The sequence below is a fragment of the Lacrimispora algidixylanolytica genome (genome assembly GCF_003609635.1).
Classification (GTDB): Bacteria; Bacillota; Clostridia; order Lachnospirales; family Lachnospiraceae; genus Lacrimispora; species Lacrimispora algidixylanolytica.
The window spans coordinates 173,014-230,684 of record NZ_MCIA01000030.1 but is presented as its reverse complement, the minus strand read 5'-3'; the positions used below and the strand labels follow the sequence as shown (position 1 = coordinate 230,684).

The window sequence follows — 57,671 nt, the reverse complement described above, 5'->3', positions numbered from 1 at the left end:
TTACAACAGAAGCCTGTACCCAGTATTATGAAGACGGCGAAAAAATCAATGATGAGATCATGGGTCAAATCATGGAATACATCGAGAAGATGGAGGAGATTGCAGGGAAAAAGTTTGGCGATAAAGAAAACCCTCTCCTAGTTTCTGTTCGTTCCGGTGCAAGAGCATCCATGCCTGGTATGATGGACACCATCTTAAACCTTGGCTTGAATGAAGAGGTAGTAGAGGTTTTGGCTGCTAAATCATCAAATCCTAGATGGGCATGGGATTGTTACCGTAGATTTATCCAGATGTTTTCTGATGTTGTTATGGAAGTTGGGAAAAAGTTCTTTGAGGAATTGATTGACAGAGTTAAGAAAGAAAAAGGAATCACGGAAGACGTAGATTTGACAGCGGATGATTTAAAAAAACTTGCTTATCTGTTCCGAGAAGAGTACAAAGTTAAAATAGGCAAAGACTTCCCAGATGATCCAAAGACACAGCTTATGGAGGCAGTTAAGGCAGTGTTCCGTTCCTGGGATAATCCACGGGCCAACGTATATCGACGCGATAACGATATTCCTTATTCTTGGGGTACTGCAGTTAATGTTCAGATGATGGTCTTTGGAAATCTAGGAGAAACATCAGGAACTGGTGTAGCATTTACCCGTAACCCAGCAACTGGAGAAAAACATCTAATGGGAGAGTTCTTAATGAATGCCCAGGGGGAAGATGTAGTTGCAGGTGTCCGCACTCCAAGAAAGATTGATCAGCTTAAGGAAGTAATGCCAGAGGCTTATAATAAATTTGTAGAGATCTGTGGCAAGTTGGAAGATCATTACAGAGATATGCAGGATATGGAATTCACCATTGAAGATACGAAATTATATATGCTTCAGACCAGAAACGGGAAGCGGACCGCAAAGGCTGCTTTAACCATTGCCTGTGACCTGGTTGATGAAGGAATGATTTCAGAGGAAAAAGCGGTCAAGATGATTGATCCAAGAAACTTAGATACCCTTCTCCACCCACAGTTTGACAGTGAGGCATTAAAGAATACAGAACCGATTGGGAAAGCACTTGCAGCTTCACCTGGAGCCGCCTGCGGTAAGGTTGTATTCAATGCCGATGATGCAAAATGCTGGCACGAAAAAGGTGAGAAGGTTATTTTAGTGCGTCTTGAGACTTCACCAGAAGATATTGAAGGTATGAAGGCGGCTCAGGGAATCTTAACGGTACGTGGTGGAATGACATCTCACGCAGCCGTAGTCGCTCGTGGAATGGGAACCTGCTGTGTTTCTGGCTGTTCTGAAATTTCTATGGATGAAGATAATAAGACGTTTACCCTGGCAGGAAAAGAGTTCCACGAAGGTGACTGGTTATCTCTTGATGGCTCTACCGGTAAAATCTATGATGGAGTCCTTCCTACAATGGATGCTACAATTGTGGGAGAGTTTGGAAGAATTATGGCTTGGGCTGATAAATATAGAAGATTGAAAGTAAGAACCAACGCTGACACTCCAGCCGATGCCAAAAAAGCAAGAGAGCTTGGAGCAGAGGGAATTGGTCTTTGCAGAACAGAGCATATGTTCTTTGAAGGTGACAGAATTGATGCATTCCGTGAGATGATTTGCTCTGATACAGTGGAAGAGAGAGAGGCTGCTCTTGAAAAAATCCTTCCGGTACAGCAGGGAGATTTCGAAAAACTGTATGAGGCATTGGAAGGAAATCCTGTTACCATCCGTTTCCTGGATCCACCACTTCATGAGTTTGTTCCAACGGATGAAGAAGATATTAAAAAGCTTGCTGATGCCCAAGGTAAGACAGTGGCACAGATTAAGAATATTATTAACTCCCTTCACGAGTTCAACCCAATGATGGGACACAGAGGTTGCCGTTTGACCGTTACATATCCTGAGATTGCAAGAATGCAAACCAAAGCAGTAATTCGGGCCGCTATCAATGTTCAGAAGGCTCATGAGGACTGGAATGTTTGTCCAGAAATTATGATTCCTCTTATCTGCGATGAAAAAGAACTTAAGTTTGTTAAGAATATTGTTGTTGAGACAGCCGATGCAGAGATTGCAGCCGCTGGCAGTAATCTAAAATACGAAGTAGGTACTATGATTGAGATTCCAAGAGCAGCTCTTATGGCAGATGATATTGCAAAGGATGCCGAGTTCTTCTGCTTTGGAACCAACGATCTGACACAGATGACTTATGGTTTCTCTAGAGACGATGCTGGTAAATTCTTAAATGCTTATTATAACACTAAGATTTTTGAGAATGATCCATTTACCAAATTGGATCAAATCGGTGTAGGAAAGCTGATGGAGACTGCTATTAAGTTAGGAAAAAGTGTTCGTCCTGATATGCACATCGGTATTTGCGGTGAGCACGGCGGTGATCCTTCCTCTGTAGAATTCTGCCATAAGATTGGTCTGGACTACGTTTCCTGTTCTCCATTCCGTGTGCCAATTGCAAAGCTCGCAGCAGCACAGGCAGCACTAGCAAATAAGTAAGATGAAAAATTGTTATATTTTTTTCTGAGAATAACATGAAAGCCCTTATATTAACTGAAAAGTTAGTGTGAGGGCTTTTCGCAATTAATAAATAATTATAAAGATGCTCTATCTGTCGTAATTTGACAAAAATAACAAATTAATTATAAAAAATGGGATGTTTAATATGGAAACGTGTAGTATAATAAATTAATACTGGATTTTTATAAACAAATAAAAATATTTTTTTTATTAGTCAAAATATAAATAATAACAGTTGATTTTTAATAGGGGGAGGAGTTGCTATGGCAAGTAATGGAGGCATAAGTAGTTTAAGTGGATTTGCATATCAGATTAAAGTTTTTGTTTATTATTTAGAAAAATTACAAGATAATATGGAGATAGGTTATGAGACTTTTGAAGATGTTGCTATAAAATATAAACCTGATGACTTAGAATATATTGATAAAAAATGTGTAGATTTTAATAGCTTATTAAAGACCTCGAAAGGAATTACAGCTATTCAAGTTAAAAAGAAAAAATTGGATGCAAAAGACTTCAAGCAGCTTTTATATAACTGGATATTACTAGAAATGTCTGATGACCCAATAACCAATTATATTTTATTAATGGATAGTAGTTATAATAATAGTGATTTGATTTTCGATAAATCTGCCTTAACAATTTATGATGAAATAGTACAATCGAACGAAGACGTTAAATCGTTAAAAAGTCAGATTAAAAATATAATTGATAATGATTTTTCTAAATTTGAAAATGCTTATAATAATATAAGAGCTAATTATGAATTTAAAGAAATAGTTGATATGGATGAAATGCTAAATCAAGTATATGGAAAAACATTTCATAAACCAAGCGTTAATTCAAAGGTATATGAATGTAGGATAAAGGCTTTACTTTCTAAAATTACTTGTGAAATAATGGAGAGTGTAGTCAAAAATAAATCATATACATGTAAATATGACGATCTTATCCACTTTTTAGAGGAGATATGTCAAGATATCTCTGATAAAGAAATATATACGGATTTTAGTATTTTTAAGAGTTTAAATCATATTAGTTTGAAAGATACTGAAATAGCTATGTCGAGACAATATAAACAATTGTGTGCATGCTTTTATTCTGAAAATAAAATCGAAGAACACCTTGTTTATGAACAATATTATAATGATTATAAGCTTGGAAACTTAGAGAATATGAAGAAATATAAAATAGATACTATTGAAGATACAACCTATAGTCATTTTACAGATGCTAAAGAATATCTGAATAACATTAATAATGACAAACCGTTTTTTAGGTTAGATGAAACTAAAAAAAGGGGAAACTCATATACTTTGAATGAACAAATTTATTATGGTTCAGCAATTCATTTAACAAAGGAAGATATTGAGAAAAAATTATTAATATCTTGGAAGGACGTTAAAGATGAGTACTAATACACAAAAAATGGAAGTTCTTTTAATTTCAAAATATTGCCATATAGTTATTAAGATTATTGGTGTGCATAAGAATTTAAGTGTTAATAAAACTCTTTTCTTTGCATATTTACTTAATAAAAGTAACTTCAATTATGAAAATATATATCGTAGTAATACATCTGTAGATATATTGTTAAAATGTATTTCTCAAATCACAGGTAATTATCATGATTATTGTAAAAGTATTGAATATATAACTAAAGCTATACATTTACTTATAACAAATGGACAATTAATAATTAATGGTAATGAATTAATATATAATAATGAACAGCAAGCTATTTTAAGTTATGGAAATATATTTATTGAGAATGCAATAAATAAATGTAGAGATATTTCAGATAGACAGTTTATGAAAGAGGTGATATCTAATGTTTAATATAGAAAAACTTACATTGATAAGTACTGATGAGCAAACATTTACTTACGAATTTAATGAAGGTTTAAATTATATAAAAGGAAAAAATAGTTCTGGTAAAACAGAGTTTTATAAGTTTTTAGATTTTATGTTTGGATCATCATATGATTTGAGTGAATGCCCATGGTATCATGGCACTTTGAAAAAGGGAATAATGAAATTTACATACAATAACTTAACATACAGAATAACAAGAACCATGAAAACTTCTGTTAATTATTTTTCTTATTTTGATGAAGAAGATAAAGAACCAATTAGTTTATCTGAATATAGAGATAGACTTGAAGCAGTATTTGCTATTGATAAAGATAATTTAAGAAGATTACATGATTTTGCAGATGAAAATATAACCTATAGAACATTTACAGTATTTAGCTTTTTAGGCGAAATAAGACAAGGCAATTTAATTGACTTTTTTGATAAATGTAGTGATTTAAAATATTCGATAAAAATGACTTCAATTTTGAATTTTATCTTTAATCGAAACACTGAAAAACTCTTTAAACTAAAAAAGGAGTTAGAAAAACTTAAAAAAGATATAAGTGGGCTAGAAAGCATATCTGTAAAAAATAATTTAAACAGACAAAAAATTAATATGAATTTACCAAAACTAAATTTGAACATCGTGTATAATGGTAATAACAAAGAAGAAATATCTAATAAAATTTTCGAAATGAAAAATATGATAAATTCTAAAAATCCAATAGAAAGTCAACCTATTTCAGAATTAGAAGTAATCTATAATAATATCGACGATCAAATAAAAATTTATGATTATAGAAAAGCTGAAATGAAAACTATTCAACATGAAAATGAAAATAGAAAAGTTTTACTAAATAATTTACATGGCATTATTGCTGAAAGAGAGGATTTTAACTATTTAATAGAACCTCTAATTTCTCTAGTTGATGAGCTTAAAAATAGCATCACTTTTAATAAATACGTTATAAGCGATGAAACCGTAAAAAAATTAAGGCAACAGCGAGATAAAGTGAAAGAAGAAATACTGAGAAGTAACAATAAATATATTAGATTTCAATTAGATGAAAAAGCAAAGGTTATTGCTATAATTGAAGATTGTATTGCTTCCGATATAGAAGAATTTGATAATGATGAGCTTGATAGTATGAAAAAAAGAGCTAATGAATTAAGAAATGATATTAAGAATCTATCAAATGCAGATGATGAAAAAAAAATAAAAAAAATATCAGATTTTATAACCTCACTGTATAAGAGTGCAATAGGTGTTTCTGATATTATTGAACAAGATTTCAAAGATGAAACTTTTAATATAAAATATTTTAAAAGAGGAAATTCGCTAAAGACAATGAATATAAAAAAGGGGAGGGATCATAACGGTAAGGAAATAAATATTGATGCTATTCAACCTACAGGAAGTTTAGCAAGACACACATTAATACAACTTAGTGGTTATTTGGCTTTTTTGGAATTACTTATTAGAGAGGAGAAATACCCAATTATTCCAATTTTAGTTTTAGATCATATATCTAAACCATTTGATATTGACAATCCAGGAGCCATTGGTAAAATTATAGAAAATGCATATAAAATAATTAAGAAAAAAAACCTACAAATTTTTATTTTTGATGATGAATTCTATGAAAAATTAGGAATAATACCTGATCATTATGAAGAATTAGTTGAAAAAAATAAATCAGGATTTAATCCATTTTTTCATCAATAAAATTTTAAGTATAGATTAGAATGTAATCTTGGAAGTATTTGTATACAAGGATTTAAAACAATATTTGCTAGAAAGTGACTCCGAAATTCAATTCTTATAAAATGCCTTGATTTTGTCTGTGATAGACATTTTCAAGGCATTTTCATTTTAATCTTGTTTTTAGTTCATTTCGTAATAAGACCCTTATATCTTACTTTTATTACTTCCAATAAAGATGCTATTACAAATCATAAAAAATAAACGATAAAAGGAAGATAGAGTACAAGGAGAATATTACATTCAGAATAGATATTCTTACGTTGAATTAGATATAAAAACAATACATGCTAAAATTATAATTTAGTCTGTAGCGAAATGAAATATAAGACTTTTGAAATAGATCGGGGATAGCACGTTTACAGGTAAAAATAGGGGAGGAAGTAGGTTGAAAAAGAAAATAATGTTATTTGCAGCATCACTCTTCACTATATGCGCAATAACAGCTTGCCAGGTTTCTGGTGCTAAGGGGAACGGGGAACAGAGTAGTTATTATAATGCAGAAGATAAGCAAAAAAGTGATGGCAGTAAAGATAATGCGAATTTTGATAATTCTGCAATAGATAATAGTTGGCAATCTTCTTATAAAGACATTATAAACTATTCAAAAGAATACTTAATTGATCCATACGGATTAAGAGATGAAAGTATTTCTGACCGATGGATCTACTTAAAGACCCATGATTTCAACAATGATGGGATACCAGAATTAATATTTGGTGATAACGTATCCATTAATATCTTCTCTTATAAAGACAATAAAATAGAAAAGATTATTGATTTATACGAGCCTGAAGGCTGGTATTCAATCAATCGTATATATTATAGAAGAAACAGCCTTATTCTTGTCAGTGACGGTTCCAGTGGATCTGCCTACGTATGTCTAACCTATAAGGATGGAAAATATGTGACAGGTTTTTTTAATGATTACAACCCAACAGTAGCAGCTATTGATGAACAAGATACTACTTTTGAAGCTTTCAGTAAAGTATTTAATATATCAGATCTATCAGAGCAAAGCAAAGTTCCCTTAATTATGATGGTTGGTAGTCATGATGATATATCAATTAGAATAAAGGAGGGGGAACCGAGTATTCCTCTCAACAAGATAGATCTGTCCAAGTTATCATTAAAGTAACTGAAGTAATGAAGCAATTGAAGCAGTGAAGCAATGATTTAATTGAACTGATGGGGTAATAGAAGCGATGAGGTATACAACCTTTTAGAATGTTAACAATATAACAAAAAATAACAGAATATAACAAATTATAACAAAGGGACTGTCGGTTGATAGTTCTTTTTTTGATTTCTCAACCATCACATCTTAATTACCTTCCACAAAATAATCCTTATGAGCAACCATATTTTAGTATTATAACAAGATATTTTTATAAAAATCAAGATAAACCCTGAATAACTGTATATATGAATAGTTAAATATACATTGTTTTTAGATAACAATAAGTTACATTAAGATAATGTTAAAAAAATATATATTAAATCGTGACTTTATAGTCATGACCATTATTTTGTGCATTAACACTGAATAAAAAGGATTTTCTTCCTTTTGTTCAGTGTTTTTTACATGTATCGGAAAAGTGATAGTTTTTTGACTAAAATCAATCAGTAAGAATAAGAAAAAAATATCTGTTGAATTCAGTTTACAAATTTACCCTTTTTTTCTTTTTACCTTTTAGGAGGGAAAAAAATGGGAGATAGCATACAAGTACTTATAAAGGATTATAAGAATGGAAACAAAGAGATATTCTTACTGATCGCAGATAAGATGGAACCACTCATAAGTAAATATGTTCGTCTTTTATATAAAGATGAAAAAGAGGACATGCATTCCGAATTCGTACTTTGTCTTTTGGAGGCTGTGAATACTATGGGTTATTATCAGGAGGAGGGGCAGTGTATTTATTTTCTAAGCAGAGCCTTAAAAAATAGGTTCCTTGAGTTGTACAAAAAGAGTAAGCTGCATTATGACAGTGAATCCGTTGTAGAGGACGAGTTTTTTTCCAAGATTGATATCAATCAATCGGAATATGAGGATTTTATATTTTTAGAAGATCTAAAGGAATTGATACGGAAGGAGGACGGGAAACAATACGATATTCTTTGCAATATTATTTTTAAAGACGAGTCCGATGCAGTCATTGCAAAAAAGAATCAAGTCTCGAGACAGTATGTGAATCGAGTTAGAAAAAATTTCTATCAACTTTTAAAAGAGAAATATTTTAATTAGCAGTCGCGATACATAACAATGAGATTGGGAAAGGGATTAAAATGGATAAGAAAATATTTTTAGAAAGGGGCACGATGGGGGCCATAGGTGCATGGGTTATGGATCAATTTGATCTGTTGCTTCCAACCGTATTTTTGTTGACAATACTGATGATTATTGATTATCTTTCCGGGATGCTTGCGTCTAAAAAAGAGGCATTAGATCATCCCAACAGCAAACAGTATGGTTGGAACAGCAAAAAAAGTCTTTTAGGAATCTATAAAAAAGCAAGCTACATCTTTATTATATCTGTGGCAGTCTGTACTGATTATATTATTTATAAGTTTACGGTAGAATTAGGAATAAAGTTTGAGCATAAAACCATCTTTGGATTACTAGTAACAACCTGGTTAATTGTAAATGAATTAATTTCTATTTTAGAAAATGCTGGACGTATGGGAGCAAATCTACCAGATTTTCTTAAAAAAGTATTGACTGAATTACAAAGTAGCATTGATAAAAAGGGAAAGAAAATGTGATTTACAGGCTGCGTATCTCCCTTTCCCTTTTTCATAAACTTCTTTTTACTGACCAGGTTCCAGGCTTCGTTGCTTTATTTTGGAGATCACCAAAGTGATAAATACCAGAAGATAGGTAAGTGTCTCTAATAAAAGGTATTTATCGAGCTGGAATATTAAAAAGACCAATGCAGCAACAAAACTGAGTATAAATGTAAAATTAGTTTTTTGAATGAATATGGCATTCTCCTCTTCAACCACGGGTCGGTTGGGGTGATCAAAGGATCCGGTAAGTTTCACTGCTACTAATAAGATTAAAAAAAGTAAGAAGGAAACAGGAGCGTTTAAATGGATATGCTTTACCAGCAATAAAATATAGGTCATGGTTATGCAGGAAAAAATCAGGCAAGAGTAATATGATTTAAGATGCAGTCCCCCATTAAAGGAACGAAGAGGAACAAAAAATAAAAAAAACAGGAGGCATTCTATTTCCATATGTAAGGAAATCGCGATGAGGATACTACAGATGATATTTAAAGAAAGTTCTAAAAAGCTTTGGAAGCCATATAAGTAAATGTCGTAATTCTCTTTTGTGATGACTCCCTTTTTCATTATGTAATTTGTTAATACAATGGATAATCGTTCCATTTGTGATCCTCCTGTCAATATCTTATTTCATCAAATCAATGTTATGCTTATTGTGTGAGGAAGCTTGAATAGAACATCATTTTTCCTCATCTTCATATAAGATTACCGCAGCTTTAAAGATGTCGCCTTGTGTCTCAGTGGTTAGCTCTCCATTACAGTTGGTAACGGCTTGTTCAATTGAGAGCATTCCCATTCTGTGTTTTGATTGAATGCTTCTTTCCCCTTCGGGTGATGGAATGCCTTCAAATGTATTCCAGACCACAATTGATAGGATTTCCTTTTGATAGGACATTTGCATTCCGATCATTCGTTTCCCGCTAGTTACATGACGGCACGCGTCCAGAGCATTTTCTAACAGGTTCCCTAAAATGATAGTAAGGTTGCCGTTTTGGAAGGGAAGAACAGGTGGAATGAAAATATTTGCATTAAATTCGATGTTTTCCTTTAGTGCGACGGAGCATTTGTAATTCACAAGAGAATCCACAACGATGTTGCCGCTTCGGGAGATTTCATATATCTTTTTGGATGTCCCATTATCAAGAAGGGACGTTAAGTAATTGATTGCTTCTTGTTTCTTATCCGCATTTACCATACCAAGTAAACAAATTAAATGCTGCTTAATGTCATGACGAAGCATTCTTACCTCAGCGTTTTGAGCTTCTCTTTCCTTTGCCTGTTGATTGCACAGGTCTAATTGCTGCTCATAAAGCATGGTTTTTTTTTGGTATTCTGTGTTCTGCGCCAGAGATTCAAATACTTCAAAAATAACATAATTAATAAAAAGAAGCATAATTCCAGAAACAAAAGAAAATACCAGTTCTTCATCAGATTTATTGCAAATGAGGAAGATATTATGCATGATGTAGATACTTCCCGCTGGCACGATAAAGAGGAAGGCCATGTACCGAAAGGAAATATCTGTAATACTTTTCTGTTGTAGACAATTACCTGTAATGATTGCAAACACCAGCATTACAATTTTTGATATAATAGTCCCTGAGAGTCCTGATCTATCGTCAAAATTAAGCATATATAAGATCATATGGACGATGATCTCCACCAACATCCAGATCGCACAAATTAGAAAAGAAAATATAGCACATTTTCTAAGGCTTTCTGTATTAGAGATACTGGTAACCAGAAATACGAAGAACATATTTAGCAGTAAAGTGATTACCGGTGGAAGGGGTTCCCCCATACCAATGTATACCTGGAAGAAAAAGTAGGTAATCCAGACCAGATAATTTGGTAGTTTGAAGGGCGTAGGAATAAAAAATGCGTTGATACACTTTCTTATTACAAGAATGTAAAAAAGAGAAAGAAAGGGGCTTACAATGGCGGCAGAAAGTATGCTCACAGCATTATACACCTGCCTTTCTGCTTGCTAGATCGCACAATTGTATTCTTATTTTCTTCTGCCGGTCCTCGCTGATTTGGAGTGTAATCTGGGTTCCATTATTTTCTATGATCAAATTGGAAAAGTTCATTTTTCTTACGTAATCGTAATTGACCAAATAAGATTGATGGATACGAAGATAACGCTGATTAATTTCTTTCAGTTCATTTTCTACGTCATTGAGCTTTCCGTAGAAGTATTCTTCCTCTCCATTTCTTAGATAAATATGTACGATCCGATTCCGACTTTCAAAATAGATCACATCTTTTAGAGCTACTTTTTTGATTTCTTTGTTAAAATTAAATTGATAATAAACATTATTTTCACTAATTCGTTGATACGCTTCTTGAAAATATTGTGAAAACTTAGAATGATCTAATGGTTTGGACAGGAACCGGAATGGCTCCACTTCAAATAATTCCTTTAGATACTGCTCATATCCGGAGATATAAATTAATAATACGGATTTATCGGTCTCTCTAATATGGCGTGCAGCTTCAATTCCATTTTGCTGGGACATTTCGATATCCAGGTATATTAAGTCAAATATGTTTCCCTGACGGATATATTTTTCCAGCATGACACCATCAAAAAATACATCAATTTCAATTTCGATACCACTTGATTCTGCTTCCAATCTCAATGTTTTTTCTAACATACCTGTAAACAGGAAATCATCATCACAAATTGCGACTCGTAACATATTTTCACTTCCTTATTTTAAATTTAGATTCGTATTTTCATGAAGCAACAGGGGGATGCGCTTTGAAAATCGGTATGCTTTTCCCCTTTTTTTTTCTCGGGGCGTATGGTCACAATCAACATATATTATACAGTATAATTGGAAGTTTTTGTATAGTTGTAGTGATAATTGTAAGAAAAAAAAGAAAAAGATTTGTATTAAGTGAAAATTACGTACAGAACCGTGATTTCAACGAGGTAAGCTTTTTGAGACGGAAATATTATATTTTCGTATTGCTCTGTAAATCAGAATGATAAATTAGGATTAATATAAATGGAAGTGAGGTGATACTATTTGAATCTATATTTACTTTTGTTTCTTGCTGTTGGCATGTTGATATTAATTATGTATTTATTCGTTACCATACTTAATAAAGATTTTTCAGTTAAGAAAAATAGAAAAATCTATAATATAAATTTCATTATTACGATTATCATTACCAATTATTTAGAATGGGATGAAGTAAGATTCGATTATAGTAATGAATTTTTAGTGGAGAATCTGGTATCCTTAATTAATCTAATCAATATATTCCTATGTTTGACGCTTTTGCTTTTACTAATCTTTTCAAAGGATAAGAATGAGATGAAAAAAAGAAGTTAGTCTTACTCATTAAGGCTATAATATGGGAAAAATGACATGCAGTGTCGGAATTTTTACATCTAAGCATATTTTCAAATATCCGATACTATAATGGAATCATCTTATTATAAAACAATGGGGGTAAATAATGAAAAGTAAAACAAACAACGCAGCAAAATTTATGGAGAAATTAGCAAGAAAATCTTTGGAAGTGGCAGCAGAGAGCAGATGTATGTACATATATCATCAGCCTAAGATGCCAACAGATTTAAAGAAATTCAAAAAATAATCAATTATCACATGAATCTCAATTTGAATCTTACCAATTCTAGGTTTTCTCTTACAAAACGCCCTGTATAAATCACGCTTTCTGTTGCTAAGCAGATAAGTGTGATTGATACAAGGCTATTTATTTGAAGCAATAACAGTCTCATGCCTACTATTTTCATTATGGAATTGAAAAAAGTGGCTATACTCTCTTTATATTTCCAAATGGAAAAAGGAGGAAGAAAAATGAGAATTCCAAAACACATTGGTATCATACCCGATGGAAACCGTCGCTGGGCGGTGGAACAGGGGATGAAAAAAGAGGATGGATACGATAACGGGATTTTGCCCGGTATGGAGCTCTATCATATTTGTAAAGATTTAGGAATCAAAGAAATGACTTTTTACGGGTTTACGGCGGATAACACCAAACGCCCCACAAGTCAACGAGAGGCATTTTCAGATGCCTGTATAAAAGCGGTAGAGAGATTATCGGTAGAAGATGCAGAACTTCTTGTTTTGGGAAAAACGTCCTCTGCCATGTTTCCAGAGATCTTAAAGCCATACACCATCAGATCAAGGTTTGGTGGGGGCGGCATGAAGATAAATTTTCTTGTGAATTATAGCTGGGAGTGGGATTTGGGGCTTTATGATGGTTCCATTGGCCCTCAGCTAAAATCCTCAGATGTCTCAAGAATCGATTTGGTGGTCCGGTGGGGAGGTCGTAGAAGACTTTCCGGCTTTCTACCAGTACAATCGGTATATTCTGACATATATATTGTGGATGATTATTGGCCTGACTTCAATGCTCAGCACGTTTATGATGCAATAGAATGGTATTCCAGTCAGGACGTTACTCTAGGGGGGTAATGAGTATAATATCCATATAAAAAGCAGCGGCTTGATGAATCCAATCCGCTGCTTTTTTAAGCTTAAATCATCAGATAGCCTACTGTTCCCATTAGAGCGAGGCAAATGAAATTTAATATAGTAAAGTGAACTAGAAATTTCTTCTTGTTTTCCCCGTATTGGCTGCTGTATAGAGAGTAAGCAATGATACTGGCGAGAGAAGCCACTGGTGTTCCTAGACCGCCGATATTTACACCATAATATAAAGCTTGTGCATGAGAGGTAAAGGGTGCAATTGCAATGGTTGCTGGAACGTTACTTATAAACTGGCTTAGTAAAAGAGAATAAATATAAGTCGCTTTTTGAGTATGAACCAAGTTGGAAAGATATTGATTTAATTGAGGAATATGTGAAATATTTCCAATTGCTATGAAAATAAAAATAAAAGTAAATATCAGTTGGTAGTTCGCTTTTCTTAAGAGGTTTTTATCCGTTATAAAGGTAGCTAACATTATAATAGGAAAAACGGCTAGATAAGGGATCAGATTAAATACACTTAATATCACCAGTACTAAGAGGAACATATAAAAACCCATTCCTTTTTTATCCTCTATTATTACGTGGTCCATATCAAAATCTATTTTTTTAGATTTGACAATGAAACCGAGTAAAAGAATTAAAACCATGCTAAGAAGGCAGAGGGGCAACGAGTATAAAAGGAATGTTTTTGTATTCATTTCATAGAAAGAAAATAAAAATAAATTTTGGGGATTTCCAAAAGGGGTTACGCTACTTCCTAGATTGGCGGCTATGGTTACCAGAACGCAAGGAATAATGATGTCATAACTGCTCTTTCTGGAGATGATGATCAAAATAGGAACAATTGCCAGTAGAGTAACGTCATTTGTTAATAGCATAGAGACAATAAATGAAGTCAAGCAAAGAGCCATGGTGAGCCCACGTTCTGTCTTACAACGTTCACATACTTTAGTCGCAATATACTGGAGAAATTTATATTTATCAAAGGCGTCAACCACGATCATTAATTCAAATAAACAGATGATAACCTTAAAATCAATATATTCCCACCTTGGTAATTGAAAGAAAGAAGAAACAATTGCGGCAAACAGAGAAATGGAGAAAATCAAGTTACTTGTAACGTACAGTTTTATCTTGTTCCAAATCTGTACCGTATTATGCCCAGTGTCTTTATTCATGGGAAATTCTTGCTGTATCATATTATATATCCTTTATAAGTATATTTCATGACGATCTTTATTCACTTAGAATTTTAAACCTAAATCATTTGCATTATATGCACTTTGTTTCTCCCTGTCAAGATATTTATAACCTCTATCAGGCTCACTATTACCTCTCTTTTTGAAAGGAAAGGTCCTTAAACTCTTTTCTGCTAAGGAGAAATGGAAGTAGTGTGCCCGCTGTGATTAGGCTAAATACGTTTTGTACCAGATTTGGAGGAATGTTTAAGAGTGCAGCAGATTTTCCGTAGACGACTAATTCAAATAAGAAATATCCGCCTGTGACAATTCCACTGCATATCATTCCGGCACTTAGAAAAGGAAACAACCGGAAGGTGGTGGAGCCGCTTTTTCTAGTAAGCTTTTTGTAGAGTAATCCAGCTCCCATAGCAGCCAACGCCTTAACAATTAATGTAATAGGAGCGTAAAAGGCATAACCAGATAAAAGATCAGCCATCATGGAGCCAACCCCAGCGGCGGCGGATCCTGCCAGAGGTCCTAAAAGGATACTGCTCATAAGAACCAGTCCGTCGCCCAGATGAATGTAGCCATGAAAGGCCGATGGTATGTGAATTACCATGGTAGCAACGGCAATAAGCGATGCCATTAAGGCACTGTATACAATTTTTTTGGTTCCCATGCGTCTCATTTCGTTCCCTCCTTCGTGTACGGTTTCAGCTATCATTAATATCTATCATAATAAATCGTTGGTATTATTCAAATATCCAATTACAGTAAAATCATACATACCAGTTTTTAATCTGACTCTTTACTTAGAGATGATAGCAAAAGAGTAACTTGGTTAAAGTGAAATATTTGTGGAAAAACGGGCTAATTCTTAGGCGGAAAGAGAATATCTGCTTGATATTCTTCCCGCAGATAAATATAATAGATAGTATACTAAGAATTACGTTGACGTTTTCCTTGGTTTGATTATGTAGATAGAAGATAAATTATGGATATTAAAAAATACATTACAAAAGACTTATAAAACATAAGACATACGGAGGTATTCACATGAAAAAAGAACGGTTGGAACAGGAACACTGCCCTTATTGCAAACGACATTGTTCTTTAAATGATCCTCATTGCGGGAAAGGGAAGACACTTGCCAAATCAATGAGTGAAGAAGTTAAGGTCCTGGGAGATTCTGAAAAAGAAACGTTAAAGAAACTTCAGTCTGAATTAAAATTATCTCTTCTATATCAGAAGGGAATGGAAACTCTGTCTAAAAAGGCGGAAGGAAAAGATAGCGGGAAATTGATTCGAAGTTACATATTAAATATACTGGTTGAAAAAAATGGTATCACCCCAAAGGAATTAAAGGAATATTCAGGACTTGAAAAAGAGGAATTAAAAAAGGTATTGGATAAGCTGGAAGATAAAGGAGAGATCTCTATCAAAGATTCAAAGGAGAAAGAAAGAACCCTTCATTTGACCTGGAAGGGGGAACAAGCAGTTCTTTTGCAGCTTCCGAAGGATAAGAATGTAGGAGATCGGTTTTTCTCTGTTTTAACGGAAGAGGAGAAGGGGAAATTGGAAATAATTCTTAGCAAATTAATCAGTTCTAGGGCTTAAGCAAAGGTTGTATTTCATGACTATTTGTAGTACAATGCTTTTTGGTGTTTATATTCAGAAAAGTAATAGATTTGTGTGAATATTGCAGGAGGGGGATCTATGAGCAACAAGGCCACAAACGGCAGTGTTATCCGCAGAGTATTGGCATATTTATTCTGCTTTACATTGCTGCTGTCAGAATTTAATATTTTTAATATCGACATTGGCCGAAAGCCACCCCATCCTTTAAAAAAGATGGTGTCTGAGAGGGGCTCTGGCCAAAAGGGCGTAAGAGGCATCGTCGAGTATACTGGTTTTGACGAAGAAGCAAGTGGAGAGATGATCAATATCTCCATTGGCAGAACTTCTTTTGGAGTTATGCCGATGAAATATCTAATTATGAAATCAGAGCTTCTATTGATTTCCCTAATCCTGTGGGCAGTTATCCTTGTCTTACTACAGGACAGTTATATTGGGAGAATGTTTCTAATGCGCTTTATTCATGATTCAGATGGAGAAAAAGGAAACATAAAATTTGTTTATCCATTGTGTCAAAACTAATAGTAGAAAAGAGGATACGATATGAAACCAGGAAAGAAAATGCTTGCTGGGATTTTGGTTGCTTTGGCAGCCCTCTGCGCAATTGCAGTGTTTGGTCTTGGAAGCGATGTAAAGGGCGTCTTTGGTATGCGGTACGGCATTGATATCCGAGGCGGTGTAGAGGCAATCTTTGAGCCTCAGGATTTAAACAGAAAGCCTACGGAAGCAGAGCTTCAGACAGCCAGAGAGATTATTGAAACCCGTATGGACAACCAGAATATCTCAGACCGTGAAGTTACGGTTGATAAAAATGCTGGCTATATCATCGTTCAGTTCCCATGGAAATCAGGAGAGACAAACTTTAATCCAGAAGATGCCATTGCAGAGCTTGGTGAAATGGCAGAGCTTACATTCCGTGATCCAGACGGCAAGGTTTTAATACAGGGTAAGAATGTTAAAACTGCAGCTCCGGAAACCACTTCAAACAACGGCATCAAGGCATATGAGGTTTCTCTTAGCTTTGATCCGGAAGGTGCAAAGCTTTTTGAAGATGCTACTGGAAATTTGATCGGAAAACGTATGAGCATTTTTATGGATAATGATCTTATTTCAAGCCCAACCGTACAGACAAAGATATCTGGTGGACAGGCTGTAATCACAGGTATGAAGGACTACGACGAAGCAAAGAGCCTAGCTGAGAAAATCAATGCAGGTGCACTTCCGTTTTCCCTTGCTACCTCCAACTTCTCTACCATCAGCCCTGCTCTTGGTAACAACGCATTAAATATTATGGTTTATGCAGGAATGGCTGCATTCTTTATCATTTGTGTATTTATGATCGGGTTCTATAAACTTCCAGGTGTTACCGCCTGCATTACCCTGTTCATGCAGATGATCATACAGATGCTTGCAATCTCCATTCCTCAGTATACACTGACCCTTCCAGGTATTGCAGGAATTATCCTGACCCTTGGTATGACGGTGGATACGAATATTATTACATCAGAGCGAATTTCTGATGAGCTGAAAAAAGGTACTTCCATTAAAAATGCAGTTACTTATGGATATAAGAATGCATTCTCTTCCGTATTTGACGGAAATGTAACAGCCGCTATTATTGCAGCAATCCTGATGGCTTTAGGTTCTGGTACCATGTTAAGTTTTGGTTATACCCTTATGATTGGTATGATCGTAAACCTTTTTGTAGGTATTACGGTTTCCAAGAAACTTCTGTTATCCTTCATCGAGAATAAGAAGTTTAATGATATGAAATTCTTCCGTGTGAGAAAGGATATTAAGACCATCCCGTTTTACGAGAAGAAATATATATTTGCAATTATTTCCGGTGTTATCATCTTGGCTGGAATCATAGGGTGCTTCACAAAAGGGGTTAAACTTGATACCCAGTTCACCGGTGGTGCGGTATTAAGCTATTCCGTATCCAATGAAGCAGATACAGATAAGATTCAGGCAGTAGTAGAGAAACAGACCAACAGACCGGTTACGGTTCAGATTAAAGAAGACAACATGACTGGACTTAAGAGACTTTCAATTACTTTTGCTGGAAATGCAGGTATGTCTCCAGATGAACAGAAAGCGATTACGGATGCAATCAACAGCACCTCCGATAAGACAGATGCAAAGCTATCTGAAACATATGTTGTAGAGCCTTATATTGGTGCAAAAGCTTTAAGGAATGCTGGACTTGCTATTGGTCTTGCGTTGTTATTCATCATTGTTTATGTATGGGTAAGATTCTCTGCTATATCAGGTCTGCCCGCAGGAATTACTGCTATGATTTCTTTGTTCCATGATACGTTAGTGGTGTTCTTTGCATTTGTATTATTTGGTATTCCGTTAAACGATGCCTTTGTGGCGGTGGTACTGACGATTATCGGATATTCTATAAACGATACCATTGTTATTTACGATAGAATTCGTGAAAATAAAAAACATGACAGTAAGATGTCTGTGGTGGATCTAGTGAACATAAGTACGAGCCAGACTCTTGGCAGATCCATTAATACCTCCATGGCAACAGCCATCTGCGTTGTGGTTATTATGGCTGCTTCCATGTACTTCCAGATTGAATCCATCCTTGAATTCTCTCTGCCAATGCTTTTCGGTGTAATCACCGGATGCTATTCCTCAATCTGTGTTGCCGGTACCTTATGGGCAATGTGGGAAAAGAAAAAAGGAAAATAAGAAAACAAAATCGGAAGGTCATAACGTATGGCCTTCCGATTTTTTATTTTTTTCTCTATTTGATTGAATAATTTTATCAAAAATGTTAGAATATAGTAACACATAACCATTGACTAATTAAAGGAGGATGAAATCATGTTAGATAAAATTATCGTAGAAAAAATTAATAAGCAAATTAATTTTGAATTTTATTCTGCTTATCTGTATTTGGACATTTCAAACTATTATACAGACAGTAATTTAAATGGATTTGCAAACTGGTTTAAGATTCAGACCCAGGAGGAGCGGGATCATGCTATGCTCTTTATGGATTATTTACTAAACAACGGTGTAAAGGTAGTACTGGATGACATTAAGGCTCCTCATTATACCTATGAAGATTTCCGTCAGCCTACAGTAAATGCTTTTGAACATGAGTTAAAAGTAACGGCTTCAATTCATGATATTTATTCATCAGCATATGAATTAAAGGATTTTCGTACCATGCAGTTCCTTGACTGGTTTGTAAAAGAGCAGAATGAGGAAGAGAAGAATACCGATGAGATCATTAAGAGATATGATTTATTTGGTAATGATTCAAAAGGACTTTATTTAATCGATTCTGAACTGGCAGCAAGAGTTTATACACCACCTTCTCTTGTTCTCTAAATTATAAAAAGTATTTTACTTATAAAAAAAGCGGTCTCTGTCATGATGCCAGGTTATTACGTTCATGGCAGAGATGGCTTTTTGTTATTTCTATAAGGAGTATTTCATGAAGATACAAATTGACTTCATCTCTGAGGAAGAAGAGGAAGAAGTACTTTTCCGGGTTCATGGTATGGATAAGCATGTGACCCAGGCTGTAAATATTCTTAGTCCCAGGGAAAAAGAAACTGGGCATCTTCTTTGTAAAAAAGAAGAAAAGTTTTTTAATATTAATGCAGACGATGTAATGTATTTAGAATCTATAGATCGAAAAGTTTTTGTATATACGGAGAAAGATACATTGGAAATTACGGAAAAGCTTTATGTTTTAGAAGAACAGCTCTCGAAACGTTCCTTTATCCGGGTCAGCAAGTCCATGCTGCTAAATTTTGACAAAATCTATTCCTTTTATCCCAAACTAAGTGGCAACTTAGAAGCTCTTTTAGTGAATCAAGAAAAGGTCATCATATCAAGAAGGTATGTGGCTGGATTAAAAAGAAAACTGGGAATGGGGGAGAGAGAATAATGCGCAGCAAGATTAAAAAGATATTCCAGTTAACTGCTATGGTTTTCACCGTAATTATAATGATGCAGCTTCTTTTGGGAAATGAATTAAATAACGTAATTCTATGTGAATATATGGTATCAGCCTTACTGGCAGCAATGTTAAAGCATATTTTTTTTACAGGTCTCATGTTTGATTCTTCTGTATGGAGTCAGCTGTTATATCTATTTATAGTATGGCTGATTGTGATAACCTGTAATTTTCTTTTTCATTGGGACATGTCAAGAACTTCTATTTATACCAGCCCGTTTTTGGTAACTATTATTTATTTGGTGCTTCGTCTTTTTAATTACCAGTTAGAAAAAACCGAAGTAAAAAAGATGAATGAACTGCTGAAAAGAAAAAGGGAAAATAAATAGATCTTCTGATTGTCACCGCTTGAGTTGGGATTTCGACCGCTTACGTCAAGGCATATTGCCTTCTTTTTTATTACATTGTATGTTAGTGATACAAACGAAAAGAAAAGAGGAATGCAATATGTTTTTATTTGAAGTAATAAAAAGAACTCCATTCATGGTGTGGGGGATTTTGGCTTTGCTAATTACAAGAGGCTTAAATGCCACGAAAGACGGGGAGATTTCTTTTGCTAAAATGTTGATTATGCCCTTGGCATTTATCATCTGGGGTCTGGAGAAATTATTTTCTAGTTTTCAATATCTTAATATAGCCCTGATTTGCTATGTGGTCGCAGCAGGGATAGGAAGTTTTGCTGGTTATGTTCTTTACGCCCGCTTTCGAAGGATTTATAAAAAAGACGGTGTATTTTACCGTACGGGATCTTATCTTCCTTTGGTGATTATACTGGTGAACTTTTTAATCAAATATATTTTAAATGTGATTTTAGCCATTCAGCCAGATTTCCACAGGAATCTTGATTTTAACGTTATATACTCTGTGATTTGTGGTTTCTCCGTAGGCTTATTTCTGGGTGGGTTCTATCAGGTGTTTGTTGGGTGCAGACGGTATGAGGAAAGTAGGATCAGAGAGTTTTAACATAGAAGCAAATAAAAGCCGGGGGGCTTAAGTTGCTAAAGGGGGAAGATATTTGGCAAAACAAAAGGAGAAGGTAGAGTTTCGTTATTATGAAATCCCGGAAGGAGAAGTGGTTTTAGCTCTGCTGGGAGAGGATTGGATTCGGGAATACGGCAAACGGATTAAATATTTGCATTTCCATAATCTATTAGAAATTGGATATTGTCATTGGGGAAGTGGAGAGGTGGTCTTAGGGCAAGAGCACATTCCTTTTGCAGAAGGATCCTTTTTGGTCGTCCCGCCAAGGCTTCCGCATACCACCAACTGTAATCTTGGGACAAAAGCATATTGGGAATGGATGTATGTTGACCTGGATAAATTGATATCTGATTTGCAACAGTACGATTCCATGGTAAAAAAGAATATGTTAAAACGAATTAAGCGTACGGGATACTTACTTACAGAGAAGGAAAATTCGGTTCTAGCTAAGCTCATATTGGGAATTATGGAGGAAGCAAAGAGTAAAAAGCCGTATTACAGTGACAGCATCCGGAGTCTTCTTGGCGCATGTGTCGTTGAGTTTTTAAGACTCTCCGATGATGAGGAGAAGATTATGAGGTCCAGATCCAATACCACCATGATAGCCGGTGCCCTTGAATTTGTCTCAAATCACTATATGGATGAAATAAAGATTGGGGATCTTGCCAATGCCTGCAGCGTCAGTGAAAGTCATTTTCGTCGTGTGTTTGAAGATGGAATGAATATGAAGCCAGTGGACTACATAAATCTGATCCGAATACAAAATGCCTGCGAGCTCTTAAAGAGAACGGAAAAGAACATGGAAGAGGTGGCGGCAGTCTCTGGATTTGCCTCTATTTCCGCATTTAACAGGAATTTCAGAAAAGAAATGAAAATTTCTCCTTATCAATGGAAAATTTCTTCAGAAAATTACGAGAGCCGGTTGTTGTACTGTAAGATCAGTGCACAAAAAGGCTGGGATTAAAAGCGCAAATGATTGAATTTGCGCTTTTTTTAATTGAATCTAAAAGCTTTAGAATGAAATATATTGGTATAATATAGCTAATATTTACATGTTGACGTGCGAAGCTGTTTTTACTGGATTGGAAATGAATGGGGGAAAGTGATTTGGACAAGCTAGAACTATACCACCCGGAAGATTCCATTTACGTTGAAAAGAAAAATGGGACAAGGGTCAATTATTTTATCTTTGATGAATTTGAGGTTCATGAGAATGTGATATCTCCAAAATCTGCACAGGAATGGCATATGCATCGGGCTATAGAAGAGGTTTTAGTAGTCACCTCTGGGGAAATAACCATTCGCTGGAAGGATGAGGGCGGAATTTACCGGGAGACAGCATCGAAAGATACAGTCATCCGTGTGAGAAATTCCATTCATACCATTGAGAACCGAATGGATCAAGAAGCTACTTTTTTAGTGTTTCGAATGGTGCCAGAAGGTAAGAATAAGAGAGATATTATAAAAAATGATAAAGTAATTGTTCCCTGAATGCCTACGGGAAATGAATGAAAAAAGATGCTTGGATGATGTTCATCCGATCTTTGAAATTATATTAATTTAAAGGAGGAGTTTCGCTATGAAGAAAAAAATCGCATCTCTATTATTGGCAGGAGCTATGGTAGTATCCTTAACTGCTTGCGGCACAGGGGGTTCTGGAAGTACTGCGCAGACCGGGGATAAAAAAGGGGACGGAGGAGCTAAGGCAACCAACGAACTAACGGTTTGGTGTTGGGATCCGGCGTTTAATCTTTATGCTATGAAGGAAGCAGAAAAGGTTTACCAAAAGGATCATCCGGACTTTAAACTGAATGTAGTGGAAACCCCATGGAAAGATATCCAGACCAAGCTGACCACTGCGGCGACCTCAGGAAATTTAGAGAGTCTTCCAGACATTATGTTGCTACAGGATAATGCATTCCAGAAAAACGTCATTAGCTATCCAGATGCATTTCAGGACATTACGGGAAGCGGCGTTGATTTCTCGAAATTCGCAAAAGCAAAAACGGCATATTCCGTGGTAGAGGGTAAGAATTATGGTGTACCATTTGACAACGGTTCTGTAGTGGGCTGTTACCGCACTGACATTTTAAAAGAAGCTGGATATACCGTAGATGATTTTAAAGATATCACATGGAGCCAGTATCAGGAAATGGGAGAAAAGATTTTAGCAAAGACAGGAAAGCCACTTTTATCCTGTCAGGCAGGAGAATCTGATCTGATTATGATGATGCTTCAATCCGCTGGTGGAAGTCTTTTTGATAAAGATGGAAAACCTGACATGGTTGGAAATGCTACGTTGAAAAAAGTAATGGAAACCTATGCATCCTTAGTGAAAAGTGGTGTACTCATAGAGGTAAATGACTGGGATCAGTATGTAGGAACCTTAACAAACAGTACGGTAGGCGGTACTATCAACGGTTGCTGGATTATGGCTAGCATTCAAACCGCTGAAGACCAGTCTGGTAATTGGGCCATTACAAATATGCCAAAATTAGAAGGCGTAGAAGGTGCAACCAACTATTCCAACAATGGTGGTTCTAGCTGGGCGGTGACTTCTGCAAGCAAGAATCCAGAACTGGCATATGATTTCTTAAGCAAAACCTTTGCAGGAAGCACAGAACTATATGAAACCATTCTGCCAAAATCCGGCGCAATGGCAACTTATCTTCCAGTAGCAGAGAGTAAGGTCTACGGAGAGCCACAGAAGTTCTTTGGAGATAAGCCAGTCTATTCTATGATCACTGATTTCGCTTCCAAGGTTCCATCTAACAATACTGGAGTTTATTATTACGAAGCTCGCGATGCAGTGGCAACAGCAATTACAAAAGTAGTAGCAGGATCAGACATTGATGCGGAGATTAAGAACGCAGAAGACACGGTTAATTTTGCTATGGGCAAGTAAATGACCCTAGGAGGTGGTATTTCCAGTGGTAAATTCTAATAAAAAACGTTCCGTGGGGCAGAAACAAAGCATGGCAGGCTGGGCATTCTTAACACCAGCGGTTCTTTTAATTGGGGTCATGAGCTTTCTGCCCATGATTCAGGCCCTCTTCCTATCGTTTCAGACAGGAATTGGCAACAAGATGAAATGGACGGGTGTAACCAATTACATCCGAATGTTTAAAGATCCGGTTTTTATGCAGGCCCTGAAAAACAACTTTATCTATTTGGTCATTCAGGTGCCCATCATGCTTATATTGGCACTCATACTGGCTTCCCTGTTAAATCATAAGGATCTTCGGTTTAAGGGACTGTTCCGCACTGCCATATTTTTGCCATGTGCCACCTCCCTGGTATCTTACGCCGTAATATTTCGTTCCTTATTTGCTGTAGATGGCCTGGTAAATAATATTTTAATTAAGCTAGGGTTTTTGAACACCGGATATAACTTTTTAGGTCATCCAGACAGTGCCAGAATTGTTATTATTTTAGCACTGATCTGGAGATGGACTGGTTATAACATGGTATTTTATTTATCTGGTCTGCAAAACATAGAATATTCTGTTTATGAAGCGGCTAAGATCGACGGAGCTTCTCCAATCCAGTCTTTCTTTCGAATTACAGTACCTCTTTTAAGACCTACCATTTTATTAACCGCTATCATGTCCACCAACGGAACCTTACAGTTGTTTGATGAGTCAGTGAACTTAACCAATGGTGGACCGGCTAATGCGACAATTACCATGTCCCATTATATCTATAATGTATCATTTAAATATGTACCTAATTTTGGATATGCGGCATCTATGTCTTATTTGATTCTGTTTTTGGTGGCGTTCCTTGCATTTGTTCAGTTAAAGGTAGGTGATAAACGTGACTAAGGGGAAAAAGTTTTTCGCTTATACATTTTTAATCGTAGTTTCATTTATCTCCGTATTTCCACTATACTGGATGATGGTTGCGGCTACAAACCGGAGTGTGGATGTTACCAGAGGGACTTTGATGTTTGGCACGGCCTTGTTTGACAACGCAAATAAGCTGCTAGGCTCTCAGAACGTCAGTACAGCCTTGATTAACTCGTTTAAATATTCAACCATTATGACATTAATCTCGCTGCTTATCTGCTCCATAGCAGGATATGGCTTTGAGGTGTTTCATGATAAGGCAAAGGATCGGGTCATGAGTGTGATCCTTCTAGCAATGATGGTGCCATTTGCGGCCACCATGATTCCTCTTTATCAGATGTTTTCAAAGGCAAGGCTGTTAAACAGCACCCTGGGATTTATTCTTCCCACCATATCAACGCCTTTTTTAATCATGATGTTCCGACAGAGCGCCAGATCGTTTCCATCGGATATTATGGAGGCAGCACGTCTTGACGGATTGACAGAATTTCAGATTTTCTACCGTATGTTTTTACCGACTATGCGGTCTACCTATGCGGCGGCACTCACGATTACGTTTATGAATGCATGGAACAGTTATCTTTGGCCAAAAGTAATTATGTCTGATGCCAAAAGTATTACCATGCCAATGCTGGTAGCAAACTTAACCCAAGGATATGTGACGGACTACGGTATACTTATGCTAGCCGTACTTATTTGCACCATTCCTACGGTTGTTATTTTCTTCCTTCTTCAGAAGAGTTTTGCAGAGGGAATTACAGGTGCAGTAAAATAAGAATATCATTACAGGCACCGCAGCCGGAATTTCGTTAAGGAATACGGCAGCGGTGCTTTTTAGAAAGGAATGTTTGCTTATGAATCACTTAGGATTATGGCATGGGGGAGATTATTATCCGGAGCAATGGCTTAATGAGCCTCAGATACTGGAAGAGGATTTGAAGCTCATGAAACAGGCTGGCATTAATACCGTTACGCTTGGCGTATTTTCCTGGTCGTTTTTAGAACCAGAGGAAGGAGAATATAAGCTTTCTTGGCTGATTGATCGGGTGAACCTGCTATATGAAAATGGAATCTCTGTTATCATGGCAACCCCTTCCGCGGCCAGGCCTAAATGGTTGGCGGACCGTTATCCTGAGGTGCTGAGGGTGAATGAAGAGGGAGTGCGTCAGCTTTTTGGAGGCAGACATAATCATTGCTACACATCGAATGTATACAGGGAAAAAATAAGGGTAATAAACCAGAAGCTGGCCACTACGTTTAGCGCCCATCCGGGAATCCTTATGTGGCATATATCCAATGAATATGGCGGGGAATGCCATTGCCCCTTATGCCAAGAAGCGTTTAGAAAATGGCTGGAGAAAAGATATGATACCATTGAGAACTTAAACATGAGATGGTGTACTGCATTTTGGAGTCATGTATATCTTTCTTTTGATCAAGTAGAAAGTCCTTCCACCATAGGGGAAAATATGGTTCATGGCCTTAATCTGGACTGGAAGCGGTTTGTAACAGAGCAAACGGCAGATTTTGTTAGGTGGGAAATTAAGGCCCTTAAAGATGCAGGTGCGATGCAGCCCGTGACTACGAACTTTATGTATGATTATAAAGGACTAAATTATAAGAAGCTTTCCAAAGAAATTGATGTGGTATCCTGGGATTCTTATCCCCTTTGGCATAAGAACAAGGAGATTTTGACTGCCAGGGACAATGGGATGCAACATGATTATATGAGAAGCTTAAAAAAGAAACCTTTTCTTCTTATGGAATCCTGTCCAAGTAGCACCAACTGGCAGGGAGTCAGTAAGTTAAAAAAGCCAGGTATGTTGGAACTCAACTCTCTTCATGCCGTGTCTCATGGTTCCGACAGTGTTTTGTATTTTCAGATTCGGCAGAGCAAAGGAAGCTCTGAAAAGTTTCATGGAGCGGTGATCGACCATTATGGAGGAGAGGACACAAGGGTTTATCAGGAAGTATGTCACATTGGAGAGTCTCTTGATGGATTGAAGGAACTGGCTGGAACAGAGGTCAAGTCTAAGGTTGCTCTCATTTATGATATAGAAAACCGTTGGGCCATGGAGGATGCACAAGGTCCTAGAAATAAAGGCTTGTATTACAAAGAAGCAGCGGTAAAAATTTATAGTGCGATGAAAAAGTTGGGATTAAATGTAGATGTGATATCCATGGAAGATAGTCTTACTGGATATGATCTGGTAGCAGCACCGATGCTTTATCTGTTCCATAGCGGGATAGAGGATAAGTTCCGCAAATTTGTAAATGAGGGTGGAAAACTTATGTTAACTTATTGGTCTGGTATTGTGGACGAATGGGATAGTTGCTTCTCTGGTGGCGTTCCTCATGATTTGATGGATGTTGTGGGTCTTCGCAGTACCGAGATTGACGGTCTTTATGATGGAGAGTACAACCATATGATTCCCAAATCAGGAGGAATGGAAGAGATACGATATGAGTGTAATCATCTCTGTGATATTGTAAGCCTAAAGGGTGCAGAGGTGCTGGCAACCTATAAGGATGATTTTTATCATGGATATCCTGCTTTGACTAAAAATCGATATGGAAAAGGCGTTGCTTATTATGTTTGTGCAGATGGGGAACAGAAATTTTATGATGATTTTCTTCGGGAAGTAATTAAGGCTAACGGAATTGTTCCACTTGTAAAGGGAGAAATCCCTGAAGATGTGGAAGTGTGTTCCAGACATTCCGATCAGCATCAATATCTGTTTTTCCAGAATTTCAATCGAGAACCGGTTAAGCTTGTTCCTGAGATGATAGATGAAATAAAAAATGGAACATTAATTTTTGGGGAACTGCGGGAGCATGGTGTGATTGGTGGGTATCAAACGTTGGTAATTAAAAGAGAGAATTAAACTTTAGATACTGCAAGTAGGGAATGTATCTCTGCTTGCAGTAGACATATTGCCTATTATTAGATTGTTATAGTGATTTTGTGCAAATAATAAGGGAACATATAATTACGGTAGAATTCGCACTTTTATTGAGTTGAAACTGAGGATATAAAGACCAAATATTGGAATATTAATTGTTTTATTATTTAAAATGTTATATAATAGATGTAATGTTTGCAAAAAATGGTACCTGTTGTTGTGCTGTTTTGCTGCCGAAGCTTACGCAGCTTCGTGGGTCAAAATCTTACATTATCGGTATTACTATTACGAATCAAACCCCTTGTCCATCTGCGGACAAATTAAATACAGAACATAAAGCACAGCCTCGATAATCGTCGATGACTCTGCAATCACATAAAAGGATGTCTTAACCACATCCAATTCTAGAGCGATTCTTACTAATCTCAAACCCATTTTATGAACTCAATGCCATTTGGCTTGAAATACATTTAGGAGGTGATAATCCAGAACGATGAAACCAATAGAAGCCTCTCTGGCTTCACAGTTTTTAGCAGTAGGGAAGTTTCCCCCATGCTTTTGTGCTGCTGTAACTTGTTTTTATTCTGGGCTTCCTACACACAAATTAAGGGCCTGTACATGTAGATATATTGGTAGCCCGTTCATTTTCACTTACGGAGGTGATGGGTAAAATAAAAAAAAATAATTGGAAAAAAGGTATATAGTTATATAGTACACAATAAAAAATAATAAGAGAAGAAAGTTGGGGTTTATAGTGTATGAGTAATCTAGACTTATTTTTAATTATTTCCATTTTAGTTTCCGCACTTGCATTTTGCTTTGCAGCCTGGTTGTATCGTTGGGTTAAGGCTCAGCCATCTTCCAATGAGAGAGTGGAAGAGATTGGCAGTTACATAAGGAAGGGTGCTAAAACTTTCCTTCGAAAAGAATATCTTGTTTTGGCTAAATTCTGTGGAGCAGCAGCGATCTTAATTTTTATATTTCTACCGGCTCCTATCTGGAAAGGCGGATCGATTTTACAAAATCTGACCATTGTTATCGCCTATCTGTGTGGTACAATTTTTTCCGCATTTGCTGGTAAGATCGGAATTGCAGTAGCGACCATGGCGAATATAAAGACAGCGGAGTCAGCTAGAAGCGGCGGCATAAGACCTTCCTTTTTATCTGCGTTTCGTGGCGGAGCAGTTATGGGAATGGCAGTCGTAGGCAGTTCGCTTTTAGGTGTTACCTTAGTCATGGCAATTACACACGACTCTACCGCATTGCTTGGTTTCAGTTTTGGGGCAAGTTCACTGGCTCTGTTTGCCAAGGCTGGTGGAGGAATATTTACCAAAACAGCAGATATCAGTGCAGACCTTGTAGGTAAGGTGGAACTTGGAATTCCTGAAGATGATCCAAGAAATCCAGCCGTTATTGCAGACAATGTAGGCGACAATGTAGGTGATGTGGCAGGAATGGGAGCGGATCTATTCGATTCTAATGTAGCTTCCATGGCTTCTGCTCTTGTTATGGCAATCGCTCTCGGCAACAAAATGGGAGTTGATTATTCCGCTATGGTATTCTGTTACGCGGCTCTCGGACTTTTATCTTCAATCTTTGGGGTCATGGCAGCTCGTATGGGTAAAAAAGACGATCCAACCATGGCACTAAATATGAGTACTTATTTAACCACAGGTATCTTTGCTGTTTTGACCGCAGGCGCTACCTATATCTTTCGATTTGACTGGCGTATCTGGGGAGCAACAGCAATTGGTCTGCTTGTAGGCGTTATCATAGGCATTACTAGCGATTACTTTACCAATGATGACAAAAAGCCGGTACGAAATGTGGCAAAGGCATCAGAATCTGGTCCGGCATTTACCATTTTGTCCGGAATATCCTATGGATTTTTAAGTGTGTTGCCTTCTATGGTTGGAATTGGGATTTCAGCAATGATTTCCTATAATCTTTGTGCATCGATATCACCAGAAGATCCCATTGCCGGAATGTTTGGAATCTCAATGGCAGCAGTAGGTATGCTTTCCATCGTTGGAATGATTATTTCCAATGATGCCTATGGACCCATCGCCGACAATGCCAGAGGGCTTGTGGAGATGGGAGATTTAGGCGATGAGGCTCTAAAAATTACTGACTCTCTTGACAGCGCAGGTAATACAGTAAAAGCAGTAACAAAAGGTTTTGCGATTGCAGCAGCAGGACTTACGATTATATCTTTGCTAGGCGCATTTATGAGTGAAGTAAATGAGGCAGCAGGCTCCGTGGTGTTAAATGGATTTGATATCATCAATCCGTTGGTATTCTTTGGAATGATGGTAGGTGCAGCAATTCCTGCAGTTTTCTCTGCCATGTTAATGCTTGGAGTTGATAGAAATGCACAACGTATGGTTGCTGAAATCCATCGACAGTTCAGGGAGATTAAGGGATTAAAAGAAGGAAAACCAGGAGTCGTGCCAGAATATGATAAATGTATTGACATCGCCACCGATGGTGCCCTCAAAGAGCTGATACCTGCCGGTTTTTTCAGTATCATTGTAACCATAGCCGTAGGTTTTATTGGCGGAGTAAATGCGATCGGTGGATATCTTGCGGGAAATATTGTCAGCGGACTTCTATTAGCTCTGTTCATGAGCAACTCAGGAGGACTTTGGGATAATGCAAAGAAATACATCGAAGCAGGTGGCAATGGAGGAAAAGGCAGTGATGCTCATAAGTCAGCGGTCATTGGTGATACGGTAGGAGATCCCTTTAAAGATACGGCGGGACCATCTATTAATACGCAGATTACCGTAGTTTCTCTTGTAGCTTCCTTAATGGCTTCCTTATTCTTATCATTTTCCTTGTTCTAAAGTTTTACGTGTAAATAGAGATATGCATAGAAGAGGAACGTGGCAATGCTGCGTTCCTTTTTTATGCACTAAAACGGAAAAATAATATAATTACTACTCGTAAATTGTGATTTTTTACGATAATATGACGAACAGTATCGGGATTTTTACATTTCCATGGAAAAACAGACATAATGTGTTAGATTCATAATATCTTAACTGACACATATTTACAAAGTCTACTTAGAAAGAATGAATGGGTTTACCAAGTATTAGAGGGAATTAATAAAAGGAAATCTTTAGAATTGGAAATTGTAAAAGGGAGCAAAGAAAGGAGGCTAAGTATGTGTAAGGTTAAGCGAGCCCTATTATTTACAACCTGCTCTTAAAGAATCCTTTCAATTAAACATATTATACAAAGGGGGTATTTTAATGAAAAAATCATTTAAAAGGCTAGTAACAGTAATTTCTGCAATGGCACTTACGATTTCGTCATTAGGAGTAACACAGGCGGCAACAGCTGATCAGAATTTGTTGAATACATACGGGGCCAAGTACAATCGGTCTGGTACTTGTGTAAACTTATATCAGCTACAGAATCAATCGACCTTAAATACCATTAAGCAAAGATACAATAGTATAACGCTTGAGAATGAGATGAAACCAGATGCATTGCTTGGCGGTTCACCGACATTGATTTCGGTGGCAGAAGCAAAATCTTTGGGATATTACATTCCAAGTGGTTATACAGAATCTACGGTACCAAAGATCAATTTTGGTACCATAGACAAAGTATTAAAAATTGCCTATGATAATGGCTTAGGCGTTCGTGGACATACATTGGTTTGGCATGGTCAGACACCAGCTTGGCTGTTTAAGACAGGCTACAATGGTGGTGCAGGCTTTGTAAATCAGACTGTAATGAATGCACGTATGGAGTTTTATATTAAAACTGTCATGAATCACGTATATTCAAGCCAGTACGGCAGCGTAGTTTATGCATGGGACGTTGTAAATGAGTACCTTCATTCCCCATCAGAATCTGGCTGGTTAAAGATTTATGGTAACATTTCAACAAGTCCACAGTTTGTAAAAGACGCATTCCGTTATGCCAGTGAAACATTAAGTTATTACAAACTTACTGATAAAGTCAGCTTATTCTATAATGACTATAATGAATATATGGAAGCAGACAATATTGTAAAGATGATTAAATTCATCAACGCTGAAAAGAAGATCTGTAACGGTGTTGGTGGACAGGCTCACCTTGCATCAACATTCCCAAGTGCATCTTACTTCAAACAGGCTTATACCAAGTTTGTAAATGCTGGCTTTGAGATTCAGATTACTGAATTTGATGCTGGTGCCAAATCTGAGCAGGAACAGGCAGCTTATGTATATGATGTCATGAAATCTGTCAACGAACTGAAAAAAGCTGGCGGTAAGTTCACAGGCTTTACCTGGTGGGGATTATCAGATGACACTTCTTGGAGACGTGAAAGCAGTCCATTACTCTACTCTAACATCAATACTCCTAAGGCTTCCTATTACAGAACATTAGATGCCTTTACAGATGTATTTAATCGTTAAATGAGTGAGTATTAAGGTTTATATTTGAAAAGTTTTAATGGGGGTTTTAAAAGCTGATAATAAGTTAAATTCGCAGGTTTAACCTATTTAGGCAACGAGTGTAAAAAGCTTTGATATATATATTGTCAGAGTATTTAACAAAATATCTATAGTAAAAACAGATAGAATTCAGAGAGGGAGCGCAGCTAGTCTGCGTTCCTTTTCTGATGGATAAAAAGTAAAAAGATCATAGATTACTTTAAAGCGAGTAATGCTTCCACCAGCATTTTCATCTGCTTGCCAGAGGTATATAAATCTCTTGAAAAATAATCCGAGAAATCAATCTTAATTACATGTCCATCTTTAACCGCGGGTATGCTGTTCCACACAGCATTCTGAGACGGATCTTCGGAACCTTCCCATACCGAACTGAGTATGTAATCACCACAATATTGGGGGAGTACTTCCATGGAAACCTCCAGATACATATCACCTCTGGTAAATACTTCTTGCAATTTATCAGGTGCCCTAAAGCCTAGATAATTATAGACAATATCAGCGCCTCTTCCATATTTGTCACCAAAGAGATAAGTCCCCTCCATAACCGTTATGGTTTTGTTTTCAATCCCGGCTTTTATCAACTGGGCTTTATAAGCTTCTGCCTGAGATTCAAAATCAGAGAGTGCTTTTTTTGCCTCCGCTTCCTTTCCAATCACCTTACCAACAAAAGTGATTCGATCGGATAAGCTGGTGGAGTAAGCTTCTGTTACCACAGTAGGTGCAATGGCAGTAAGTTTGTCATAATCAGCCTGTGCCGGTGTACTGGCAATAAGGATAAGATCTGGTTCTAATGCCATAATTCCTTCATAATCATCACTTGTAATGTAAGTATAGATATCTTCTGTTAAAATACCGTCAAATAGATTGATTTTGTTATCACCTGCGATGGGTTTAATACCCATTGCTACTAGATCACCTGGATTACCAAGGGCTACAATTTTTGTAGGATTTAATGGTACGGTAACGTCACCCATGATGGTACTTATCGTCTGAGTACCGGCATCTGTTGTGGTTTCAGTTTCAGTAGTGATCGGACTCTGAGCTTTTGAGAAAGCCGAGTTTACATGATTGGAAGAAGCTTCAGAAGTGGTGGCATCAGTTAAGGACGGAGTCCCAGTTTTGTCTGCCTTTTGACAGGCTGTAAATACAACAATTACACACAAACAAAGGAAAATCGTTAACTTCCTCTTGGTTATTGATTTCATGGATGTGTCTCCTTATCTTTCTTATCTTTTTGTACCTATAAGTGGAATTGATTTTTTTTGCTTACAATTGAAAATGATGGAATTGAATAATTTTATAGTTGCTAGAGATTAAAACATAATTGAACTTATTATTATGTGGATATAAGTACTTTTAAAACAAGTTAGTTAAGTCTAACCGACATTATCATGCTATCATAGTATGTTTTTACTGTCAATAGAAAGGATTGTATCTCAGGAGAACTTGGAACATAGATTAAAGCCACAAGTGGGTGAAGCCCTTGCATAATCGAGGATAGGAACCAATCGGTTCTAAAAATAGTTGAAATCTATTGAAAAAAATGATATGCTACGAAGGTTGACAAGAAATAAAGGTCTAAAGCAGATATAACATGATAAAAATTACAAATAATAGGATCGTAGAGTAAAGAGCTTATTTTGGTAAGCTCTTTTTAATCCTTTTCTATTTTAATTGGGATACCGAAGTGTGTAGGACACACGGACAGGAGTAAAATGATAAACATGATTAACCTTTCCTTTTCATTTCCAGAGAAGGAATTGTATAAAGATATTTCATTTACGTTGGAAGAGGGCCAGCATTGTGCATTTATAGGAACCAGCGGAAGTGGAAAAAGCACATTGACGGATATCATTATGGATCCGGAACGTTATATGTATGATGGAAAGTTGGAGATTGAACCCGGTTTAAGGATTGGCTATGTAAGCCAGTTTTCCCAGCTTGATAAAACAAAAGAGATCACCGTATTTGATTATGTCGCGGAAGAATTTATTCGTCTTCAACGTGAAATTGCCCAAATCTGTCTTGAGATGGAAACCTCTTCCGACATAGAGGCCTTACTGGAAAAATATCAAAATACCTTAGATGCATTAGAAGCCATAGGCGGAGATGATTTTGAAAATGAAATCAAAAAGAAGCTTAATCTGGCCGATTTAAGTAGATATGAAACGTCCTTGGTATCCGAATTAAGTGGCGGAGAATATAAGCTAATTCAGGTAATTAAGGAAATGCTTACCAATCCTCATTTGATGATCATGGATGAACCAGATGTTTTCTTGGATTTTGAAAACTTAAATTCTTTGAAAGAACTGATTAATGCTCACAAAGGAATGATGCTTATTATAACTCATAATCGGTATTTGCTGGATCATTGCTTTAATAAGATCATACATCTGGAGAATAAGGAACTGCAGGAGTTTAATGGAAGATACATTGAATATAAGCTTTCCCTTCTTCAGACTAAGATTGAGCTCCAGGAACTGGCTGTTGCGGATACATTAGAGATTGAACGAAATAAAGTGATTGTCAATAAGCTAAGAGCTGTAGCCACGTATCATACGGAGGCTGCAAGAGGCAAATCACTTCACGCCAGAGAAAAGATTTTAGAAAGGCTGGAGGCAAGAAGAATTAAGGCGCCTTTTGTGGAAATCAAGCAGCCGGAGATCAAATTACCTATATTAGGTGAGGTGGAAGCGTCCACAGTATTAAAGGTGAATCATTACAGTGTGGGGTTCCAAGAGGTTCTTCTAGAAGATGCCAGCTTTGAAATAGGATCATCCGATAAAGTTGCCCTCATTGGCCCCAATGGTACTGGAAAAACAACGCTTCTTCGCGATATTTATAAGAATCAGAAGGATTCCATTGTAATCGGAGATAACGTTAGCATGGCGTTTTTGTCTCAAATCCAAGGGGAGATGTTAAAAGAAGAAAGTGACGTACAAGATGAATTCTTTGACATCGGATTTCAGACTTATGATGAGATTAGGGCATATGTAACGAAATATGGATTTAGCGAAGATGTCTTAACTCAGAAGATTGATAGCTTATCTGGAGGCGAGAAAAACCTGTTACAGCTTGCAAAAATTTCAGTCAGCAAAGCGAATTTACTGCTTCTTGATGAGCCAACGAGTCATCTAGATACCTATTCTCAGATCGCTCTGGAACAAGCGGTAAAGGACTATAAAGGTGCCGTCTTAATGGTATCCCATGACTTTAACACCATAGCAAATTGTGTGGACTATGTTTTGATGATTGAAAATAAAACCATCCGAAAAATGAGCGTACGAAAGTTTCGCAAGATGATTTATGCCAATCATTTCAGCAAAGATTATCTGGAGTTAGAAGATAAGAAAAAGACAATCGAGACAAGAATAGAATCTGCTTTAAAAAATGAGGATTTTGAGCTTGCGAAAAAGTTATCCGAAGAACTGGAAGAGTTAATTAAGCAATTGTAAAAAGAAAAGGCATCCAAATACAGACCGCTGAATCGGTGTGAATTTGGATGCCTTTTGCATCCTGTGAATGCATCTACTCTTTTCTTTTCTGCAAAGGATAGATGGATAAGTTTAAATTACAGCTATACGCCAGCCCGCAAACCACGGCAAAATAGGGAAGATATTCCGCACCGAATATCTCAGCCCCCATAATCATAGGTGCAAGCAAGGTATTGGTAGCGCTGCCAAATACAGCTACATAGCCAAGTGCTGCTAGAAACACTGGTGAAAGTCCAAGAAAAGAAGCCAGAACCACACCCAAAGAAGCTCCAATGGAAAATAGCGGTGTGACTTCACCTCCTTGAAAGCCAGCGGATAGTGTGAGCACCGTAAACAACAGCTTACATGCAAAATCCCAGGAATAGATCCCTTGGCTAAAACTCATGGATATTAAGTTTGTTCCAAGGCCAGAATACCGCCCTTTAAAACAAAGAAACGATAAGATACTAATCCCGGTACCCATAATAAAAATCCTTAAAAGTGGTTGTTTGATCCATGACAAAAGAGTTTCCTTTGACTTATGAAGACACAAGGTAAATACGCTGCCAACAAGTCCAAATAAGACACCAGCGATTAAAAGCTTCGGTATCAACTCCCAGGAAACTTGAATTTGGTCTTTTAACAAAAAGGTGAACTTTTCAAGCCCTAAGAGGCCAGAAACATAACTTGCAGTAAAGGAAGCAGTAAGGGCTGGTAAAATTGCTTTTTCTTCTAAAACCCCTACTGTAAGAACCTCCAAAGCGAACAATGCAGCAGCAATGGGAGTGCGAAATAATCCGCCAAATCCCGCCGCCATTCCAGCAATCAGGAGTATTTTCCCAGCCTCCTTGATGGGAAGCCGTCTGCCTATCCAGTGAGCAATGGTTCCACCGATCTGAATCGCTACCCCTTCTCTTCCTGCACTACCACCAAATAGATGAGTGAGCCATGTGCTCACAATGGAAAAAGGAATCAACCGGAGAGGGATATCTGGGTTTATCCCGTGACCCGTCTCAAAGATCAAGGCCATCCCCTTTATACTTTTTCCTCCTATTTTCTTATAAAGCCAAAGGATAAAGACACCGATAATGCCAAGAAAGGGAAGAAACCAACTAACATGTTGTGTACGAATGTCTGTGAGCCATAACAGGATACGGCCAAATACCGTATCAACAAAGCCAGCCGCAATTCCGATTGGAACTGCAATCAAAGTGAGTACAATCAGGTCACGATATAAAAGAAAAACTTTCTTTGCCATATTACCTCCAATAAAAAAGCTGATAATCCCTGCGTTATGCAGAAGTCATCAGCGTATAAGCAGTTTAGGCCGTAGCCATGGGAGAACCTCATTCCCTATGAAAAACTATAACATGTATAAGCATATTTTTCAAGGCAGTATTTACTTGAATGTCACAGGAGGTAGGAGGAGTATTACAGTTTAGCTACTAATATGATAAAATATTGTAATCTATAAGAATTTTAAAAGGTTTCTGTGATAATGAAGAAAAGAAATTGGAAAAATTAACTATATTTCACAAAAAACATTAGTTTTTAAAAAATGTATTGTATTTGAGAAAAACAAGTGCTATAATTCACCCAACATATCAAACAAGAGTACGAAGGAGTCTCAACCGTAATATTACGGTTGCGGCTCTTTTCGCTTTCTGGGACCCTGTCAAAAGGCAGAGGGCTCAAAAGGAGAACGAGGAGGTTTTCCCCAGCATCATTGTGGGAAGACCTCCTTTTTTTAGTTCCGTGTAAGGTTTGAATGACATAAAGCATGAGGAGGAATGGAAAATGAAAAAAGAATTATTTTCTCTCGTACTTACGGTGGCAATGTCCGCCAGTCTTATTGCTGGCTGCAGTTCATCTGCCCAACAAGGTGCGGCAGGAGGCAGCAAGTCAAGTGAGACAAAGGCTGCTTCTGGGGGGACAGATCCAGCGAAGGATGGCAAGACCATTAAGGTGGGGGTAATCTGTTCTCTAACAGGTGGCTCCGCTATTTATGGGGAAGGGGCACAAAATGCAATAAGTATGGCAGCTGAGGAGATTAACTCCAGTGATTCGGAATACAAAATTGAGATTGTAAACGGGGGAAAAGTTGTCGATGACGCCAGTGATGCCAAGCAGGCGATTAACGCTTATAACAGCCTGATGAAGGAAGGTCCTGACGCTGTTGTAGGTTGTTTCTTTTCTTCTGTTACCCTTCCTATTGCGGAGCAGGCGTCTAAAGATAATATGCTCCTATTAGCAACAGGAGCAACCAATAAAGATGTAACCCTAAAAGGCCCCACCGTGTTCCGTGACTGCTTTATTGATCCTTATCAGGGAAAGATGGCAGCCCAGTTTGCAAAGGAAAAAGGCTGGAAAAAGGCAGCAATCATTTATGCCAAGGATGATGATTATTCCAATGGTTTAAAAGATGCTTTTATTGAAAATGCAGAGGAAGCTGGCATTGAGATTGTCTATACTGGCGAGTGTACCACTAAGGATACAGACTTTTCCTCCCAGACTTCACAGGTAGTGGCAAAGGGAGCCGATTTCCTATTCTATCCTTGTTTTTTGGATACCGTTCCTCTTTTAGTAGGAGCTGCAAGAGATGCTGGATTTGATGGTGCCATTATGGGTGGTGATGGCTGGGACGGAGCAGATACCAAGGGCTTTGAGGATAAACTCAACAACTGCTATTTCACCAACCATTATTCCTCTGAGGATACTGCCCCTGCTGTTTCCAACTTTGTAAGTAAATATACGGAGAAATACGGAACAGAAAGCTTAAATGCCTGCGCAGCTCTTTACTATGATGCCATCTATATGCTTGCAGAAGCGGCCCAAAATGGGAAAGCTTCCGACACCTCGTCTCTGGTAAAAGGAATGACCGAAATGACCTTTACCGGAGTGGGTGGGACCTTCACTCTTGACAAGAACGGAGACCCGGAAAAATCCGTTGCCATTAATACCTTTGATAACGGTAAAGTAAAGTGGCTTATGACCTTGTCGCCAGAAGGCACCAAGAAATAAATAGCATATACAAAAAGGAGATGTGCATAAAGGCCGGACATCGGCCAGGTTGCACATTTTCCTTTTCAGTGAGAGAGGAAACCGCCTATGACATTTTCATTATTCTTTCAAAGCTTGATTAACGGACTGAACCAGGGAGCCATCTATGCCTTAATCGCTCTGGGGTATACCATGGTTTATGGAATTATCCGTATGATAAACTTTGCCCACGGCGATTTCATTATGATCGGGGCTTATACTATGTTTTATACCATACCTTTGATGGCAAATGCCGGAATGCCGGTGTGGTTGTCCGTTCTGGCCGCAATAATTGTCTGCTCTGTGGTGGGAGTCGTGGTAGAGGTAATTGCGTATAAACCAGTTCGCCAGGCAGGTTCCATGTCCGCTCTTATTACGGCTTTGGCCATGAGCCTGTTTTTGGAGAACTTAGCCATGGTGCTCTTTGGTGCAAAACCACAAAACGTGCAGAAGATCTTTGATTTACCAACCATTAATTTCTTAGGGGTAGCTCTGCCCCTTAATGTAATTTTGACTATTTTAATTGGCGTTATTATGATGGCAGGGCTCCAGATATTTATTAAGAAGACAAAGATTGGAAAGGCCATGCGTTCTGTTCCCCAGGACCGAGATGCTTCGATATTGGTTGGAATTAATGTCAATCGGGTCATTACTATAACTTTTGCCATCGGCTCTGCTCTGGCAGCCGTGGCGGCCCTTATGTATTGTACCAAATATCCAAGGGTGACCAATGATATGGGGTCTATGATGGGACTTAAGGCTTTTATTGCCGCGGTTTTAGGGGGGATTGGAATTATACCTGGAGCTATGCTTGGAGGAATCTTAGTAGGGCTCATTGAGATCTTTGTAAAGCTGTTTGCTCCAGGCTGGTATGAGGCTATCACCTATGCCATCTTAATTGTCATCCTTTTGGTGAAACCGTCTGGCATTCTTGGTAAGAATGTGGGCGAGAAGGTGTAGAGAGGTGGAACATGGAAAAAAAGTATAAGATTTCTTATTTGATTAACATCCTGGGCGTGATAGCTGTATTTCTTTTATTCGTCCTTCTCTTTGAAACCAAGGTATTTGGGCCATCCACTCAGTACATAAAGGGAATATGCACGACAGCTTGTTATACAATTATAATGGTAGCATCTTTAAATCTTGTGGTAGGGTTTATGGGTGAATTCTCCCTGGGGCATGCAGGTTTTGTATCTGTGGGAGCATATACCTCTGCCATTGTATCCAGTGCTTTGGCTGGAAAGGGGCTGCCGGATTTCTTTTTGTTTCTCACGGCCTTAATGGCTGGAGGGGCTATGGCTGGAATCACAGGAGTTATGGTTGGCATACCGGCTCTTCGCTTAAAAGGAGATTACTTAGCCATTGTTACCGTGGCATTTGCTGAAATTATAAGGGTCTGTTTTTGCAACTTCCCTATTACCGGGGGAGGAAAGACCATGAGTGGGATATTAAAATTGTCAGATTTCTACTGGTGTTATTGGATCATGGCTGCTTGCGTCGCAGTCATGTACATGTATGTGAGAAGCCGGTTTGGAAGGACCGTAAAGGCCATACGGGAGGATTACATCGCAGCAGCGGCCTCTGGAATTAATGTGACATATTATAAAGTAATGACCTTTACCGTGGCTGCTTTTTTTGCAGGAGTGGGAGGTGGAATTTACGCTCATTATATGACCGCCATGATCCCAACGAACTTTAACTTTATGTATTCTGCGGAACTGCTTTCTGAAGTTATCATCGGAGGAACTGGATCTTTAACCGGCTCTATTCTTGGAGCTGCATTCTTATCCTCTCTGCCGGAAATGACCCGTCAGTTCTCCAAATACCGGATGCTGGTATATTCCATAATCCTAGTAATGGTAATGATCTTTCGACCAGGAGGGATTTTTGGAAACTGGGAGTTTTCCCTCACTCGCCTGATAAAAAAGCTTACAAGGCAAGAAGGTGGCAAAAAGGATTCCAGGAATGAGAAAACAAAAGGAGGTGTGTAACAATGAAAGAAGCGGCAAAAAAGCCCCCGGTGTTAATGGTTCAAAATCTTGGGATTCAGTTTGGTGGATTAAAAGCAGTAGACAGCTTTGATCTGGAAATTGGAGAATCTGAGTTAATCGGTCTTATTGGGCCAAACGGAGCTGGGAAAACCACAGTATTTAATTTAATTACTGGGGTATACAAACCAACCGAAGGCTCTTTTTACCTAAATGGCCAGCGAATGAATGGAAAGAACACCTACCAGATTGTTGAAGCGGGAATTGCAAGAACATTTCAAAATATCCGGTTATTCAAGAAAATGTCGGTAATTGATAATATAAAAGCCGCCATGAATTCCAGACTTTCCTATGGCTTCTTTCATGCTGTTTTTCGCACTCCAAAGTATTGGAAACAAGAGGCATTATTGACAGAGCGGGCAAAGGAGCTTTTAAAGGTGGTTCACTTAGAAGGCAAGGAGGAGTTAAAAGCAGGAAATCTTCCTTACGGAGAACAAAGAAGGCTGGAAATTGCCAGGGCACTGGCAACAGATATGAAGCTTCTTTTACTTGATGAACCGGCAGCAGGCATGAATCCTACGGAGACGGAGGAGCTATTAGATATTATCAACTATATTCGAAAAGAGTTTAAGATCTCCGTTCTTCTCATTGAGCATGATATGAGTCTTGTCATGAAGATTTGCGAACGGATTAAAGTGTTGGATTTTGGAACGACCATAGCGTTTGGCACTCCAAAGGAAATTGCAAACAACCAGAGAGTCATAGAAGCATATCTTGGAAAAGAGGATGAGGAGGTGGAAGAAGATGCTTGAGATTAGCAACTTGTCCGTATCCTACGGAGCCATTCATGCCATTCATAACGTTTCTCTAAAGGTGAATCGTGGTGAAATTGTATCGTTAATCGGTGCCAATGGTGCCGGGAAAACCACAATCTTAAGAACGATTTCAGGGCTTAAAAAGGCCGATGAAGGAGAGATTCGCTTTGAGCAAACCGACCTTAGGAAAACCGAACCCAGCAAAATCATTCGATTAAAGCTTGCCCATGTACCTGAGGGCAGACATATATTTCCTCAGATGACAGTGGAAGAGAATTTGGAAATGGGAGCATTTGCGGATCAAAAGGATATGTCAGCCACTATGGAGGATGTTTATAATCGGTTTTCCAGACTCAAAGAAAGAAAAAGACAGCTTGCCGGCACCTTATCCGGAGGAGAGCAGCAAATGCTTGCCGTTGGCCGGGCATTGATGGCAAAGCCAAAGATGATCTTAATGGATGAGCCTTCTATGGGATTGTCACCTCTACTGGTAAAAGAGATATTCTCCATTATAAAAGAAGTGAATCAAAATGGAATCACCATACTGCTTGTGGAACAAAACGCTAAGATGGCATTATCTATTTCAAACCGCGCCTATGTCATGGAAACAGGCAAGATTTCCATGGAGGGAAATGCAGGTGAGCTATTAAAGGATGTGCGTGTGAAAAAAGCATATCTGGGCCAATAGGAGGAAAAAAGATGAAGGATGGCAGCAGACATTTTGCACTGGCCATAACCCGTACCTGCGGAAGCGGAGGAAGTTTAATCGGAAAAGAACTGGCCTTTTTTTATGGCATCGACCTTTATGACCGAAAGCTTTTGCAGCTTGCTTCCGAGGACAGTGGAATCAACGAAACCATATTTGCAGAGGCAGATGAAATAACAAGAAAAACACTCTTATATCGGGCTTCTAAAAGGGTGTATAATGGAGAAGTCATACCACCGGAGAGCGGAAATTTCTTATCGGATCAAAACTTGTTCAATTATCAGGCTAAGGTATTAAAGGAGTTGTTAGAACAGGAATCCTATGTGTGTATTGGCAGAGCAGCTGACTTTATATTAAAGGATGAGCCAAATGTGGTATCGGTTTTTCTCGATGCTCCCTATGATTTTAGATTAGAACGGGAGATGGAACGTCAGGGGATATCTAGGACTCAGGCAGGAAAATATGTGGATCAACTAGATAAATACAGAAACGCCTACTATCTCTACCATACCGGTAGACAGTGGAAGAATCCACAAAACTATGACTTGTGCCTTAATACCCAGCGCCTGGGACTAAAACAATGCGTGGAATTAATCGAGGATTACGTAAGATTAAGATTTGGTGTCATTACGGAAAAGAAGGTGAAAGAATGAAAGAACTTGCTTACTATGATGGAACGATAGGGACTCCAGATGAATTAACCATACCATTTAACGACAGGGTCCATTTCTTTGGAGACGGTGTTTATGATGCCACGGTAGGAGGAAACCATAAGGTCTATCTTTTACAGGACCATTTGGACCGCTTTTATTCCAGTGCAAAGGCTCTGGATATTAAGATTCCCATGGAAAAAGAGGAGTTTGGAGAACTTTTAACAAGGCTTCTTTCCATGGTGGAGGGGGAGACTCATTTCGTTTATTGGCAGGTGACCAGAGGAGCTGGCACCAGAAACCATACGTTTGCAGATGATATGTTGGGAAAGTTATGGGTCATGATACGGCCAAATCGGTTAAAAGATCCAGAGGTTCCCGTTTCATTAATCACCAGAGAGGACACAAGATTCTACCACTGCAATATAAAGACCTTAAATCTGATTCCATCTGTTATGGCCTCTCAAAAAGCCAAGGAAGCAGGAGCAGAGGAAACAATATTCCACCGTGGGGAAATTGTGACAGAATGTGCCCATAGCAATGTCTCTATTTTAAAGGATGGAATTTTTTATTCCCACCCCAATGACACTATGATCCTTCGGGGAATTTCAAAGACTCATATGATATCAGCTTGCTACCGACTTGGCATTCCAGTCATAGAGCGCCCATTTACCTTATCAGAGCTTATGGATGCAGATGAGATTATTGTGACTTCATCATCTAATTTTTGCCTCCATGCAAACCAGATTGATGGGAAGCCTGTAGGGGGGAAAGATCCAAAGAACTTATTGTTAATCCAGGATGAAGTTATCTCAGAATACCTTGCTTATACAGGAAAGAAAAGCCTGTTTGATTGATTCATATGACGCAGAGTAGTGCGATATGGGAGGGGATTATGGAAAGAGCAGAGCTGGAAAAAAGAAACGTAGGCGAGAATCTGGATGCCTTAATGAATCTGGATCCCAGGGGGTATGGTGTCTGTAGGATCCTCTATGCCGGAAGCCGGGAAAAGATGGGAGAGCCTCTTTCCATGAGTGCGGCAGAAAGCCTTTGTAACACTGTAAAGAAAGATGATCTGGTTTATATCCTCACTGGATTTGTTCTCCTTCCCCATAAGCAGCCGGAAATGGATGGTATGGTTAGCTCCATTCTTTTTGCAAGATCTCTAGTCCTGGCATTTGGCGGGAAGCCTGTCATACTTTGTCCGGAGGATTGCGTAGAACCGGTAAAAAGGTGTGCCGGAGTGGTAGGCCTTCATATATATGAGGATTTAAAGGAAGTAAGAAATCTGCCTTACAGCATGGGAGTGGTAGCTTTTCCAAAGGATCTAAAACAAGCAGAAAAAGACGGAAACCTACTGATGAAGGAATTCATGCCGTCAGCCGTTATCTCCGTGGAAGCACCGGGAGCGAACGAACTTGGAGTTTATCACAATGCTGCAGGGTTAAATGTAACAGAACTGGAAGCAAAAAGTGATGTGTTGTGGGGGATGCTTCGGGCAGCAGGTGTGTTAAGCATTGCCATTGGCGATTTGGGTAATGAGATCGGCATGGGTGCCATTGCCGATCATATTACGAAATATGTACCATTTACCGGGCCAGGAGAGTGCACCTGCGGTTGCAAAGGTGGGATTCTTTCCGCAAGCAGCACCGATTATATTATTACGGCGACCTGTTCGGATTGGGGTTGCTACGCTTTGATGGCTGCAATTGCTTATTTAAAACGGGATATGGAGATTCTTCACAGAGAGGAGATGGAGGCAGAGGTTATGCGAGTCGCCTCACGAAGCGGTCTTGTGGACATGACAGGTTCTTTATTGCCGGGAATTGACGGCTTTAATACGAAGATGAATACAGGAATCGTTAGTCTGATGCGCCAGTGCACCGCCTACGCCGTCCGTTATTCCTGTAACTCGGAACACTGGTTTGCCCCAGTGATTGCAAAGGGATTCTTTGGGGAAAGGAGAGAATCGTCATGAGACTCAAAGCAGTTGGAGACCGCGCTGTGTTGGCAGAGCTTGGAGATTCTATCAGCGAATCAATCAACCGAAAGGTCATGGAACTAAACGAGAAAGTGCGTTCCACTTCCAGAGAAGGGATTTTAGAAACAGTTCCTGCCTTTGCATCTCTTTTGGTTTATTATGATCCATTGGTCATAGATTTCGATGAAGTATCCCAGTTTCTCATCAATATCTGTAAAACAAGCGGGGAGAGCAAAAAGGAGACGGGAACATTGGTTCGAATCCCCGTTTGCTATGGAGGAATCCATGGGAAGGATCTCTCCTTTGTGGCAGAGCATTCGGGTTTAAAGGAAGAAGAAGTCATTGAGATTCATTCAGGCCGGGATTACCGCATCTATATGCTTGGGTTCCTTCCAGGATTTCCTTACCTTGGAGGAATGGATGAACGGATCATAACCCCTCGACTTTCATTACCAAGAACGAAAATTCCAGCTGGATCCGTTGGAATTGGAGGAGAACAGACTGGAATTTACCCGATGGAGTCTCCCGGTGGCTGGCAGCTGATCGGACGGACTCCTCTTCGGCTTTTTGATCCTCAGATGGGAGAAAAAGGGCGATATCAAGCAGGGGACTCCATTCGATTTGTTCCCATAAGTCAAAAGGAATTTGATGAAATTAGCCAGACACCAGAAATGAGGTGGTAGCATGGGATTAGAGATGATACAACCCGGAGCATTGTCCACCATACAAGATCTAGGAAGAGAAGGGTATCAAAGCCAGGGGTTTCAAAAAAGTGGAGCCTGTGATAAGTACTCCATGAAGCTATCCAATCTACTGGCTGGAAATTTTGATGAGAATTGCAAGGAAGCAGTGGTGGAATTTACTTTAAGGGGAGGAGAGATTCGTTTCACCTCTCCTGAAGTGTTTTCTTTGACCGGCGCAGATATGCGACCGCTGCTGAATGGAGAACCTATCCCAATGTATGCTCCCGTTTGCGCGCAGGAGGGAGATGTCCTTACCCTTTCCTTGGCACCAACTGGTCTTAGGACTTATCTGGCTGTGCATGGGGGAATATCGGTTCCCGCTGTGATGGGAAGCCGTTCCACCAATCTAAAATGCAGACTGGGAGGGTTTAAGGGAAGGGCTTTAAAGCAGGGAGACTGTTTGCCCACAGGAAAAACAACGGAGCAAGTCAAGGTTTTTGTGGAGATAGTAAAAGGGAGAGAAGATAAGTTTGCTTTAGGAGAAGATAAGTCTTTCCTTAGAAGGCCGTCCACACCCAGCCGTTATTATGGTCTTCATGGTTATGTCTTGTTACGAGTAGTAGAAGGGCCTCAGGCTGAGGCATTTACAGAGGAAGGATTAAAAACCTTTCTTCGTAATCCTTATCAACTATCTATGAGCTGCGACCGCATGGCATGCAAGCTGGAAGGACCTCTCATTGGTTTAAAAGAAGGAGCTGATATTATATCAGATGGAATTGTGGAAGGTTCCATACAAATTTCAGCTTCTGGACTTCCTATGGTAATGATGGCGGATCATCAAGCCACGGGAGGATATGCGAAGATTGGAACGGTTATCTCCACAGACATACCGTCATTGGCCCAGTTACGGCCTGGAGAATGGGTCACGTTTCAGTTTATAACACCTAAGGAGGCAGTTGGGATTTATCGAAAAGAAGATAAAAAGCTTAAAGATTTTAGGAAACGGCTCATGGATGTAATGGATGAATGATCATCAACAGAATAAAGGGAAAGAGAAAAGGAGGCAATTATGGATTATGCAGAAAGTAAGCCAAGTCAGGTAAGAGAACTCATACGAAACGGGATCATAGACGGTCCGACTACCGGAATGTGTAACGGTTACGCTCAGGGTAACTTAGTGATTCTACCAGAAGAACTTTCTTGGGATTTACTGTTGTTCTGCCAACGAAATCCCAGAGCTTGTCCCTTACTGGAGGTATCGGATGCAGGTTCTAGATCCTTTCCTCAGACCGCTAAAGGCAGTGATATTACAAAAGACATTCCCAGATACCGAATCTATGAAAATGGAATCTGTACTGGAGAATCAACGAATATATCCTCCCGGTTTGAGGAATACCAGAAAACAAAAGGCAGGCTCATAAGTTTTCTGATCGGATGCAGCTTTTCTTTTGAAGCCGAGCTTTTAGAGGCAGACATACCCGTGAGGCAGATTGAGGAAGGTGTTAATGTCCCGATGTACAACACAAACATTCCTTGTATTTCAGCAGGAGTCTTTTCTGGAACTATGGTGGTAAGCATGAGACCGATCCCCCATAGTAAAGTCCCAATGGCAGTTGCAGTAACTGCTGCTATGCCAAAGGTACACGGTGCTCCAATCCATATAGGGTATCCAGAATTCATTGGGATAGAAAATATTAAAGAGCCGGATTACGGGGATCCAGTGACCATAAAAGAGGGGGAAGTGCCAGTGTTTTGGCCGTGTGGGGTTACCCCTCAAGCTGTCTTGATGAACAGCCGGCCATCGTTTGCAATGACCCACGCTCCCGGCCATATGTTTATTACAGATGTTAAAAACACGATCTTAAAGTATAGCTAAGGGGTTCTAGGGAAAGGAGATTATATATGGCAACCATTGACTTAAACTGTGATTTAGGAGAAAGCTTTGGGGCATACAAGATGGGAGTGGATGAAGAAATCATACCACTTATTACATCGGCAAATATTGCCTGCGGATTTCATGCAGGGGATCCTCTGATTATGGAGCGTACCGTAGCTCTTTGTAAGGTACATGGGGTAAGGCCAGGGGCTCATCCCGGTTTTCCAGATCTTAGTGGATTTGGAAGAAGGAATATGAATCTATCTCCAAAAGAAGTTAAGGCCTGCGTAACCTATCAAATCGGAGCATTAAAGGCATTTTGCGACAGTGCCTCCATACGTCTTCACCATGTAAAGCCGCATGGAGCCTTGTATAACATGGCTGCAACTGATTATAGACTGGCAGAGGCCATCTGCCAGGCAATCCATGATGTGGATCCTAGTCTGGTGCTTTTGGCTTTAAGTGGAAGTGAGATGCTCCGGGCAGCAATGGAATGTAAGCTTTCCTATGCCAGCGAAGTATTTGCAGACAGAGCTTATGAAAAGGATGGAACTTTGGTTTCAAGAATCAATAAGGGGGCAGTAATTGAAGAGAAAGAAAAGGCTGTGATGCAAGTCGTACGCATGGCAAGGGAAGGAAGAGTAAAGGCGATTGATGGAACCGATTTATCAATAACGGCGGATTCGGTCTGCGTTCATGGAGATGGTGCCAATGCACTTTCTTTTGTAAAGAGAATAAGAGAAGAGTTGGCAGTAAAGGGAGTTGAAGTAAAAGGTTTTTGAGTCTTTCAAACACCATCGGATTCGATACAAAGGAAATAATATAGGAAAAAAATACAATGCAGGTTTCAGTATTACCATTAATAATTACGTGCAAATGGTTGATTTTTACATATTGGAGATTTTTATTCAGATGATGATAGTATAGATTTAGAATCATAAAAATGAAATAGACAGCAGTTCTGCCTGTATCAATCAAAGGCTGACAGTGTGCAGAAGAGTTTGACATGAATTTTGGCATAACCATGAACTTTAAGTAGATGACAGGAGGATATGAATGCTTTCTATTGCTATTTGTGACGATGACAAAAGTGATGCTGCAAAGATTGAAGCTTTGATTAAAGATTACATGAGTCCAAAAGAGATGCCCTATCAGTTAAAACGGTTTCAATCAGGAGAAGAGTTGCTTGAAACCAGAGAGGTTTTTGAATTGTTATTTCTTGATATCGGCTTAGGCGGAATGAATGGGATCCAGGTAGGAAAAATCATTCGGGAAACCAGTCGAAATTCTAAAGTTATTTACACCACCAGTTATAAACAATATTGTAAACAAGCAGTCAATCGTGTGCACGCATTTGCATATTTAGTAAAACCAATTACAAAAGATAAGATGGATCGACAGCTTGATGAAATTTTACAATGCATACTAGAAGAACATGAAAAAGATGAAACAATCAAATTTGAGATACTAGAAATTACCCAAGATGGGGAACTGGAAAACAGAATTAAGGATTTTGAAGTGAAAGATATCTATTATTTTGAATACTTTAATCGAAAAATAAAAATAAAATTGGAAAATGAAGAATATTTCTTTAAAGATAAAATGAAAGATTTGGCAGAGAAAATGCAGATGCATAACTTTGAAGCATGCCATCAGTGTTTTTTGATCAATTTAAGACATGTTAAAAAAATTAAAGGCTATGAGGTGTTTTTAAATAACAACGATATAATTCCTGTTTCACAAAAAAAATCAGCTGATTTTAGAAAAAAATTAAATACATTTATACAAAGTGCTATTTAGGAGAGAAGATGGAAAATTATATTATATTTATATCTGGCTCCATCATTTCATGTCTTGTTAACGGCGTCATTGTATTCCAGTTTATGGAAGAAAGAAATGAGCGGGCCTATCATAATCCATACCTATATTTCTTTACAGAAGCAGCAGTTCCTATTATAATTGTATTTCTTAATTTATTCAATAATCCAGTGATTAATATAGCAAGCTGGATTATTCTGCCTTGCCTTGTGAACATCACTTTATTTAATCATATGAATAAAAAAGTGATACATAGGCTTGCTGATATCACGGTACTCATATTAATTTTATCCATATGTGAGGCAGTTGGTGTTGAGCTGTTAGATTATATCCTATGGCGATTTCAAATACTTCATGTTGATCCAATCGTGTCTGAAAGTATGGAAATCACCTTTTCCAAATTGTTTGTGCTGATTTCCTATTATCAGATCATTGCTAAGCTTTGGAGAGACGATTTAAACCGGACCTTTAATAAGTCACAATGTCTGATAGAACTGTTTGTTATTTTATATAGCATAGCCAATCTGGCAGTCATTTTACTTGTTATTTCTAAAGTGAACAGTCAGACTGATCATATCCTAATTTTAATTAACATGGGCTGCATATTAATTGCTGACCTTTATTTTTCTTACTTTGCCCGGTTCGTGGAAGAAAACAGCCAGCTTAAGATTAAACTTAAGCTATTAGAGCAACAGTCCATCCTACAATATGAATTTTATGAGGAACAAGGAGAAAAGTATAATGAATCCGTTAAAATCCTCCATGATGTAAACAAGCATTTAAAGATGATAGAGAATCTGTATGAGGCCAATAAAGATGATATGGCAAAGACTTATGCAAAGGAAATCGGTCAGATGTTGGTACCTCTGTGTTTGGAGGATTATACAAACAATCCAATATTAAACGTGTTATTAAATGATAAAAAAAGGATTGCCAGTCTTCATTCCATTTGTTTTAACTTGGATATTGGTATTGTAGATCTAGGCTTTATGGAACCCATTGAAGTAACCACCGTGTTTGGTAATCTTCTTGACAACGCAATCGAAGCCTGTGACCTAGTTCCCAATCACAGATACATTGACATGAAACTGGACAAATACAATGAATTTATCGTCATCAATATTAGTAATTGTACCATGCCAATAGAAAAATGGAATTTTGGCAAACCGGTTTCTAGAAAAGGGAAAAACCATGGAATCGGTTTATTAAATGTTGAAAATATTATAAAAAAATATAATGGAAGCATGGTTTTAGAAGAAGCAAATAAAAAATTTAGTTGTAAAATTATATTTAATTTATAGCTCTATATATTTTAATCGTGTTTTTGTAATGCCTTTAAGCGATCTCCATTGGGTGCAGGTTCACTGCCATCCGTAACAATCTCTATAACGACTGGCCCTTTCGACCTGTACTCCAATTGCTCCACCACCGTTCCATTCCTAAGACTTCGGTCTATGTCTTATAAATAGGATTTAGATATCCTTTTTCAATTTTATGAAAACCCACATCTGCTACGGTTGTTACTTCTGTTATTCTATGGATTAATCTCTCTAAATTTGATACGTTCAATGGTTCCTACCTTTCCGAAAGATATGAATGTTGTTATTAAATTATTTTAAATGATAAGTAAAATGGCATATGTTTTGATGCCAATAATTCTTATAATACAGTTTTTAACCAATAAGTTTTGATGAAAGGACAGAGTTTAACGGACAAAACTTGTTTCTCTTATTCCTAAAGTATTTAAAATGATTGGTTTAATAACTAAAAAAGCATGTTATAAAAGTTCCTTTTCTTTTTCTTGCTAACTTATATAATCTTAAATATTTAAATATTTTTAAGTAGAGTATCGACCTAGTTGTTTACAAGACGTTGACTTAAAAAGATAACAATAAATTTTTAAAATAGAGTAATTCTTTGAACCATAGTTTAGCCATAATTATTCTTGTTATCTTTTTGAATTAAAAAAAAGAAGGCTGAATTTTAATATATGTTTCAAATTCTTTGTTAAGAACTCAGAATCAAAAGTTTCGGGAGCTAATCTTGTATTGGCTCCTTTTTCTGTTACTCATACTACAAAAACTGTAAGTTATGTAACCAGTATTGAAATACCAGAATAAGAGTAGCAAAATACCCTTGTGATACAAATGAAAGAAGAAAGGAGCTAATAATATGACGAATCAATCAAAAAGATACCACCACAGGCACCTTCAAAATTTGAAAAATCACCCTACATAACGCAGCGCATGAATAAAACCGTGTCTCACATTTGAAATCATAATTTCTGATTGGTAACCGACAAACGAATAAATGAAAGGAATGAATATTTATGAAAAAAGTAGCTTTAGTAAGTCCTTTAAGAACAGCCGTAGGAACCTTTAACGGCACTCTTTCTCCCGTAAGTGCCATGGAATTAGGTTCAACCGTTATAAAAGCATGTCTTCTTCAAAGTAATTTAGATAGTTCTTTCATTGATAGTGTTTATTTGGGAAATGTCCTCCAGGCTGGCAATGGTCAGAACCCAGCAAGACAGGCGGCAATAAAAGCAGGAATACCAGTTGAGGTACCAGCGGCAACATTAAACACGCTCTGTGGCTCAGGCCTTCATGCAGTTGCACTTGCTTACAATTCCATTTTAGCGGAAGATGGGAGCATTATGTTAGCTGGAGGTATGGAAAGTATGACAAATGCGCCTTACCTTTTGCGAAATGCAAGAAAAGGCTACAAACTTGGAAACAGTGAGCTGGTGGATAGTCTGATTGGTGATGGCCTAACCTGTGCCATCAATGATTACCATATGGGACTTACTGCGGAAAATGTGGCTGAAAAGTATAAAGTAACCAGACAAGAACAGGATGAATTTTCTTATGAAAGTAATAGAAGGGCAGCAGAAGCTCAGAAAAATAAGGTTTTTGACGGACAGATTGTTCCTGTAATCATCAAAAAGAAAAAAGAAGAAATTCACTTCACAGAGGATGAACACGTAAGAGCAGATACGTCTAAGGAAAAGCTTTCCACCTTAAGAACCGTATTCAAACAGGATGGAACCGTTACGGCAGGAAATGCTTCCCCTATCAGCGATGGTGCGGCAGCAATGATAGTAGCGTCAGAGGAAGCATGTAGGGAGCATGGCTTAAAGCCAGCGGCTTTCATCAAGGGCTATTCCCTTGTCGGCGTTGATCCTGCTTATATGGGAATGGGCCCCGTAAAAGCAGTTTCGACTCTACTGAAAAAACAGGGATTATCGGTGAATGATATTGATCTTTTTGAATTAAATGAAGCCTTTGCGGCACAGGCAGTGGCCGCCACAAGGGAGCTTGGGATCGATTCATCAAAGATAAATGTCAATGGCGGTGCAATTGCCATAGGGCATCCATTAGGGGCAAGTGGTGCCCGGGTACTGGTTACCTTAATTCATGAAATGACACGTAGATCCGCACATTACGGTGTTGCTGCCTTATGTATCGGCGGAGGCATGGGCATTGCGATGCTGGTTGAAAACGCTAACATATAAACGATTTCATTTAGGGAAAGGAAAATGATTATGACGTCAGAAGATGTTTTATCCTTACAATCAATGCCAGCGGCAAGTGCCAGCTATGGTCGCCCGCCGTGCCGTTTCATTAACCGGGAATTTTTTACTGTCACCTACAAATCAGATCCAGCCGCAATCCGTGAGGCGGTTCCAGAACCATTAGAGCCAGACGGAAGCAATACGGTTACATATGAATGGATTAAAATGCCTGATTCCTCAGGCTTAGGCTCATATGAAGAAAGCGGGATCGTCATTCCCTGTACCTATCATGGAGAAGCGTGCAACTTTGTTGCTCAGATGTATCTAGATAATGCTCCTGCCATATTAGCAGGCCGTGAAATCTGGGGATTCCCTAAAAAATGGGGCCACCCTACACTGAGGGTGGATGAGACCGAAACATTGACCGGCAGGTTAATTTACAATAACGTTTTGGTGGCAACGGGTACGATGCCCTTTAAATACAACACACTTGATAAGACTGAAATAGCAAAAACCATAGCAAAAAAGCAGGTAAATCTGAAATTAATTCCTGATGTTGACGGAAACCCTGCCATTGCCCAGCTTGTTTCTTATCACCTGGAAGATATTACTGTAAAAGGGGCCTGGTCAGGACCTGCCAGATTAAACTTAATTCCTCACGTCAACGCGCCAGTCGCTGATTTACCCGTTAAATCCTACGTGGAGGGAAGGCATTTCATTGCCGATTTAACCCTTCCGTATGCAAGTGTAATGTATGATTACTTAAAGGATAGAAAGGAGAACTAAGACATGAAAAGTAAATTGTTATCAGCCAAAGAAGCAGTAGAAAAAGTAAAAGATGGAGATGCAATCATGGTAGGTGGCTTTTTAGCAGGAGGTCACCCGGAGCATCTGGTAAATGCGTTATTAGAAACAAATTCAGCCAAAGACCTAACCGTTATATCAAATGATACCGGTACCAAAGATCTATCCATATTTCAGCTTGTAAAAAGTGGAAGAGTCAAACGTATCTTCGCATCCTATATTGGCTCTAATCCAGAAACCGGAAGACTTATGATGTCAGGGGAAGCAGAGGTTAAGCTTTTCCCACAGGGCACTTTAGCGGAGAAGATACGTTCTGGTGGAGCTGGTCTTGGAGGGGTATTAACCCCGGTTGGTCTTGGTACGATTGTGGAAGAAGGCAAGGAAAAACTTGAAATCCAGGGAAAGGAATACCTTCTTGAGATGCCTTTAAAAGCAAATGTAGCCTTCATTAAGGCAGACAAAGCAGACGAAGCCGGTAACTTGATCATCAGAGGTTCTTCCCGTAATTTTAATATTGTCATGGCAACGGCTGCGGACTATGTGATTGCTGAGGTTAATGAGATTGTACCAATTGGAGAAATTGAACCAAATCATGTAAATGTTCCTGGAGTCTTAGTTAATGCCATAGTAAAGGTGGGTTAAAATATGGATAAGAGAGAATTGATTGCAAAAAGAATCGCAAAGGAATTAAAAGATGGTGATGTTGTCAATCTTGGCATTGGTATGCCAACCATGGTGGCTAACTACATACCAGAAGATGTTCATGTCATGCTAGAAGCAGAAAATGGAATCATGGGCGTGGGACCCAATGCCAGCCAGGAGGAAGAATCTTTAAACTGTATTGACGCAGGTGGAAATTATGTGACTACGGTAAAAGGAGCCAGTTACTTTGACAGCGCATTCTCCTTTAGTCTTATACGGGGCGGACACGTAGATGTTACGGTATTAGGAGCTTTGGAAGTGGATGAAGAGGGAAACGTTGCCAACTGGATGATTCCGGGTAAAAAAGTACCTGGTATGGGTGGAGCCATGGATCTGGTCGTGGGAGCAAAAAAGGTGATTTTAGCCATGGAGCACGTAAGTAAAAACGGAGCACCAAAGATACTTAGAAGATGCAGACTTCCCTTGACCGCCACAAAAGTAGCAAAGACCATAGTGACCGATATGGCAGTCATAGATGTAGTTCCCAATAAGGGACTTGTGTTAAAGGAAATTGCTCCAGGATTCACTCTAGAAGATGTCCAGAATCAGACAGAAGCACATCTAATTGTTTCACCAAATCTAAAGGTAATGGAAGTTTAAGATATATGCTCCAATTCTTAAGATTGTATGTAAATCAGAATAATACAAGGAACGAATCATATATTTTTAATAACAATAAAAAGAATGGAGGCATTTAAAATGAAACATGAATTAAAGAAATTATCACTGGAAATTGCATCAAAAATCATCTTGGGTTCCGCTAAAACAGAAGCAAACAGTTCCTGCTTTTTCATTGGATACCAGCCAAAATTACCTGAAAATGCAAAGAAATTAAGAAAATTCTAAGGCGAAGTACCGTATGATACCATGGGAAGAATCCTTTACCAGAAGACTAATCTATTATCATATTATTGCAGAAGAAGATGCTGAAATTTATAAATTTGGAATGGAGTGTCTGATTCTGAAAATCATTCATTGTATTTCATATTTATGGATTGCAGTCTGTTTGCAAAGGGTGCCGGAATTAATTCTAATTGGAAGTGTTTTGATACCATTAAGAAGAAATGCAGGGGGATATCATGCAAAGACCAAAACAGGATGTTATCTGTTTTCCTGCTGTTATATTTTTATAATCCTTTTATTATCTCATTTTACAATAAATCAGTTCTTGTTGTGGGGATTATTGGCCTTATCTGACGTAATTATTTATGTTATGAGTCCGGCTGATAATGAGAATAAGAGACTGGATGAGAAAGAGAAAGAATTCTATAGGAAAAAAGCAAGAGAGATCCTAATCCTGGCAAATATCGGTAGTATGATATTTGATGCCATCCAATTGGTTTATGTAGGAGGTTTAATAAGATGGGCAATTTGCGCCGCTGCATTTTTACTGGTACTGCAAAAGATAATAAATCCTGTGATAATAGAATCCAATTCATAAAAAACCCCTCCCAGGTTCAGCTGATACGCTGTATCCCGGGAGGGGTTTTACATTGACCTGATATTATAAAGTTTTTACGATAGCTTCAGCCATAGCATTGATTTCTGTAAGCTGATCTTCTTTTACAGAAGACTTAATGGTAATCATATCATCAAGTATGGTCATGTTTTTCATCTGTGAAATGATTTCAGCCATCTTTTTACCTGCTGTAATTCCCCAGGTACCATTCTCCATGAGAGCAACTGTACGGTTTTGTACATTATGGGATTTCATATCCATAAGCAGGTGTTCCATGCTGCTAAAGATACCGCTGTTGTAAGTCGCGGAAGCAAATACCAGATGGCTGCACCGGAATGCTTCTGATATCAGCACGGACGGATGTGTAACAGCTACATCATAGACTACCACGTTTTTGACACCCTGATCTGCTAAGCGGCAGGCCAGTATATTGGCAGCATTCTCTGTGTTGCCGTAGATAGAACCATAAGCGATCATAACGGATTTTTCTTCCGGCTCATAACTGCTCCACAAAAGGTACTTATCCACGTACCAGTTAATATCTGATCGCCATACAGGGCCGTGAAGCGGGCAGAGAAGTTGAATATCAAGTGTCGCAAGTTTCTTTAATAGTGTCATGGTAGATGGGCCGTATTTGCCCACAATATTGGAATAATATCTTCTGGAATCATCAAGCCAGTCCCGCTCAAAATTCAATTCGTCAGCAAATATATTTCCATTCATAGCGCCAAAGGTACCAAAGGCATCGGCTGAAAAAAGGACCTTATCCGTAGTATCATAAGTGACCATAACTTCCGGCCAGTGGACCATAGGAGCCAGATAGAAGGTAAAGTTGTGCTTACCGGTACTTAAGGTATCTCCTTCTTTTACAATGATTGCTCTGGAATCAACACCAAATTCGTAAAACTGGTTAATTATGGGAACTGTTTTTGCATTGCATACGACCTGTACATCCGGATACCTTCTTACGATCTCTCCTAAGGTAGCACAGTGATCCGGCTCCATATGATTGACAATAATATAATCTAGGTTCCGTCCATCAAGCACAGCTTCCACATTTTCCAAAAATTGTCCAGTAATCGCCCGGTCAACGGTATCAAACAGTACAGTCTTCTCGTCTAGCATGACATAAGAATTATAGGAAATTCCTCTCGGAATCGGGTAAGCGTTCTCGAACAGAGCCAGACGGCGGTCACTTCCCCCGACCCAGTATAAATCGTCGTTGATTTTTTTTACACAATACATGTTGCAGCCTTCCTTTCTTTCGTTCGAACTATCTTATCAATTAAAAGTATACTATATTTTAAGGGAAATGTCATTGTTTTTTCTACCAAAATAGTAGGATTTACTGATATTATAGCCCTCTTGAATTATTTTATCTGTATGAGGTGGTACAAATTGTGCAGATTCCTCTATTTTATGGAAAAACCTCGAAAATAACCGCATTTTTTATTAAGACAATGAAGATAAGAACTGATATAATCAAAATCATATTAAGGAGGTGGAACATGGTTGAGAAGAAAAGTGCAATCAAAGATGTGACTGAATATATAGAAGCAAAGATGTCTTTAGAGGAAAGACTGGATCTGGAAACAATTGCAACTCATGCCGGATATTCCAAGTTTCATTTAAATCGTATGTTTTTTGAAATGACTGGATGCACGCTACATCGCTATATTAAGGAACGAAGGCTTTCAGAGGCAGCAAGAAAGCTTGTGGAGGAGGAAACATATTCCATCTCTGACATTGCCTTTGAGGCATCTT

General features: G+C 38.3%; 56 protein-coding genes and 1 riboswitch (2 of these 57 only partly in view). Of the genes, 47 read left to right on the top strand and 9 right to left on the bottom strand.

Annotated features, from left to right (window positions below; genetic code table 11):
• The 7 genes from ppdK to BET01_RS14970 form a co-directional block, all read left to right on the top strand.
• Positions 1–2,501, top strand: the 3' portion of a protein-coding gene (ppdK, locus tag BET01_RS15000) for a pyruvate, phosphate dikinase (protein ID WP_120197611.1). It extends 127 nt beyond the left edge of the window; 2,501 of the gene's 2,628 nt are visible here — the last part of the coding sequence; its start codon lies off the left edge, out of view; the stop codon is at positions 2,499–2,501.
• Between the two features lie 284 nt (positions 2,502–2,785).
• The gene (locus tag BET01_RS21895; RefSeq protein WP_207667631.1) at positions 2,786–3,940 is read left to right on the top strand and encodes a hypothetical protein; all 1,155 of its coding nucleotides are present in this window, start codon (positions 2,786–2,788) and stop codon (positions 3,938–3,940) included.
• Entirely contained in the window at positions 3,930–4,361 is a 432-nt protein-coding gene (locus tag BET01_RS14990; RefSeq protein WP_120197610.1) for a hypothetical protein, read from the top strand. The genes BET01_RS21895 and BET01_RS14990 overlap by 11 nt, the downstream gene beginning before the upstream one ends.
• Complete coding sequence (locus tag BET01_RS21890) at positions 4,354–6,105, top strand: hypothetical protein (protein WP_207667630.1); 1,752 nt, start codon at positions 4,354–4,356, stop codon at positions 6,103–6,105. The genes BET01_RS14990 and BET01_RS21890 overlap by 8 nt, the downstream gene beginning before the upstream one ends.
• Before the next feature lie 424 nt (positions 6,106–6,529).
• Positions 6,530–7,279 (top strand): hypothetical protein, encoded by a 750-nt coding sequence (locus BET01_RS14980; RefSeq protein WP_120197609.1) that lies wholly within the window; start codon positions 6,530–6,532, stop codon positions 7,277–7,279.
• A 570-nt stretch (positions 7,280–7,849) separates the two neighbouring features.
• Positions 7,850–8,389, top strand: coding sequence for a sigma-70 RNA polymerase sigma factor region 4 domain-containing protein (locus BET01_RS14975; RefSeq protein WP_120197608.1), 540 nt, complete (start codon positions 7,850–7,852; stop codon positions 8,387–8,389).
• A 41-nt stretch (positions 8,390–8,430) separates the two neighbouring features.
• Positions 8,431–8,907: a phage holin family protein gene (locus BET01_RS14970; protein WP_120197607.1), complete on the top strand. Its 477-nt coding sequence runs from the start codon at positions 8,431–8,433 to the stop codon at positions 8,905–8,907.
• 45 nt (positions 8,908–8,952) lie between these two features.
• Here BET01_RS14970 and BET01_RS14965 read toward each other — a convergent pair whose 3' ends face one another.
• The 3 genes from BET01_RS14965 to BET01_RS14955 all read right to left on the bottom strand — a co-directional run bounded on the left by BET01_RS14965 (position 8,953) and on the right by BET01_RS14955 (position 11,633).
• Complete coding sequence (locus BET01_RS14965; RefSeq protein ID WP_120197606.1) at positions 8,953–9,534, bottom strand: accessory gene regulator B family protein; 582 nt, start codon at positions 9,532–9,534, stop codon at positions 8,953–8,955.
• Between the two features lie 76 nt (positions 9,535–9,610).
• Positions 9,611–10,891, bottom strand: coding sequence for a sensor histidine kinase (locus BET01_RS14960; protein WP_147422821.1), 1,281 nt, complete (start codon positions 10,889–10,891; stop codon positions 9,611–9,613).
• Between the two features lie 4 nt (positions 10,892–10,895).
• Positions 10,896–11,633: a LytR/AlgR family response regulator transcription factor gene (locus tag BET01_RS14955; protein ID WP_120197604.1), complete on the bottom strand. Its 738-nt coding sequence runs from the start codon at positions 11,631–11,633 to the stop codon at positions 10,896–10,898.
• A gap of 333 nt (positions 11,634–11,966) precedes the next feature.
• Between BET01_RS14955 and BET01_RS14945 the strand changes: the two genes are divergently transcribed.
• From BET01_RS14945 to BET01_RS14935, 3 genes are all read left to right on the top strand, one after another.
• Entirely contained in the window at positions 11,967–12,275 is a 309-nt protein-coding gene (locus BET01_RS14945; RefSeq protein ID WP_120197602.1) for a hypothetical protein, read from the top strand.
• A 127-nt stretch (positions 12,276–12,402) separates the two neighbouring features.
• A complete protein-coding gene (locus BET01_RS14940; protein ID WP_120197601.1) occupies positions 12,403–12,543 on the top strand; it encodes a cyclic lactone autoinducer peptide in 141 nt (46 codons plus the stop codon).
• A gap of 224 nt (positions 12,544–12,767) precedes the next feature.
• Positions 12,768–13,391 (top strand): undecaprenyl diphosphate synthase family protein, encoded by a 624-nt coding sequence (locus BET01_RS14935; RefSeq protein ID WP_120197600.1) that lies wholly within the window; start codon positions 12,768–12,770, stop codon positions 13,389–13,391.
• Positions 13,392–13,453: 62 nt separating this feature from the next.
• Here BET01_RS14935 and BET01_RS14930 read toward each other — a convergent pair whose 3' ends face one another.
• Positions 13,454–14,608 (bottom strand): SLC13 family permease, encoded by a 1,155-nt coding sequence (locus tag BET01_RS14930; RefSeq protein WP_243117240.1) that lies wholly within the window; start codon positions 14,606–14,608, stop codon positions 13,454–13,456.
• Between the two features lie 130 nt (positions 14,609–14,738).
• The gene (locus tag BET01_RS14925; RefSeq protein ID WP_243117239.1) at positions 14,739–15,278 is read right to left on the bottom strand and encodes an ECF transporter S component; all 540 of its coding nucleotides are present in this window, start codon (positions 15,276–15,278) and stop codon (positions 14,739–14,741) included.
• 368 nt (positions 15,279–15,646) lie between these two features.
• Between BET01_RS14925 and BET01_RS14920 the strand changes: the two genes are divergently transcribed.
• The 13 genes from BET01_RS14920 (at position 15,647) to BET01_RS14860 (ending at position 27,927) form a co-directional block, all read left to right on the top strand.
• A complete protein-coding gene (locus BET01_RS14920; RefSeq protein WP_120197599.1) occupies positions 15,647–16,207 on the top strand; it encodes a helix-turn-helix domain-containing protein in 561 nt (186 codons plus the stop codon).
• A 99-nt stretch (positions 16,208–16,306) separates the two neighbouring features.
• Positions 16,307–16,747: a hypothetical protein gene (locus tag BET01_RS14915; RefSeq protein ID WP_120197598.1), complete on the top strand. Its 441-nt coding sequence runs from the start codon at positions 16,307–16,309 to the stop codon at positions 16,745–16,747.
• Positions 16,748–16,768: 21 nt separating this feature from the next.
• Positions 16,769–18,931, top strand: coding sequence for a protein translocase subunit SecF (gene secF, locus BET01_RS14910; RefSeq protein WP_120197597.1), 2,163 nt, complete (start codon positions 16,769–16,771; stop codon positions 18,929–18,931).
• Between the two features lie 135 nt (positions 18,932–19,066).
• The gene (locus BET01_RS14905) at positions 19,067–19,579 is read left to right on the top strand and encodes a ferritin (protein WP_120197596.1); all 513 of its coding nucleotides are present in this window, start codon (positions 19,067–19,069) and stop codon (positions 19,577–19,579) included.
• Between the two features lie 106 nt (positions 19,580–19,685).
• Positions 19,686–20,144, top strand: coding sequence for a LytTR family DNA-binding domain-containing protein (locus tag BET01_RS14900; protein WP_120197595.1), 459 nt, complete (start codon positions 19,686–19,688; stop codon positions 20,142–20,144).
• Positions 20,144–20,542, top strand: coding sequence for a DUF3021 family protein (locus BET01_RS14895; RefSeq protein ID WP_120197594.1), 399 nt, complete (start codon positions 20,144–20,146; stop codon positions 20,540–20,542). The genes BET01_RS14900 and BET01_RS14895 overlap by 1 nt, the downstream gene beginning before the upstream one ends.
• A gap of 118 nt (positions 20,543–20,660) precedes the next feature.
• Positions 20,661–21,176: a DUF6622 family protein gene (locus tag BET01_RS14890; protein WP_120197593.1), complete on the top strand. Its 516-nt coding sequence runs from the start codon at positions 20,661–20,663 to the stop codon at positions 21,174–21,176.
• A 52-nt stretch (positions 21,177–21,228) separates the two neighbouring features.
• The gene (locus tag BET01_RS14885) at positions 21,229–22,158 is read left to right on the top strand and encodes an AraC family transcriptional regulator (RefSeq protein ID WP_120197592.1); all 930 of its coding nucleotides are present in this window, start codon (positions 21,229–21,231) and stop codon (positions 22,156–22,158) included.
• 143 nt (positions 22,159–22,301) lie between these two features.
• Positions 22,302–22,685, top strand: coding sequence for a cupin domain-containing protein (locus tag BET01_RS14880; protein WP_207667629.1), 384 nt, complete (start codon positions 22,302–22,304; stop codon positions 22,683–22,685).
• Between the two features lie 88 nt (positions 22,686–22,773).
• Entirely contained in the window at positions 22,774–24,099 is a 1,326-nt protein-coding gene (locus BET01_RS14875) for an ABC transporter substrate-binding protein (protein WP_120197590.1), read from the top strand.
• A gap of 70 nt (positions 24,100–24,169) precedes the next feature.
• Positions 24,170–25,018 carry a carbohydrate ABC transporter permease gene (locus BET01_RS14870; RefSeq protein WP_120197638.1) on the top strand — a complete coding sequence of 283 codons (849 nt, stop codon included), beginning with the start codon at positions 24,170–24,172 and terminating at the stop codon, positions 25,016–25,018.
• Positions 25,011–25,817 carry a carbohydrate ABC transporter permease gene (locus tag BET01_RS14865; RefSeq protein WP_243117238.1) on the top strand — a complete coding sequence of 269 codons (807 nt, stop codon included), beginning with the start codon at positions 25,011–25,013 and terminating at the stop codon, positions 25,815–25,817. The genes BET01_RS14870 and BET01_RS14865 overlap by 8 nt, the downstream gene beginning before the upstream one ends.
• A 79-nt stretch (positions 25,818–25,896) precedes the next feature.
• Positions 25,897–27,927: a beta-galactosidase gene (locus BET01_RS14860; RefSeq protein WP_120197589.1), complete on the top strand. Its 2,031-nt coding sequence runs from the start codon at positions 25,897–25,899 to the stop codon at positions 27,925–27,927.
• A gap of 303 nt (positions 27,928–28,230) precedes the next feature.
• On the opposite strand, the gene BET01_RS21630 is transcribed toward BET01_RS14860, so the two are convergent.
• Positions 28,231–28,380 carry a hypothetical protein gene (locus BET01_RS21630; RefSeq protein ID WP_158585078.1) on the bottom strand — a complete coding sequence of 50 codons (150 nt, stop codon included), beginning with the start codon at positions 28,378–28,380 and terminating at the stop codon, positions 28,231–28,233.
• A 323-nt stretch (positions 28,381–28,703) separates the two neighbouring features.
• On the opposite strand from BET01_RS21630, the gene BET01_RS14855 reads away from it, so the two are divergent.
• Together BET01_RS14855 and BET01_RS14850 are read left to right on the top strand one after the other, a co-directional pair.
• Complete coding sequence (locus BET01_RS14855; RefSeq protein WP_120197588.1) at positions 28,704–30,791, top strand: sodium-translocating pyrophosphatase; 2,088 nt, start codon at positions 28,704–28,706, stop codon at positions 30,789–30,791.
• Between the two features lie 411 nt (positions 30,792–31,202).
• Positions 31,203–32,360, top strand: coding sequence for an endo-1,4-beta-xylanase (locus BET01_RS14850; protein WP_120197587.1), 1,158 nt, complete (start codon positions 31,203–31,205; stop codon positions 32,358–32,360).
• A gap of 233 nt (positions 32,361–32,593) precedes the next feature.
• Here BET01_RS14850 and BET01_RS14845 read toward each other — a convergent pair whose 3' ends face one another.
• Entirely contained in the window at positions 32,594–33,604 is a 1,011-nt protein-coding gene (locus BET01_RS14845; RefSeq protein WP_120197586.1) for an ABC transporter substrate-binding protein, read from the bottom strand.
• 510 nt (positions 33,605–34,114) lie between these two features.
• On the opposite strand from BET01_RS14845, the gene BET01_RS14840 reads away from it, so the two are divergent.
• Positions 34,115–35,854 carry an ABC-F family ATP-binding cassette domain-containing protein gene (locus BET01_RS14840; RefSeq protein WP_120197585.1) on the top strand — a complete coding sequence of 580 codons (1,740 nt, stop codon included), beginning with the start codon at positions 34,115–34,117 and terminating at the stop codon, positions 35,852–35,854.
• 73 nt (positions 35,855–35,927) lie between these two features.
• Here the strand turns inward: BET01_RS14840 and BET01_RS14835 are convergent, their stop codons facing one another.
• Positions 35,928–37,130 carry a chloride channel protein gene (locus tag BET01_RS14835; protein WP_120197584.1) on the bottom strand — a complete coding sequence of 401 codons (1,203 nt, stop codon included), beginning with the start codon at positions 37,128–37,130 and terminating at the stop codon, positions 35,928–35,930.
• 32 nt (positions 37,131–37,162) lie between these two features.
• Positions 37,163–37,235: riboswitch (Fluoride riboswitch) on the bottom strand.
• 434 nt (positions 37,236–37,669) lie between these two features.
• Between BET01_RS14835 and BET01_RS14830 the strand changes: the two genes are divergently transcribed.
• The 20 genes from BET01_RS14830 (at position 37,670) to BET01_RS14735 (ending at position 55,889) form a co-directional block, all read left to right on the top strand.
• A complete protein-coding gene (locus tag BET01_RS14830; RefSeq protein WP_120197583.1) occupies positions 37,670–38,893 on the top strand; it encodes an ABC transporter substrate-binding protein in 1,224 nt (407 codons plus the stop codon).
• An 87-nt stretch (positions 38,894–38,980) separates the two neighbouring features.
• Positions 38,981–39,871 carry a branched-chain amino acid ABC transporter permease gene (locus BET01_RS14825; protein ID WP_120197582.1) on the top strand — a complete coding sequence of 297 codons (891 nt, stop codon included), beginning with the start codon at positions 38,981–38,983 and terminating at the stop codon, positions 39,869–39,871.
• An 11-nt stretch (positions 39,872–39,882) separates the two neighbouring features.
• Complete coding sequence (locus tag BET01_RS14820) at positions 39,883–40,902, top strand: branched-chain amino acid ABC transporter permease (RefSeq protein WP_120197581.1); 1,020 nt, start codon at positions 39,883–39,885, stop codon at positions 40,900–40,902.
• Between the two features lie 2 nt (positions 40,903–40,904).
• Positions 40,905–41,711: an ABC transporter ATP-binding protein gene (locus BET01_RS14815; RefSeq protein ID WP_120197580.1), complete on the top strand. Its 807-nt coding sequence runs from the start codon at positions 40,905–40,907 to the stop codon at positions 41,709–41,711.
• Positions 41,704–42,402, top strand: coding sequence for an ABC transporter ATP-binding protein (locus tag BET01_RS14810; protein ID WP_120197579.1), 699 nt, complete (start codon positions 41,704–41,706; stop codon positions 42,400–42,402). Before BET01_RS14815 ends, BET01_RS14810 begins: the two co-directional genes overlap by 8 nt.
• 11 nt (positions 42,403–42,413) lie before the next feature.
• A complete protein-coding gene (locus BET01_RS14805) occupies positions 42,414–43,073 on the top strand; it encodes a cytidylate kinase-like family protein (RefSeq protein ID WP_120197578.1) in 660 nt (219 codons plus the stop codon).
• Positions 43,070–43,927, top strand: a complete 858-nt coding sequence (locus BET01_RS14800; RefSeq protein ID WP_120197577.1) for an aminotransferase class IV — start codon at positions 43,070–43,072, stop codon at positions 43,925–43,927. Before BET01_RS14805 ends, BET01_RS14800 begins: the two co-directional genes overlap by 4 nt.
• 38 nt (positions 43,928–43,965) lie before the next feature.
• Positions 43,966–45,048: a DUF4392 domain-containing protein gene (locus BET01_RS14795; protein ID WP_120197576.1), complete on the top strand. Its 1,083-nt coding sequence runs from the start codon at positions 43,966–43,968 to the stop codon at positions 45,046–45,048.
• Entirely contained in the window at positions 45,045–45,734 is a 690-nt protein-coding gene (gene pxpB / locus BET01_RS14790; RefSeq protein ID WP_120197575.1) for a 5-oxoprolinase subunit PxpB, read from the top strand. The genes BET01_RS14795 and pxpB overlap by 4 nt, the downstream gene beginning before the upstream one ends.
• Position 45,735: 1 nt before the next feature.
• Entirely contained in the window at positions 45,736–46,764 is a 1,029-nt protein-coding gene (locus BET01_RS14785; protein WP_120197574.1) for a 5-oxoprolinase subunit C family protein, read from the top strand.
• Positions 46,765–46,803: 39 nt separating this feature from the next.
• Positions 46,804–47,610 (top strand): putative hydro-lyase, encoded by an 807-nt coding sequence (locus tag BET01_RS14780; RefSeq protein WP_120197573.1) that lies wholly within the window; start codon positions 46,804–46,806, stop codon positions 47,608–47,610.
• Positions 47,611–47,636: 26 nt separating this feature from the next.
• Positions 47,637–48,392: a 5-oxoprolinase subunit PxpA gene (locus BET01_RS14775; RefSeq protein WP_120197572.1), complete on the top strand. Its 756-nt coding sequence runs from the start codon at positions 47,637–47,639 to the stop codon at positions 48,390–48,392.
• Between the two features lie 274 nt (positions 48,393–48,666).
• On the top strand, positions 48,667–49,410 hold the full coding sequence (locus BET01_RS14770; RefSeq protein ID WP_120197571.1) for a LytR/AlgR family response regulator transcription factor: 744 nt from the start codon (positions 48,667–48,669) through the stop codon (positions 49,408–49,410).
• 8 nt (positions 49,411–49,418) lie between these two features.
• Positions 49,419–50,729 (top strand): sensor histidine kinase, encoded by a 1,311-nt coding sequence (locus tag BET01_RS14765; RefSeq protein WP_120197570.1) that lies wholly within the window; start codon positions 49,419–49,421, stop codon positions 50,727–50,729.
• Positions 50,730–51,757: 1,028 nt separating this feature from the next.
• A complete protein-coding gene (locus tag BET01_RS14760; RefSeq protein WP_120197569.1) occupies positions 51,758–52,942 on the top strand; it encodes an acetyl-CoA C-acetyltransferase in 1,185 nt (394 codons plus the stop codon).
• A 30-nt stretch (positions 52,943–52,972) separates the two neighbouring features.
• Positions 52,973–53,728 carry an acetoacetate decarboxylase gene (locus tag BET01_RS14755; RefSeq protein WP_120197568.1) on the top strand — a complete coding sequence of 252 codons (756 nt, stop codon included), beginning with the start codon at positions 52,973–52,975 and terminating at the stop codon, positions 53,726–53,728.
• Positions 53,729–53,731: 3 nt separating this feature from the next.
• Positions 53,732–54,388 carry a CoA transferase subunit A gene (locus tag BET01_RS14750; protein WP_120197567.1) on the top strand — a complete coding sequence of 219 codons (657 nt, stop codon included), beginning with the start codon at positions 53,732–53,734 and terminating at the stop codon, positions 54,386–54,388.
• Positions 54,389–54,391: 3 nt separating this feature from the next.
• Positions 54,392–55,048, top strand: a complete 657-nt coding sequence (locus BET01_RS14745) for a 3-oxoacid CoA-transferase subunit B (RefSeq protein ID WP_120197566.1) — start codon at positions 54,392–54,394, stop codon at positions 55,046–55,048.
• 99 nt (positions 55,049–55,147) lie between these two features.
• The gene (locus BET01_RS14740; protein ID WP_120197565.1) at positions 55,148–55,294 is read left to right on the top strand and encodes a cyclic lactone autoinducer peptide; all 147 of its coding nucleotides are present in this window, start codon (positions 55,148–55,150) and stop codon (positions 55,292–55,294) included.
• A 13-nt stretch (positions 55,295–55,307) separates the two neighbouring features.
• A complete protein-coding gene (locus BET01_RS14735) occupies positions 55,308–55,889 on the top strand; it encodes an accessory gene regulator B family protein (protein ID WP_120197564.1) in 582 nt (193 codons plus the stop codon).
• A 63-nt stretch (positions 55,890–55,952) separates the two neighbouring features.
• Here BET01_RS14735 and BET01_RS14730 read toward each other — a convergent pair whose 3' ends face one another.
• Positions 55,953–57,152 carry an FprA family A-type flavoprotein gene (locus BET01_RS14730; RefSeq protein WP_120197563.1) on the bottom strand — a complete coding sequence of 400 codons (1,200 nt, stop codon included), beginning with the start codon at positions 57,150–57,152 and terminating at the stop codon, positions 55,953–55,955.
• Between the two features lie 263 nt (positions 57,153–57,415).
• Between BET01_RS14730 and BET01_RS14725 the strand changes: the two genes are divergently transcribed.
• Positions 57,416–57,671: the 5' portion of a helix-turn-helix transcriptional regulator gene (locus tag BET01_RS14725; RefSeq protein WP_120197562.1), read on the top strand. Its footprint extends 146 nt past the window's final position; only the first 256 of its 402 coding nucleotides appear in the window; its start codon is at positions 57,416–57,418; the stop codon falls past the right edge of the window.

Coding starts and splice junctions, on each gene's coding strand:
- BET01_RS21895 (WP_207667631.1), top strand. CDS start 2,786: ATGGCAAGTAATGGAGGCATAAGTAGTTTAAGTGGATTTGCATATCAG.
- BET01_RS14990 (WP_120197610.1), top strand. CDS start 3,930: ATGAGTACTAATACACAAAAAATGGAAGTTCTTTTAATTTCAAAATAT.
- BET01_RS21890 (WP_207667630.1), top strand. CDS start 4,354: ATGTTTAATATAGAAAAACTTACATTGATAAGTACTGATGAGCAAACA.
- BET01_RS14975 (WP_120197608.1), top strand. CDS start 7,850: ATGGGAGATAGCATACAAGTACTTATAAAGGATTATAAGAATGGAAAC.
- BET01_RS14970 (WP_120197607.1), top strand. CDS start 8,431: ATGGATAAGAAAATATTTTTAGAAAGGGGCACGATGGGGGCCATAGGT.
- BET01_RS14965 (WP_120197606.1), bottom strand. CDS start 9,534: ATGGAACGATTATCCATTGTATTAACAAATTACATAATGAAAAAGGGA.
- BET01_RS14955 (WP_120197604.1), bottom strand. CDS start 11,633: ATGTTACGAGTCGCAATTTGTGATGATGATTTCCTGTTTACAGGTATG.
- BET01_RS14940 (WP_120197601.1), top strand. CDS start 12,403: ATGAAAAGTAAAACAAACAACGCAGCAAAATTTATGGAGAAATTAGCA.
- BET01_RS14935 (WP_120197600.1), top strand. CDS start 12,768: ATGAGAATTCCAAAACACATTGGTATCATACCCGATGGAAACCGTCGC.
- BET01_RS14930 (WP_243117240.1), bottom strand. CDS start 14,608: ATGATACAGCAAGAATTTCCCATGAATAAAGACACTGGGCATAATACG.
- BET01_RS14925 (WP_243117239.1), bottom strand. CDS start 15,278: ATGAGACGCATGGGAACCAAAAAAATTGTATACAGTGCCTTAATGGCA.
- BET01_RS14920 (WP_120197599.1), top strand. CDS start 15,647: ATGAAAAAAGAACGGTTGGAACAGGAACACTGCCCTTATTGCAAACGA.
- BET01_RS14915 (WP_120197598.1), top strand. CDS start 16,307: ATGAGCAACAAGGCCACAAACGGCAGTGTTATCCGCAGAGTATTGGCA.
- secF (WP_120197597.1), top strand. CDS start 16,769: ATGAAACCAGGAAAGAAAATGCTTGCTGGGATTTTGGTTGCTTTGGCA.
- BET01_RS14905 (WP_120197596.1), top strand. CDS start 19,067: ATGTTAGATAAAATTATCGTAGAAAAAATTAATAAGCAAATTAATTTT.
- BET01_RS14900 (WP_120197595.1), top strand. CDS start 19,686: ATGAAGATACAAATTGACTTCATCTCTGAGGAAGAAGAGGAAGAAGTA.
- BET01_RS14895 (WP_120197594.1), top strand. CDS start 20,144: ATGCGCAGCAAGATTAAAAAGATATTCCAGTTAACTGCTATGGTTTTC.
- BET01_RS14890 (WP_120197593.1), top strand. CDS start 20,661: ATGTTTTTATTTGAAGTAATAAAAAGAACTCCATTCATGGTGTGGGGG.
- BET01_RS14875 (WP_120197590.1), top strand. CDS start 22,774: ATGAAGAAAAAAATCGCATCTCTATTATTGGCAGGAGCTATGGTAGTA.
- BET01_RS14870 (WP_120197638.1), top strand. CDS start 24,170: ATGGCAGGCTGGGCATTCTTAACACCAGCGGTTCTTTTAATTGGGGTC.
- BET01_RS14860 (WP_120197589.1), top strand. CDS start 25,897: ATGAATCACTTAGGATTATGGCATGGGGGAGATTATTATCCGGAGCAA.
- BET01_RS21630 (WP_158585078.1), bottom strand. CDS start 28,380: ATGGGTTTGAGATTAGTAAGAATCGCTCTAGAATTGGATGTGGTTAAG.
- BET01_RS14855 (WP_120197588.1), top strand. CDS start 28,704: ATGAGTAATCTAGACTTATTTTTAATTATTTCCATTTTAGTTTCCGCA.
- BET01_RS14850 (WP_120197587.1), top strand. CDS start 31,203: ATGAAAAAATCATTTAAAAGGCTAGTAACAGTAATTTCTGCAATGGCA.
- BET01_RS14845 (WP_120197586.1), bottom strand. CDS start 33,604: ATGAAATCAATAACCAAGAGGAAGTTAACGATTTTCCTTTGTTTGTGT.
- BET01_RS14840 (WP_120197585.1), top strand. CDS start 34,115: ATGATAAACATGATTAACCTTTCCTTTTCATTTCCAGAGAAGGAATTG.
- BET01_RS14835 (WP_120197584.1), bottom strand. CDS start 37,130: ATGGCAAAGAAAGTTTTTCTTTTATATCGTGACCTGATTGTACTCACT.
- BET01_RS14830 (WP_120197583.1), top strand. CDS start 37,670: ATGAAAAAAGAATTATTTTCTCTCGTACTTACGGTGGCAATGTCCGCC.
- BET01_RS14825 (WP_120197582.1), top strand. CDS start 38,981: ATGACATTTTCATTATTCTTTCAAAGCTTGATTAACGGACTGAACCAG.
- BET01_RS14820 (WP_120197581.1), top strand. CDS start 39,883: ATGGAAAAAAAGTATAAGATTTCTTATTTGATTAACATCCTGGGCGTG.
- BET01_RS14815 (WP_120197580.1), top strand. CDS start 40,905: ATGAAAGAAGCGGCAAAAAAGCCCCCGGTGTTAATGGTTCAAAATCTT.
- BET01_RS14810 (WP_120197579.1), top strand. CDS start 41,704: ATGCTTGAGATTAGCAACTTGTCCGTATCCTACGGAGCCATTCATGCC.
- BET01_RS14805 (WP_120197578.1), top strand. CDS start 42,414: ATGAAGGATGGCAGCAGACATTTTGCACTGGCCATAACCCGTACCTGC.
- BET01_RS14800 (WP_120197577.1), top strand. CDS start 43,070: ATGAAAGAACTTGCTTACTATGATGGAACGATAGGGACTCCAGATGAA.
- BET01_RS14795 (WP_120197576.1), top strand. CDS start 43,966: ATGGAAAGAGCAGAGCTGGAAAAAAGAAACGTAGGCGAGAATCTGGAT.
- pxpB (WP_120197575.1), top strand. CDS start 45,045: ATGAGACTCAAAGCAGTTGGAGACCGCGCTGTGTTGGCAGAGCTTGGA.
- BET01_RS14785 (WP_120197574.1), top strand. CDS start 45,736: ATGGGATTAGAGATGATACAACCCGGAGCATTGTCCACCATACAAGAT.
- BET01_RS14780 (WP_120197573.1), top strand. CDS start 46,804: ATGGATTATGCAGAAAGTAAGCCAAGTCAGGTAAGAGAACTCATACGA.
- BET01_RS14775 (WP_120197572.1), top strand. CDS start 47,637: ATGGCAACCATTGACTTAAACTGTGATTTAGGAGAAAGCTTTGGGGCA.
- BET01_RS14770 (WP_120197571.1), top strand. CDS start 48,667: ATGCTTTCTATTGCTATTTGTGACGATGACAAAAGTGATGCTGCAAAG.
- BET01_RS14765 (WP_120197570.1), top strand. CDS start 49,419: ATGGAAAATTATATTATATTTATATCTGGCTCCATCATTTCATGTCTT.
- BET01_RS14760 (WP_120197569.1), top strand. CDS start 51,758: ATGAAAAAAGTAGCTTTAGTAAGTCCTTTAAGAACAGCCGTAGGAACC.
- BET01_RS14755 (WP_120197568.1), top strand. CDS start 52,973: ATGACGTCAGAAGATGTTTTATCCTTACAATCAATGCCAGCGGCAAGT.
- BET01_RS14750 (WP_120197567.1), top strand. CDS start 53,732: ATGAAAAGTAAATTGTTATCAGCCAAAGAAGCAGTAGAAAAAGTAAAA.
- BET01_RS14745 (WP_120197566.1), top strand. CDS start 54,392: ATGGATAAGAGAGAATTGATTGCAAAAAGAATCGCAAAGGAATTAAAA.
- BET01_RS14740 (WP_120197565.1), top strand. CDS start 55,148: ATGAAACATGAATTAAAGAAATTATCACTGGAAATTGCATCAAAAATC.
- BET01_RS14735 (WP_120197564.1), top strand. CDS start 55,308: ATGATACCATGGGAAGAATCCTTTACCAGAAGACTAATCTATTATCAT.
- BET01_RS14730 (WP_120197563.1), bottom strand. CDS start 57,152: ATGTATTGTGTAAAAAAAATCAACGACGATTTATACTGGGTCGGGGGA.